Below are 57528 nucleotides of genomic sequence, written 5' to 3' on the forward strand. Positions count from 1 at the left end.
AAAGAAAAGTAGGTGCCGCCCCGCACAGGGGCGACGCGTGAAGCGAGCTAACAAATCGCGGATGCCAGCGCAAAGACAAAACAAACTGAACCGCTACCCAACCACCCGCGTTTCACGCGTAAACCTGAGCGTCACAACGGTAATCGCCCCAAGAACCATCAGAAACACCGAAACCGGCCAATAAGCGTGATAGCTCGCAAGCAACGCGGTAGCGATAAGCGGGGATAGTCCCCCGGCAAAGATCGACGCCACTTCATGCCCAAGCGCCACGCCTGAATATCGCACTTCCGTGCTGAACAGTTCGCCAACCAATGCGGGCAACGTGCCGATCATCGCACCATGACAAACGGCCGTGCCGAGAACAAGCGCAAGATAGATCCACGGCGCCTGGTGCGTATCGAGCATCCAGAAGAACGGAAATGCCATCACGATCAATCCCGCCGCGCCGATCATGTACACAGGCTTCCTTCCGATGCGATCCGACAAACGTCCCCATGCCAGCATCGCGCCCATTTCGACTACCATCGCCAGCATGACGCCCGTCAGCATCACCGAACTGGCGATACCCACAAACTTTCCATACACGAGCGAAAACGCGAGAAAGATATAAGCGCCGCCGTTTTCCGCGACGCGTAGCCCCATCGCCATCAAGATTTCTTTCGGATGCCGCTTGATGACCTCGACCACGGGCATATGGGTTTTCTCCCCACGCTTTTCGGTCTGCTCGAACTCCCGGCTTTCAGGCAGGCTGTGCCTGATATAAACGCCAATAGCAAAGATCGCGATGCTCGCGAGAAAGGGCAGTCGCCAGCCCCAGTTGATGAACGCATCGTGCGGCAGCGACTGCGCCGCGAGAAACGCAGCTGACGACAACACGAATCCGCCGCCCACGCCCAACTGGCTCCACGCCGCGTAATAGCCGCGCTTTTCCGGCGGTGCGCTTTCGCTGATCATCAATACGCCGCCGCCCCATTCACCGCCTGATGCCACGCCTTGCAACAGCCGCAATACGACGAGCGCGACGGGCGACCAGATGCCGATCTGCGCATACGTCGGCAGCAACCCGATCGCGAATGTCGCGATCCCCATGATGAGCAATGTCCAGACGAGCGAAGCCTTGCGCCCGTAGCGGTCGCCGATATGGCCGAAGACGACGCCGCCCAACGGTCGCGCGACGAAGCCCATGGCGAACGCAGCGAATGCGCCGAGCGTGCCGATCAGCGGATCGGCGCCCGCAGGAAAGAACAATTGTCCGAACACGAGCGCGGCCGCCGTGCCGTAGACGAAGAAGTCGTACCATTCCATCGCGTTGCCTGCGACGGACGCTATGACGATCTTGCGCAACGTCCTGTCTTCGAGCGGCCGGACAGCGTCGACGCGGCCGGTTGCGTGCGTGGTTTCGATGGAAGCCATGATGGATCGCATAGATGTAGTGGGGAATTGCCGCTGAGTGTCGGCCGAGCATTTCAATCGGTCAAATTCATCGAAAAAGGGAGCCGCCATCAGCCACGCAAATGTGGGACGAATCGTTCGCAGTCGTCCCGTTCAGGGCACCGTGGTAACGTCTCGTTTCAACGAGTCGAACGAGCGCCGGCAGTCGCAAGCCGGCGGACAATGGAGAAGACAGGCGTTCCCACGGAGAGTCGCGCTCGCGCGACCCATGCCTGTTGCTCCAGCGCTTGCTCGGTGAACACGTAGCCGCGCTGCCACGTCGTCGATGTTCAGCATGCGGCGTCCACTCATGCCAAATAGTGAGGACGTGCAGTGACTTTCCTTGGAATCGACCTCGGCACCTCCGAGGTAAAAGTAATTCTGACCGATGACGCGTCCACGACCCTCGCAACAAGCGGCGCGCGTCTGGATGTAGCGCAACCGCATCCGCACTGGTCGGAGCAGAATCCCCATGCGTGGTGGCAGGCCACGCTCGATGCCGTGGCCGCCGTGCGTGGCGCGAATCCCGCAGCGTTCGCGGCGCTGCGCGGCATCGGGCTCTCGGGACAGATGCACGGCGCAACGCTGCTCGACGCAAAAGGCGAAGTACTCAGGCCCGCAATACTCTGGAACGACACGCGCGCATTCGCCGAATGCGCGGAACTGGAAGCGCTCGTGCCTGAATCGCGCGAGATCACAGGCAATCTCGCGATGCCCGGTTTCACCGCGCCCAAGTTGCTTTGGCTCGCAAAGCACGAACCCGATGTATTTCGCGCCGCTGCAAAAGTGCTCTTGCCGAAAGACTATCTCGCGTGGCGGCTCACGGGCGATTTCGTGTCCGACATGTCAGACGCTTCGGGCACGCTATGGCTGGATGTCGCAAAGCGCGACTGGTCGGACCGCATGCTCGCGGCGACGGGTTTGACGCGCGAACACATGCCCCGCCTCGTCGAAGGCAGCGCGAGCGCCGCGCAGTTGAGCGACGCATTGCGGCGCGAGTGGGGCATTGCCGGTCCCGTCGTCCTATGCGGCGGCGCTGGCGACAACGCGGCAAGCGCAATCGGCATGGGTGTGGCGGAAGCGGGCAGTGCATTTCTGTCGCTCGGCACCTCGGGCGTGCTGTTCGCCGGCACCGATCGATTCGCACCGAATCCGGCGCAAGGCGTGCATGCGTTCTGTCATTGCTTGCCAGACCGCTGGCATCAGATGAGTGTGATTCTGTCGGCGGCATCGAGCCTTGGGTGGCTATCGAAAGTCGTGAACCGCGAAGTCGGCAGTTTGCCCGAGCTCGCGAGCACGGCTAACCCTGCCGCTGCGCCGGTCTTTCTGCCCTATCTGAGCGGCGAGCGCACGCCTCATAACGATGCGAACGCGCGCGGCGTGTTTTGGGGCTTGACGGGCGCGCACACGACAGGCGATCTCGCGTACAGCGTGATGGAAGGCGTGGCGTTCGCGATGGCCGACGGTTATGCCGCGCTGCAAAGCGCGGGCACGACACTGCAGAGCGCGTCATTCATCGGCGGCGGCTCGCGCAGCCCGTTCTGGGCCAATCTGTGCGCGACGGCAACGGGCATCACGATGCATCGTCACGAAGGCAGCGACGTGGGCGCGGCGCTCGGTGCGGCGCGCCTTGCGCGGCTCGCGGTGACGGGCGAGTCGATCAGCCAGGTCTGTCTTGCGCCGCCTACCCTCGAGTCCTGCGAGCCGGATCGTGCGCAGGCGCCATTGCTTGCGCACAGGCTGGCGCGTTATCGCAGCATTTATCAGGCGCTCAAGGCGAGTTTCGCGGAACAGGCGTGATGCATGCACAACGCGGCGCGCCGCGAGGCTGACGCCGCGGCATACGTCGGGTGTGCTGCGCAAACGAACATGAGGCTCAACTCAGATCGTGCAGGTTCTTCCGCAACGGCTCGCCCACGATGAAGCGGGAGAACTCGACATTCAATCCGCCGCGTTCGGGCGTGCAGCACACCGGTCCGACGAAGTAGTGCGCTGCCGAAGGAAAAGGCGCAAGCCGCAACAGAGGCCACGTCGTTCCGTCGATTGAATACTGCACGCGCAACACGCCTCGCGCGACGGTTGCACGCATCCAGAAGCCGTCGGGCGCCGCGACCGGCGCACCGATGGCCCAGTCAGACTGGCCGACCGTCAACACGCTGCTCATCATCAATACGTCATCTGTGAATTCGACACCCGCCTTCAGCCATGTCGACTCGTCGACGCGCACCATCAAGCCGGCCTGATCGTATAGCGCATGAAACTGTCCACGCACACGCACCTGCGCGGTGAAATCGCCTTGCGTGCGTATGCCGAAGCAGTGACCGGAATCGCGCGTGAAGCCGTAGTGCGTGTTGCGCCAGAAGTCGGTTTTCGGATTGGTCGTCACCTTGAGCGTATCGCCGTCGAGCGACCACGTCGACGGCTCATTGAACCATTCGCATTGTTCGAACACGCAAGGCCTCCCAGGGTATCGCAAACGCGGTCAGCGCGACGCACGGAAGGTCTGGCGTCCGCCGCGAGCCATGCTGGAGAATACGCCGTCGCGCCGGATGAGTCCATGAAAGAGGGCCGCCGCGATATGCGCGAGCACAGTCGCGAACAGCGCGAATGCGAGCCACGTATGCATCGCGCGCAACAGCGCGAACAGATCCACGTTTTGCGGCACGATCGCGGGCAGATGCCAGGCGCCGAACAATGTGACGGGATAGCCGCCTGCCGAGAGCATCGCCCAACCGATCAACGGCATCGCGATGAATAGTCCATACAGCACGAGATGCGATGCCCTGGCGGCGAAACGCTGCAATGCGGGCATATCGTCAGGCAGTGCGGGGCTGCCGTTCTTCAATCGCACGGCGACGCGGATCAAGGCGAGCACGAGCAACGCAACGCCAAGCGGCCGATGCAGCGCGATCAGCGTCGCATGCGCATGCGAGACGGTCGCGACCATTGCGACGCCGACGAATAGCATCGCGAGAATCAGCACCGCCATGATCCAGTGCAACAGACGCGCGAGCGGAGAAAAATGGCGAGAGGTGTTCGTCATGATGCGTTCCGTTCAGGGTTGCGAAGTGGCGGGTGCGCGATGCAGCGCTTCTTCCCGGGTGCGCCGCTGATACGACACGGCATAGGCAGCCGAGCGCGCCGCGAGCAGTGGATCGTCCGAAGGCTTGATGCCGTCCGGCAAGACGGTCGGATCGAAGTTGACATCGCGGCACACGCCATCGGCTTGCGGCGCGCTACGTTCGATAACGACGGTGCCTGCGTCGATGCGCTGCCGGCCGGCAGGCCATTGCAGCGTCGCGTCGCTGGTGGGGTCGCCAGCGTTCGCAACGGTCACGATCAGATGCCAGCGCACGTTGCCGTGCTTCAGTTGTTCGCTGAACTGCTGCGAGAGAAAGTCGGGATCGCTCTTCTGTTGCGGATCGACAGGCGCATAGGGCGCTTCCGGCTCCACGGACCAGCGCACCGCATGCGTCTGTCCGCTCGTGTCGGTAAAGCGAAATGCGTTGATGCTGTAGTACGCGGCATTCCCAAGACGGGACGATGCCGGATGTGTCTTCACCCATTGCTGAAACGGCTGCGTTTCGGGGTGCGTCGCATAAAACGCCTTCAGCTTCGCGGGATCGGGTTTGCCCGTCTTTGAATCCGGCTGTGCGGCGACGAGTTGCTGATAGAACTGTTCGGGCGTATGCACCGCGAACACGGGCGTCGAATTCATGGCCGTGCGCCACTGCTCGCCATCGCGTTGGGTGAAGAGTAGTGCGAAGCTGCGCACCGGCACGCTGGCGTCGGGCGCTGATGGATTACCGCCGGGAATCGCAAAGCGGCCGATGACGGGCGTACGGCCCGGCGCGAAAACCTGCGCGCGCGATATCGACGCCGCATTGCCGTTGCTGTCGAAATACCCCTCTACGCAAAGCCCTTTTGCGTGATTGCGGCGAAAGCCCGGGTGCGGGCCATTGTCCGCCTGGAACTGGTCGATGATGCGATACGTCGTGAGGCGTGAGGGCGTGAGCCAGCCGGCCGCATATGCGAAGCTGCCGGCGAGCGCGCATACCGCTGCGCCAATCGCGGCAAATCGGCATGGCATGCAGCGGAGCGTGGACGCTCGGGACTTTGAGTTCATCACGGATGCTCCTTTCGTTTCTGATGGTGACGCGCTTAGGCCGTCAACACAGAGGAGCGGTGTTTATTCCCATCACACGCGAGAATTTTTATCTGCAGCGGTCGATGTGAGAAAGCAAAAAAAGTTGGGAATAGATGTCGACATCGCTTTGTTCATCACAGTGAAGCGCCACACATCCTGTGACGAATCGACATCACCCCTACACTGAAGGAGCTGGAAATGAAAAAGCTTGCACTGTTGACTGTTTCGATCGCTGCACTCGCTTCGACGGCATTCGCATCGAGCGCGTTCGCGCAAGAGAAGACGCGCGCCGAAGTCCGTCAGGAACTGATCCAGGCCGAGCAAAACGGCTCGCAGTTCGTGACCGACACATCGTATCCCGATGTCGCCCCCCTCTATCAGCAACAGGTCGCTCGCCAGCAGGCTGCGCAGGAAAGCGAAGGCGCCGGCACGGCGGGCACGCATGCGGCGGGAATGCGGATGCCTGTCACTGGCGCGAACGCAGGCATGTCGACATGCGTCGGTCCCGTCAGCTATTGTTCGGTGTACTTCGGCAGTTGATCGCCATGCCGGGTGAGGGGTGGCGTTTCCGCACAGCGAAGCGCCCCCGCTTACCTATGTGCGCTTGCCCACATGCGCTCATCCGCACAACACATCCGTCGCGACATGCGAGGCCGGCACCGCGTCGATCAGAATCACATCGCCAATCGAATTGTCCGTGCGCAGCGGCAGAATCGCCTGATAGGCAGCCGATCGATACCATGCGCGCGCGAGGTCGCGATTCGGAAACTCAATGGCAACCAGATCGCCGCGCCAGTCGCCTTCGAGCCGTTCGCAACGGCCGCCATGCAGCACGAAATGGCCGCAATAGGGCGCAAGCGTTGCGTCGATGCGCTTCAGGTACTCGACGATCTCGACACCCATCTTCACTTCATGCAGATGCGCGACCGCAAACGTTGACATGCTGCTCTCCCGTTCGTTGACGAATGACATCAGCATATCGGCCGCCGCAAAGCGAATCGATTACCTCAGAGGTAATGTCGCGCCTGAAAAGCGATTCGCACATGAAGCACTTTTGACAGTCGGCATTCTGCGCGGTCCGGCGCCGAGCAAGCCGCTGTAGCGCGAGCCCGGCCGCGCGCCGTATTCCGGGCACGCCCGGCACAGATGTTTCGCGCACGAAACGTTGTTACGCGTTCTTTCCGCAACGCGAATTCGTGCGATCGTCCGTAGAATGAGGCGCCATGCGGGTTCCGGCGTGGTTGTCTGCAAAGGGCGAAGCCATGGTATGAAACGTGCATCGAACGGGGAAAGCCAATCCCATCTACACATCAATAAATACGGTCTCCCCATACGATGGATGCTCGCCACGCTACCGCTGCCAATCGCGGGGATGATGATGCCCATGCGGCGGCACGCAACAAGAACACGATGCACATGCAGCGCCTGATGAACCAGCTCGAGCAGCGCGTGAGCGAGGGCCTTCTCGCCGGTGAGTTCCGGCTCGCGTTCCAGGGCATCTACGACGTGCAAACAGGCAAGCTCGCACGCGTCGAGGCGCTGATCCGCTGGATGCATCCGGACTACGGCATGCTGTTGCCCGATGCGTTTCTCGTCGCGCTCGATCATCCCCTCGTGGCGTTGCAGCTGACCTATCACGTGATCGACGGCGCATGCCGGGCGCTGGCCCACGCGCAGCGCCAGGGGCAACGGGTATGTCCGATCGCTGTCAATGTTCCGCCGCGCGTCGTCGCGGACGAACACTTTCCTGCCACCGTGATGCAGATCGCGCGTCTGCATGGCGTCGAACCCGATCTGCTCGAACTCGAACTCGTCGAGACGGAAGACTCGACTCGCCTGCTGGCTGCGCCGCCTCTGACGAAGCCGTTGCGCGAAGCGGGCATGCGTCTCGCCATTGACGACTTCGGCACCGGCTATTCGTCGCTCGCGCTTCTGAGCGCGATCGATGTCGATACGGTCAAGGTCGCACGCGAAATGCTCGATGGCGTGCCGGACAATCCGCGCGCGTCAGCCGTCGCATCGGGCGTGCTGTCGATGCTCGAAAGGCTGAATGTCGCGGTTGTGGTGGAGGGCGTCGAAACGAGGGCGCTTGCGCGCTGGCTCGCGCAATGGCCCAAGGTGCTCGCGCAGGGCTTTTTCTATGCGCGCCCGACTTTCGACTATGCCGACGTGCCCATTCAGGAGCGGTATGTCGCGCTGTAGCGCGTCACGCCTGTGTGCTGACAATGCCGCTGAAAACGACATCGCCTAGGCACTCAACGCAGCGACCATCGCGGCGCCCGCGCCTGTGCTATCCGTATTCGCCTGCTGCTGCGCGCGGGCCATCTGCTGTTGCACCGCCTCCAGCTTCTCCTGCAACGGCTCGATCAGCGCCTTGAACTGCTCGGTAGCGGCATCCTGAATGTTGTCGCCTCCCGTCGATCCGGCCGACGACGCGCCTTGATGTTTGTCAAAGAACATCGCGCCCGCTCGGCCATTCACGCGTATCTCGCGTTCCCTGCGTCGCTGGTCGCGTTCATAAATGCATCATTTTGCGCGTGGGCTCGAGAGCAGAATGTATGTGAACGGCACGCGCTGCACGCGAAAACAGGCTTGCGCTTGCATGCGGCGGCGCTGATGAATGTGCAGTGGCAGACAATCGAACGGGATGAGTGTGCGCCGGGACACAATGCCAGACGAGGATGAAGACAACACGGCGCAGCACGTCGGGCACTCGCGCGACGCGCATCGCGTACGATATGACATTCGCGTGTGAACCGAGGCGCCCTGGCGGTGCGTCGATGCTCGCATGGACGCATGACATTCGTGAGGCAACCCGATGGTGGAATCCTTGTTGAACCGCTTGCCGCGCGTGTTGCGCAGCGAGGCGGACTTCTGGTCGGTGCGCGTCGTGAACGAACGGACCGACGATCACGCCGTACGCAACGACGTTGCGCAACCCCTGCGTATCGCGAGCGATCGCGGTGCGATGCTGGTCGCGTGGTGCGGAAGGGGCGCGGGCTACGCCGCAACGGCTGATCTGTCGGAGCGCGGCCTGCAAGCCGCGCTCGATATCGCGACGCAACGCGCCAGGGCATGCGCGTCCGTCTCGCTGATCGATCACACGCAGATCACGCGGCCCGTCGAAAGCGGTACCTACGAATCGCCCGCCATCGCACAAACGTTGGCGGGCCGGCGTGAATGGCTGGAGCGTCTGCAGCACGAATGCGCCGCAGCGAACCTCGACGGCCGCATAGTCGAGCGCACTGCCGCCGTACAGATCACGCACAGCGAGCAAGCGTATTTGACGAGCGACGGCATACGCATCGATCAACACTTCCGCTACATGCTGCCGCAGATTTCCGTGACAGCCCACGCAAACGGCGTGACGCAGGTGCGCACGCTCGGCGGCGACTACGGCACGCTCGCGCAAGGTGGTGTGGACGTGCTCGCGCATTTCGGCTTCGACGGCGGGGGCGCGCGCATCGCGGGCGAGGCACTGCAACTGGTGGCCGCGCCGAACTGTCCGTCTGGTCCGCGCGATCTGCTGCTAATGCCCGATCAGATGATGTTGCAGATTCACGAATCGATCGGACATCCGCTCGAACTCGACCGCATTCTCGGCGACGAGCGCAACTTCGCGGGCTGGAGCTTCGTCAGGCGCGAGCACTTCGGCTCGTATCGCTATGGCTCCGAGCTGCTGAACGTCACGTTCGATCCCGACCTGCGCGAAGAAGCCGCAAGCTATGCGTTCGATGACGACGGCACCCGCGCGAAACGCGAATACCTGATCCGCGACGGCGTGCTGATGCGCCCGCTCGGCGGAGCGTTGTCGCAACAGCGCGCGCGGCTTGCGGGCGTTGCGAATTCACGTGCGTCGAGCTGGAACCGGCCGCCCATCGACCGCATGGCGAATCTCAACATCGAACCGGGAAGCAGCACGCTGGAAGACATGATCGGCAACATCGAAAACGGTATCCTGATGCGCACCAACACGTCATGGTCGATCGACGATCATCGCAACAAGTTTCAGTTCGGCTGCGAATACGGCCAGCTGATCGAGAACGGCAAGCTCACGCAGGTCGTGCGTCAACCGAACTACCGCGGTATCTCGGCGAGCTTCTGGCGCAGCCTCGTGGCCGTCGGCAATGAAGCGACGCGCGGCGTGTACGGCACGTCGATGTGCGGCAAGGGCGAGCCGATGCAGATCATTCGCGTCGGCCATGCGTCGCCGGCATGCGTGTTCAGCAACGTCGATGTATTCGGAGGCGCATGATGCGTGACAACCGTTCATCCGTGTCTCCATCCGTGTCTCGCCCGTATTTCATGACGCTCGCCAACGAGATCGAACAGCGGCTAACCGCGAATGAAATCGCGCTGACGTCGTTTTCCGCCGAGCAGTCCGACTTCATCCGCTTCAACGAAGGCAGGGTGCGCCAGTCGGGCCATGTGTCGCAAGCCAGCGTCACGCTGCGACTGATCGATGGACAACGTCAGGCCTATTCGACGTTCACGCTATGCGGCGACATCGCGGCAGACACGGACACGATCGCGCAGGCGCTAACGGCCTTGCGCGACGGCCTGCGCGACGCACCCGACGATCCGCATCTGCTGTTCGACACAACGGTCTGGTCCGAAACGACGCAACGCGCAGGCACGTTGCCGTCGCCCGATACGTTGCCGCTGCTCGTCGCGCGCTGCGCACTCGGACTCGATTTCGTCGGCTTCTATGCGGGCGGGACGATGGCGCGCGGTTTTGCTTCGTCGCTCGGCAGCCGTGGCTGGTATGAGGTCGAGAACTTCAATATCAGCTGGTCGCTGTACGACGCGAGCGGCCGCGCGATCAGAAGCCACTATGCCGGCGACACCTGGAGCGATGCCGTATTCGCCGGCAAGGTGGAAGAAGCCGCCGCGCGTTTGCCCGTGCTGTCTCGCGCGCCGCGCATGCTGACGCCGGGCCGCTACCGCACCTACTTCGCACCTGCTGCGTTGCGCGAGCTGGTCGAAGCGGCCTCGCTCAGCGCCTTTTCCGCGCGCACACAAGCGACGGCGCGCAACGAGTTCTATCGTCTGAACGTCGGCGAGGTTGCGCTCGATCCGCGCGTCACGCTGACGGAAGACCTCGCTCTCGACATCACACCACGCTTCAACGACGACGGCTATGAGCGGCAAAGCGTGCCGCTCATCGAAGCGGGGCGCGCCGTTGCCCAGTTGACCAACGCCCGCACGGCCCGCGAATACGGCCTGGTGCCGAACGGCGCGACGGCGGGTGAAGCACCGTCCGCGCTGTCGATGCAAGGTGGCGATCTAGCGCAAGCCGATGAGCTGCGCGCGCTCGACACGGGTCTTTATATCGGCAATCTCTGGTACGTGAACTTCTCCGACCGGATGAACTGCCGGATGACAGGCATGACGCGCTTCGCGACCTTCTGGGTCGAGCAGGGCCGCATCGTCGCACCTGTCGATGCGATGCGCTTCGACGACAGCCTGTACCGGCTCCTCGGCAGCGAACTGGAGCGCATCGGTGCACAGCCGGAACTGCTCCTGAACGACTGGACATGGGGCGAACGCGCGACGGGCGGCATGAAACTCCCGGGTCTGCTCGTCCGTTCCTTCGATCTGACCTTATGACGCCGCGCGCCGCGGCTTGAAGGGAGGCGGCGTCTGCGCATACGCGCAGCGCCCGCGTCCCGAGCGGCAGGAAGAACCATCATCGCCAACGCGAGCTGCGCGAGGCCGCGCAATCTTTCGCGCGCCGCTCGCCTCAGACGAATTCCACACGTCGTGGCGCGGGAGCACGTGTGCGTCGCGCAGAACGATACGGGCTGCGTGACGGTGTCGTTCGAGGTTTTTTGTATCGCTGCACCGGCCAGATACATTGAGACACAAAGCTAGGAATGGGCCAGGGTATAAAACCGTCATCGCATCGAGGAGCACGCCATGACTACCCACACTCACCACGGCTCATGCCATTGCGGCGCCGTCAAGTTCACCGTCGAAACGCCCGTCACGCCCGCCGTCCGCTGCAACTGCAGCCTGTGCCGGCGCAAGGGCGCGCTGATGTCGCCGTTCTTCGCGGCGAGCGCGCTCAAGATCGAGTCCGGGGAGGACAGCCTGACGCTGTACCAGTTCAACACGCAGGTCGCGAAGCACTATTTCTGCAAGCGGTGCGGCATCTATCCGTTTCATCAGACACGCAAGGACCCGAACCTGTGGCGCGTGAACATCGGCTGTCTGGACGACGTCGATCCGTATGCGCTGGAGTCGTCGGTATCGGACGGCAAGAGCCTGTCCGTGGTGGAAGATGCCTGAAGGCTGTCTGAAGGCCGCGTAAGATAAGCGAACTCTGGCAGGCGAAGGAGCCTTGTGTGGACAAAACGGATCACGTTCTGATCGTTGATGACGACCGCGACATTCGCGAGCTGGTCGGCACGTATCTCACCAGGAATGGCGTGCGCGTGACGCTCGCGTCGGGTGGCCGGCAAATGCGCGCGGCGCTCGCCGACGAGCGGCCCGACCTGATCGTGCTCGATCTGATGCTGCCCGGCGAAAGCGGCCTCGACCTGTGCCGCGAACTGCGCGCGGGTGAATTTCAGACCATCCCGATCCTGATGCTGACGGCGCTGAGCGAGGAGACCGACCGCGTAGTCGGCCTCGAAATGGGCGCTGACGACTATCTGGCGAAACCTTTCGCGGTGCGCGAACTGCTGGCCCGCATCCGCGCGATCCTGCGGCGCGCCCGCATGATGCCGCCCGGCGGCAGCGAGGAGCCGGCGAACGCCGCGCACTTCCTGCGCTTCGGCGACTGGCGGCTCGATACGATCGGCCGCAATCTGATCGACAGCGACGGCACGATGGTCGCGTTGAGCGGCGCCGAATACCGGCTGCTGCGCGTGTTCGTCGACCATCCACAGCGCGTGCTGACGCGCGACCAGTTGCTCACGCTCACGCAAGGCCGGCAGACGGAGCCGTTCGACCGCTCGATCGATCTGCTGGTGAGCCGCGTGCGCCAGCGTCTGGGCGACGACGCGCGCGAGCCGCGCTACATCAAGACGCTGCGCAACGAAGGTTATGTGTTCTCGTCGCTCGTGACGGCCGAGGACAACGGCGGATGAACGCGGCACTCCCCCGACTGCGCGGCCTGTGGCCGCCGCGCACGCTGTTCGTGCGGCTGTCGCTGATTTTCGTGGCCGGGCTGCTGGCCGCGCAGACGCTGTCGTTCTGGCTGACGATGACCGAGCGCAACGAGGCCACCATGCATGTGATGGTCGGCTACATCGGCCAGGAGGTGACCAGTTCCGTCGCGCTGCTGGACCGTCTGACGCCCGCCGAGCGCGCGGAGTGGCTGCCGAAGCTGGCGCGGCGCAGCTATCGTTTCGTGCTCGGTCCGGGCTCGAGCGGCATGCCGCCGGACGCGAAGCTGTCGCAGGAAATCGGCGCGTCGATTGCCCAGGACATCGGCTCGCGCTACAAGGTGACGGCCAACGCCATCCCCGGCGAGAGCGAGCATCTCGAAGTCCATCTGACCTTGAGCGACGGCACGCCGCTCACCATCGACATGCATCCGATGCACGGCATCCCGCTGTCGCCGTGGCTGCCGCTCGTGCTGGTCGCGCAACTGGCGCTGCTCGCGGGCTGCGCATGGCTCGCCGTGCGCCTCGCCACCCGGCCGCTTGAGCGTCTCGCGCGCGCCGCCGACACGCTCGGCCCCGATCTCGCCCCCGCCGCGCTGCCCGAAGACGGCCCGGAAGAGGTGGCGCGCGCGTCGAAAGCCTTCAACGCGATGCAGGCGCGCATCGGCATTTATATGCGCGAGCGGCTGCAAATCCTCGCAGCGATATCGCACGATCTGCAAACGCCCATCACGCGTATGCGGATACGCGCCGATCTGCTCGACGACGAAGCCGAGCGCGCGCGCCTGCAAAAAGATCTGAAGGAAATGGAAGTGCTGGTGCGCGAAGGCGTCGCCTATGCGCGCACGCTGCACGGCGCCGACGAAGCGCCGCGCCGCGTCGATCCCGATGCGCTGATCGAAAGCATGGTCAGCGACTATACGGATGCGGGCGATCCCGTCTCGCTGACGGGGCACATCGGCCAGCCGGTGACGACCCGCCCGCAGGCGCTGCGCCGCATTCTCGGCAACCTGATCGACAACGCGCTGAAGTACTCGGGACACGAAGCGGTGACGGTGGAGGTGAGCGTCGATGCATCGCGCGGACGGCAAGTGTCCGTCGCCGTGCTCGATCGCGGCCCCGGCATTCCGCAAGAACTGCTCGATGCCGTGTTCCAGCCGTTCTATCGCGTCGAAAGCTCGCGCAACCGCGAGACGGGCGGCACGGGACTCGGGCTCGCCATCGCGAAGCAACTGGCGCAGTCGATGAGCGCGACGCTCACCTTGCGCAACCGCGAAGGCGGCGGGCTGGAAGCGCGCCTCACGCTGTGACGGGCGCCGCCGCGCCGTGCTTCGTCGCGGCGCGCACGTAGTCGACGAAGCGCGCCACGACGGGATCGTCGCGTTCCGTCTGCCACGCGAGCCCGACGCGCCATTGCGCGGAGGCGTCCTTCAGGCGCAGCACCTTGGCGTCGCGCAGCAGATGTTCCGCGCGCGACGGCACGAAGGCGACGCCGACACCCGCGGCGACGGCGGCGAGCACCGACTGGAAATCGTCCGCCTGCTGGATGACGCGCGGCACGAAGCCGCGCCCGGCGCACCACGCGTCGATCATGGCCGCCGTCCCTGGCCCCTTGCTGCGCGCCAGCGCGATGAAACCCAACTCGTTGAATTCGTCCAGCTTTGCCGGCAGGCGTTTCCACTTCGCGTGCCGGGGCACCGCGAGCGCCAGCGATTCGTCGATCACCGCGAACGCGGACAGACCCGCGGCGGCAGGCAGGCGCACGAAGCCGACGTCGAGCTTGCCGGCGAAGATGCGCCGCGTCTGCTCCGCCGACGACAAGTCGTTCAACGTGACGCCGATCTGCGGATGCTGCGCGCGGTATGCGGCGATCAGCGGCGGCGCGAGCGTGAGCGTGGACAGGCACAGGCCGATGCGCAGGTGGCCGCGCTGTCCGCTGCTCGCCTCGCGGGCGCGGGCGAGCACGTCGTCGGCATCGCGCACGAGCGCTTCGGCATCGGGCAGGAACGTCTCGCCGAATGCCGTCAGCCCCGCGCCGTGACGGCCGCGCTCGAAGAGCCGCCCGCCCAGACTCGCTTCGAGCGCGACGATCTGCTTGCTCAGTGCGGGCTGGCTCAGATGCAACGCTTCAGCGGCGCGGCCGAAATGCCGCAGGTTCGTGACCGTGAGGAAGGCGCGGAGCAGGCGGATTTCCATTCTCTAAAGTTATCGTAGCGATCGGATTATTCATTTTACGTATTGAATGGCAAGCGGTCCAATGACGGCATCCCGTTCATCTTTTCCAGGTCCGCCATGTCTGCCTTGCCCACTGCGACGCTGCGCGTCGCGTCGATTCCGTTCGCCGCGCGGCGCGGCGAGATCGACCATAACGTTGCGCAAGTCGTCGCGCGGATCGAGCGGGCGGCGCACCTACGAGTCGGTCTCGCGGTGTTTCCCGAGGCATGCCTGACGGGCGGCATGGCAGCGCCCGTGCCGGCGGATGCGCGCAGAACGCGTCGCGCGGAGATTGCGGCGCTGGCGGCGAGCGTCGATGGCGCGGGCGTGCAGGCCGTCGCCGATGCCGTCGAACGAACGGGCGTGGCGGCGGGCGTCGGACTGATCGAACGCGCGGCGAACGGCGACCTGTATGGCAGTTACGTCGTCTGTCTGCCGGGCGGCAAGCGGCATGTGCATCGCAAGCTGCAATGCGAGGGTCAGCCGCACATCGCGCGCGGCGACTGCTTCACGGTGTTCGATGCGCAAGCGGGATGGCGGCTTGCCGTGCTGGTCGGCGGCGACAACTATCTGGTGGAGAACGCGCGCATGGCCGCGCTGCTCGGCGCGGCGCTGCTGGTTGCGCCGCATGCGCAGACGGACGCAGCCGGTCAGACGGGCGCATGGATGCGCCGCGCCTTGCCTGCGCGCGCACTCGACAACGGCATGTTCGTCGTCTACAGCGATGCGGCCGACGGCGCGATCGTCGATCCCTGTGGCCAGGTCGTCGCCCAACGCGCATCCGGCGACGAGATGATCGCCGCGGATCTCGATCCCGCGTCGATCGGCGCGAGTCCCGCGCACCGCTGGCTCGAAGCGCGGCGCCCGGACCTGTACGCGCGGCTCGCCCGTGAACCGTATTCAGGCGCGCAGCTTTTCGAGCCGCGCAGCGCGAACGCGCGCGGCGCCGTGGCGGTGAGCGTCGCGGTCGTGAAGCGGGCGCGAGCGCGTTTTTGACGGATCGCGCATGGGCGCTTGAGCGCCGCGTCTCGATTTCGATGCCTGTGAGAGGACGAACATACGCACATCGATAACAGCGCATTTTTTTCGCGCTCTATACTGAAGCGATCCATCCTCTTCGAAAGCGGGCCATGCGTCGTTTATCAGTCAGGCGGTCGCCGATTCACGGCAAGGGTGTGTTCGCGCTTTGCATGCTCGCGGCAGGCGAACGCATCATCGAATACAAGGGCGAAGTGACGTCATGGCGGCGTGCCGCGCGACGCATCGAACGCAACGGCGACTACGGGCATACGTTCGTGTTCGGTCTGTCGGATGGACGCGTGATCGACGGCAGCGTCGGCGGTAACAGCGCGCGCTGGCTGAACCACGCGTGCCGGGCCAATTGCGAGGCGGTGGAGATCGACGGCCGCGTGTTCATCGAAGCCGCCGTCGATATCCAGCGCGGCGAAGAACTGTTCATCTCGTACGGACTGGCCGTCGATGATCCGCACGACGAGGAAACCCGCAGCCAGTACGTGTGCCGGTGCGGATCGCCTGCGTGCCGCGGCACGATGCTCGCGACGGAAGAAGACGCACTGGCGTGACGCGTGACATCGCCGGTTCTGGACGCCGGCGTGCCGGGCAGCGGGTCAGGGGAGGGCTGCCGTCGCGCTGTGATACAGTGCCCGCAGCGTTCCAGAGAGGCGTCCATGACAAACCGACCCCGGAAGACCCTGTATTCCCCGGCACCGACCTTGCCGATGTTGCTGATGGAACTGGAGGCATCGCTGCCTTCGCTGATGATGCAGCCGGCGTCGTTGTCGAGCGCGCTCGCGCGCGTCTGCCGATGCCTCGACCGCGCCGGCGCGCCGATGCGCCAGCGCAAGCCGCGCGCCGCACGGCCCGCCCGCGTGAAAGCGGCGAGCGTCGATACGCCGATGTCGTTGCCGCTCTTTCCCTGATGCACGCGTGAATCTCGCCCGCAACGCGGCGAGCGGGTAGCGCCCTCTCTCTTTTCTTTCCCTTACCGACGTTCGAGCAGAGCGGGACGCGCAGGCGCGCCTCGTCGCGCGCACGGCCGTCATCGTCGATACCAGCGTTGGAAATGCACCGGCTACGTGAGCGCATCGGGGCATCGGGCGCATCGGGCGCGGATGCTGTCAGGACGTTCCCGTTGCGCCACGCCCGCCCGGCAAGCCAGGCGAAGCCGGCACGCGCGGAAACGCGATCTGCACGGCCAGCCCGCGCCGTCCGATGCCCGAGCCGATATGAATCTGCGCATTGAAATGCGCGGCAATGCGCGCGACGATCGACAAGCCGAGCCCGCTGCCGTTGCCGCTCGCGGACGCGGACGCGCCGCGAAAGAAGCGGTCGGTGAGACGCAGGCGTTCCTCGTCGGAGACGCCGGGGCCGTTGTCGGAGACCGTCAGCGAGACCGTCTGCACGTCGGCCAGCACGGTGATGTGCACGCGGCCCCCCGGCTCGCCGTACTTGATGGCGTTGTCGAGCAGATTGTCGATCAGCGTGCGGGCCAGCGCGCGGTCCGCATGGACTTCGGCGTCGCGCTCGCCCGACAGCACCACGGCCATCGACTTGTCTTCGGCCTGCGGCGTGCGGAACGCGATTGCCTCGCCGGCGACGTCATGCAGACGGACGGGCGCCGTCACCACCGTGTCGCGCTCGTCGAGCCGCGCGAGCAGCAGCAGTTGCTCGGCAAGATGCGCGCTGCGGTCGACGCCCTGGACCACGCGCCGCATTGCCTGCTGTTGTTGCGCGCTGTCGTGCGCGGCGAGCGCCACCTGTGCCTGGACCTTGATCGCGGCCAGCGGCGTCTTCAGTTCATGCGCGGCGTCGGCCGTGAACGCGCGCTCGCGCAGGATGGACTGCTGTAATCGTGCGAGTAACTGGTTGATCGCGTCGACGAGCGGCCGGACTTCGGCGGGCGACGGATTGACGTAAATCGGCTCGAGATTGCGGCTGTCGCGCATGCGCACGGCCTTCGAGATCGCCGACAGCGGCCTGAAGCTATGGCCCACGCTGAACCACACTAGCAGCGCGAGCACGGGCAGCGCAAACGCCATCGGCCGCGCGATGCGGCTCGCCACGCCCGACGTCAGGTCGCTGCGCACGTTGGCTGGTTCGAACACCCGTACCGTGCGGCCCGTTGCGCTGTCTTGCAACGCGTAGGCGAGCCACAGCCGGCCGTCGACGGTCATCGCGTGCACGCTTTGCGCGGCTTCCCCGGGCTCGGCGGCGCGATGCAGCCGGGCAAGCCCGGGGCTCGCGACGATCACGCGGCCCGCCGCATCCCGCACCTCGAAAAGCGCATAGCGGGGGCGCGCGTCGGTGTCGTCGTCGAGAGAGGGCGACGCGCGCGAGTACTCGTTGCGTACATCGATACCCGCAACGGCGAGCCGCGCGAGGTTCAGGTCGTCGAGTTGCGCCAGCAGATGCGCGAGCTGGACCAGGCGCGCCCTGTCCCATTCGCCGACTTCGCGCGTCGCGTTGTTGAAGCTCCAGGCGAACATGACCGTCCACACCGCGCCGACGCTGACGAGAATCAGCCACATCAGGCGGCGGCGGATCGATGTCGAGCGCAGCCGCGTCATGTCTTGTCCACGATATAGCCGAAGCCGCGCACCGTGCGGATCACATCGCCGCCGAGCTTCTTGCGCAGGTTCGACACGTGCACTTCGATCGCATTGCTTTCGACTTCCTCCTGCCAGCCATACAGGCTTTCCTCGATCCGGGCGCGCGGCTGCGGCACGCCAGAGTGGGTGAGCAGGTGGATCAGCACGGCCCATTCGCGCGCGGTGAGCTGCACGCGCACGCCGTTTCTCGATACCGTCTGCGCGACGGGATCGACGCTCAGGTCGCGCCACGCGATCACCTCGCTGCCGCGGCCTTGCGAGCGGCGGATCAGCGCGCGGCAGCGCGAGACGAGCTCCGCGAGATCGAACGGCTTGCCGAGATAGTCGTCGGCGCCGGCGTCGAGGCCGCGCACCTTGTCGGCGGCAGTGTCCTTCGCGGTGAGCACGAGCACGGGGATATGGTTGCCGCGTGCGCGCAGCGACTTCAGCAGTTCCATGCCGGAAAGTTTCGGCAAGCCGAGATCGAGAATCACGAGCAGATAAGGCGTGGTCGCGAGCGCGAGCTGCGCATGCTGGCCGTCGCGGGCCCAGTCGACGGTGAAGGCCGCGTTGCGCAGCGCGACTTCGAGCCCGCTGCCGATCAGGTCGTCGTCTTCCACGAGAAGAATGCGCATGGTGTCGTTGTCCGGCGGGGCCGGGTGTCGGGCATGTCGTATTGCCTGCGAGTCTAGCGCGGATGCGGCATGTATACGTGCGCTTGCCGTCGGTTGAAGGTGTTAAGCATTTCTTCAGGTTCGCGCCGGTAGCATCGCCGCGTGACGCATGCGTCGCGCTACTTCATAAGAGACCGACAATGAATCTCAATGCTTTTGCCCAACGCCCCGCCTATGACGGCGTTGCACGCCTGTTGCACTGGCTGGTCGCGCTGCTCGTCGCCGCGCAGTTCGTGATTGGCTGGACGATGCCCGACGTGCATCGCGATACCTTGCCCAACGGCTTGATCGCGTGGCATCTCGGCGTGGGCGCGGCGATCGTCGCGGCGGTGGCGTGCCGCATCGCGTGGCGCGCGACCCACATGCCGCAGGCCGCGGAATTGTCGCGTGCACTCAGCGTGATTTCATCCACGACGCATGCGCTGCTATACGGGCTGCTGGCCGCCGTGCCGCTGGCGGGATGGGCCAACGCGTCGTCGCGCGGCTGGGCGGTGAAGCTGTTCGGCATGGTTCGCTATCCTGATCTGACTTCGTCCGGTTCGCCGACGGGCCACGCACTCGGCGACGTGCATGGCTGGCTCGCATGGGTCCTGCTGGCGCTGATCGTGTTGCATGTCGGCGGTGCGTTGTTTCATCGCATCGTGCTGAAAGACAACGTGTTGCAGCGGATGCTTCCGTAAGCTGCAAGCAATGTGATGCAAGCTGCGTGAAACGCGCGCCGGGTCAAGTGCTTAATATTCCCTTCAGACTCCGCTCGCTACCATCGGTGCGACGTGTCCAGCATGGCTGGGCGCGCTCGAATCTGTCGCACCGTCACGCAGGCTTCACATCAGCGAAGTAGCAGCAGCGGGCCGGTGCGCGCCACGTAGGGCTGGCTCGCCATGAAGCACACTACTGTTCAGATGATCCGCGCCCACCTCGTCACGGCATCGGTTGCCGCGACGGCTATCGACGTCTGTGTCGTGAGCCTGCTTTTCTTCTGCAGGTTTCCTCAGACGCTCTTCGAGACGGCGGCGTTCCGCGAACTGACGTTCGGCTTGTTGCTGGCTGCCGTTCTGATTACACGTCATGTGGCGCGCCGGGCATTTCGCGCGGCCGTGAAAAGACGTCATGCGCGTTTCGTCGGACCACGGCGCGATGCCGTTTGCGTTTCGGCAATCTGTCCCGCGCGTGGACTCGTCATCCTTCATCTGCATTTCACAGGCATGCCTTACGTTCCGCTTCAGGCGACGGGATGGTGAGGCCGTTTGCGTCCACGTGGCTGCGCGCGTCGACACGACGGCCAGCCCGTATTCATTTCAGCAGGAGCGATCGATACCATGCAGGGCACGCTGTTACGTATTGACTGGTTGGCGATGATGCTCGTGTATGGCGCAGCGCTGTATGCCGTCGCGGCCGTGCTGGCCTCGCTCGTGTCGGTGTCGCGCGCCGCCGCGCGCGAACGGCGTTCGTTCCCCGCGCGTGCGCCGGTTCCCGTCAGCGTTCTCAAGCCGCTGTGCGGCGCGGAGCCACGCCTCTTCGACAACCTCGCAACCTTCTGTGAGCAGACGCATCCGTGCTTCGAGTTGGTCTGCGGCGTATCGCGCGCGGACGATTCCGCCATCGCGATCGTCCATCGCCTGCAGGCTGCGTATCCGCATTGCCGGATTTCGCTCGTCGTCGATCCGCGCGTGCACGGCACGAATCTGAAGGTGAGCAACCTGATCAACCTCGCGCAATGGGCAGCCCATGACGTGTTCGTGATCGCCGACAGCGATATCGCCGTCGAAGCGGATTATCTGGAGCGCGTCTGCGCGCCGCTCGCCGATCCGCTGGTCGGCGTCGTGACGTGCCTGTATCGCGCGAAAGGCATTGCCGGATTCTGGTCGCGCGTGGGCGCGCAATTCATCAACGAATGGTTCGTGCCGTCGGTGCGGATCGCGCACGCGTTCGGCTCGACGCGCTTCGGCTTCGGCGCGACGCTCGCACTGCGGCGCTCGACGCTGGCGGGCATTGGCGGTTTCGAGCGGCTGCGCAACACGCTTGCCGACGACTACTGGCTGGCCGGTCATGTGCGCGAGTCGAATCTGCGAACGGTGCTGTCGCCCGTGGTCGTCGAGACGGATGTGACGGAACGCACGCTCGCCGCGCTGTGGGATCGCGAGACGCGCTGGCTGCGCACGATCCGCTCGGTGAACCGCGCGGGCTTCGCATTGCTGTTCGTGACCTTCACGCTGCCGTGGATGGTCTGCGGCGCGTGGCTCGCGTTCGCATTGCATCGCGCGAGCGTGCATCCCGCCATGTCGATCGCGCTCGTCGTCGCGGCCGTGACGGGCGTGTCGGCGCGCGTCATCCTGCATGCGATGATGGGCGGCGAGCGACGCCTGTTTGGACGCGATCTCGCGCTGATGCCCGTGCGCGATGCATTGCTGTTGGCGCAATGGATGACAGGGGCGTTCGGCTCGACGGTGGTGTGGCGCGGCGTGCGCGTGCCCGTCGAAGCCACGGACAACGCCGCTGACAACGCAACGACAGTTTTTCGGACCGAACCGGCCAGCGCGCTCGAAGTATCCGACGGACGCTGAGCGTTTCGCGAACGCCCGGCTCAACTACAACTCGTGGAAAGCGAATATGAAGAAGACGTTATTTTTGCAGGCGCCGTCGTATGACGGTTTCGATGGCGGCGCGGGGTCGCGTTATCAGGCAAAGCGCGAGATCCGCTCGTTCTGGTATCCGACGTGGCTCGCGCAGCCGGCCGCGCTCGTGCCGGGCAGCCGCGTGCTCGACGCGCCCGCCGACGGTCTTTCCGTCGAAGCGTCGCTCGCGATCGCGCAAGAATACGAACTTGTCGTCATCCACACGAGCACGCCGTCGTTTCCGACCGACGCGCTATTCGCCGGGCAGCTGAAAGAACGCGCGCCGAACGTGTTGATCGGCATGGTCGGCGCCAAGGTCGCCGTCGATCCGCACAACTCGCTGACGGCGAGCGAGGCCATCGATTTCGTCTGCCGCGAAGAGTTCGATTTCACCTGCAAGGAGATCGCCGAAGGCCTGCCGTTTTCGCAGATCAAGGGCCTGAGCTATCGCGCCGCGGATGGCTCCGTCGAGCACAACGAAGCGCGCCCGATCCTCGAGAACATGGACGAGTTGCCCTTCGTCGCGCCTGTTTATCAGCGCGATCTGAAGATCGAGAACTACTTCATCGGCTATCTGAAGCATCCGTATGTGTCGATCTATACCGGGCGCGGCTGCCGCTCGCGCTGCACGTTCTGCCTGTGGCCGCAGACGGTGGGCGGGCATCGCTACCGCACGCGCTCCGTCGAGAACGTGCTCGAAGAAGTGAAGTGGATTCGCGACAACATGCCCGAAGTGAAGGAGATCATGTTCGACGACGACACGTTCACCGACTTCAAGCCGCGCGTCGAGGAGATCGCGCGCGGTCTCGGCAAGCTCGGCGTCACGTGGTCGTGCAATGCGAAGGCGAACGTGCCGTACGCGACGCTCAAGATCATGAAAGAGAACGGCCTGCGTCTGCTGCTGGTCGGCTACGAATCGGGCGACGACCAGATTCTGCTGAACATCAAGAAAGGCCTGCGCACCGACATCGCGCGACGCTTCTCTGAAGACTGCCGCAAGCTGGGCATCAAGATTCACGGCACCTTCATACTCGGCTTGCCGGGCGAAACGAAAGAGACGATCCACAAGACCATCGAGTACGCGAAGGAAATCAATCCGCACACCATTCAGGTGTCGCTCGCCGCGCCGTATCCCGGCACCACGCTCTACAAGCAGGCCGTCGAAAACGGCTGGCTCGAAGAGAACAAGGTGATCAATCTCGTGAGCGCGGAGGGCGTGCAACTGGCGGCGATCGGTTATCCGCATCTGTCGCGCGAAGAGATCTATCACCATCTCGAACAGTTCTACCGGCAGTTCTATTTCCGTCCGTCGAAGATCTGGGAGATCGTGCGCGAGATGCTGCTAAGCTGGGAAATGATGAAGCGGCGCCTGCGCGAAGGCGTCGAGTTCTTCCGTTTCCTCCGGGCGCACGAGGCATGACGCGACAGTCGACGCAGCATTCGATAAACGCACCGCGACGCGCGCTGATCGTGACGGCCGACGACTTCGGTCTGCATGTGCGGATCAACGAAGCCGTCGAGCGCGCGCATCTGCATGGCGTCCTGACGTCGGCGAGCCTGATGGTGTCCGCGCCCGCCGCGGCGGATGCCGTGCGCCGCGCGCAGCGTTATCCGAGCTTGCGCGTCGGGTTGCATCTCGTGCTAGCGGACGGCGTCCCCATGCTCGCCACGCATCTGGTTCCCGCGCTCGTCGACAGACATGGGCGGCTCGGCCAACGGATGGTGCGCAACGGCTTTCGCTTTTTCCTCCTTCCCGAAGTGCGGCGCCAGTTGAAGGCGGAAATCCGCGCGCAGTTTCAGGCCTTCGCACGCACGGGACTCCCGCTCGATCACGTCGACACGCACAAGCACTTTCATCTGCATCCGACGGTGCTCTCGCTGATTATCGAAGTCGGTAGCGAATATGGGCTGAAGGCGATGCGGCTGCCGTACGAGCCGGGTGCGCCTGCGTGGATCAGGCCGTGGATCGCACGCGTGCGCAAGCAGCTGGATAATGCAGGCATTGCACACAACGACTACGTGATCGGCATGTCGCAGACAGGGCATCTGGACGAGGCGGCGCTGCTCGCCGCGCTGGCACGGCTGCCGGAAGGCGTCGGCGAGATTTATTGTCATCCCGCCGTGGGCGGCGAGGGCGCGATTACACCGACGATGCAGACGTACCGGCACAGCGACGAACTCGATGCACTGCTGTCCGCACGCGTTGCGTCGGCGATCGCCGCGAGCGGGGCGATCACGGGCGGTTTCGCCGACGTGTTCGCGCAGCCGTCTTACCTATGATCAAGTGGCTCAAATGGCTGGGATTGCCCGCCGGCATCGCGGTGCTGATCGCATTGGCGTTGCACGGCGGCATCGACGATGTGCTGCACGCGATCCGTTCGGCAGGCTTCGCGCTGCTGTGGCTCGTGCCGCTGCATGCGCTGCCGTTGCTGCTCGATGCGCAGGCGTGGCGGCTGCTGCTCGGCAGAAGCGCGTCGCTCGCGTATCTGTGGTGGGTCGCGACCGTGCGCGAGGCGGTGAGCAGGCTGCTGCCCGTCGCGAGCATCGGCGGCGAGTTCGTCGGCGTGAGGCTCGCGCGCTGGAAAATCGAATCGACAGGCACGGTGTGCGCGTCGGTGATCGTCGAGGTGCTGGTGACGCTCGCCGTCCAGTATGTGTTCGCCGCGCTCGGGCTCGTGCTGATCGTTGCGCAGACGGGCCACGACGGTGTGCTCGCGACCGTCGGCGCGGCGTTGCTGCTGTCGTTGCCGCTGCCCGTCGTCATGTTCGTGCTGCTCAGGCGCGGCGGACTGTTTCACGCGATCGAGCGCTGGTCCGCGCGTCTGCCGATGAGCGCGCACTGGAACGTCGAGCGCATCGGCGGCGCGCAGCTCGATGCCGCGATCGATGCGTTGCTGCGTGAGCCGCGCCTGCTGCTGCGCGCGTTTGTCTGGCAGTTTGCGGGCTATCTGCTCGGCGCGTCGGAGGTGTACGTCGCGCTGTGGATGCTCGGGCATCCCGTTTCGATTGGCGGCGCGATCGCCGTCGAAGCGCTCACGCAGGCGGCGCGCCATGCGGCGTTCTTCGTGCCGTCGGGGCTGGGCGTGCAGGAGGCTGTCGTGGTGCTGCTCGCGCGAATGTTCGGCGTCGACGAGCAGACGGCGCTGTCGCTTGCGCTCGTCAAGCGGATGCGCGAAGTGCTGTTCGGCTGTACGGCGCTGGCATCGTGGCAGGCGGCCGAGCTCGTGCGCAACCGGGGCGCCGGTGTCGCGCGACCCTTGCGTTGAGTCCTTGCCGAATGCGAATCGCAATCAACTAGGTTCCGGAAATATTCATGCCGATGTCGTAGGCTGAAAGCCGGTTCCCTCGATTCGATCCAGAACGGCTGCGCATGCCGCCCTTGTCAACGTCTCTGACCCGAACGCTCGACGCGCTCAAGCGAGCCGGCCTGCTAGGCACGGCTGCGCAGGTCGCCGTGCTCGACTATCTGCAACGCACGGAGCATGGCCATTTCAGCGCGGAAGAAATTCACCGCCGCATCGCTGCAGGCGGCGAACGAATGAACCTGTCGACCACCTATCGCGTGCTCAGTCAGCTGGTGGAGGCGGGCTTCGTCGCGAACGTGCCGCTCGGCAAACATCACAGCCTCTACGAGCTGAACTCCGGCAAGGCGCACGATCATCTCGTGTGCGTGGTGTGCGGGCGCGTCGAAGAGTTCTCCGACCCGAAGATCAATCGCCGGCGCGTTGCGATCGCCAAGCAGTTCGGCTTGCGCATTGTCGGCAAGACCCTCGCGTTGCACGGGGTGTGCGCGGATTGCGCAGCGCGTGCGCATCCGCCGAGACTGCGAGCGAAGTGAGGGCGGGATGGCGGGATATACGCGCCGCGCCCGTTTGTGCACGCTGGAAAGGAGTGTTTCCGCGCGGCCCGTTAATCCGCGCCGTGCGAGCCGCTAAAGTGACGTTTGTGCGCGGTGGTTCCCTTCGCGCGCGAGAGAGCTTCCCCCGGTCGCCGCACCCGGCGTCCGGGGTTTTTTTCGATTGCTCCGTTTTTTTGACGCGGGTAACGTGAGCTTGCCTCTTGAGAACAGGCGAGCTTTTGTAGAGCCCCGCGCCGCTCCGATCACGTCCGGCCGGGGCTTCTTTTATGATGCCTCTCTTTGCGCGTTTCGTTCGCGCGCCGTGGCCCATGCGGCTATGACTGCCCGCTGACGCATTCCCGTCGTACACTTCCTGATCGATGATCCAGCTGCGCTGCGAAGGGGAACAGCTTCATGTCGGACGATATGCTCAACACCAGACGGCTTCGCGACCCAGCGAAGTCGGACCTGCTGCACCTGCTGGACGGCGTCGAGCAGTTCAGCGACGAAGTGTTTCCCGCCACCCAGGCGCTATTCGAAAGTCTTGCGCAAGGTCAGGCGCCGCACACGCTGTTCATCACCTGCGCCGACTCGCGTGTTTCGCCGGAAATGATTACGCAAACGCATCCGGGCGAGCTGTTCGTGTGCCGCAATATCGGTAATATCGTCCCGGCTTACGGCGAAATGCTGGGTGGCGTGTCGGCCGTCGTCGAATACGCGGTGCTGGCGCTGAACGTGCGGCAGATCGTCGTATGCGGACATAGCGACTGCGGCGCGATGCGCGGCCTCGCGGGCACCGCGCCCATGACAGCGGAAGACATGCCGACCGTCAACGCGTGGCTACGCAATGCGGAGACGGCGCGCAGCGTCGTGCAGGCGCGCAAGGTGGACAGCGATCATGTCGTGCAGGCGCTCGTCGAAGAAAACATCCGGCTGCAACTGATGCATCTGCGCACGCATCCATCCGTCGCCGGGCGGCTCGCGCAGAAGCGCCTCGATGTCCAGGGGTGGGTGTACGACATCGGGCATGGGCGTATTTCGGTGTTCAACGAGGACGACGACCGCTTCGAAAGCCTTGGCGAAGCGCGCACGCGGATTCAGCGGGAGCAGGGTAGCTGATCGCGCGCGGCGCGGCGCGGCTGTCTGGCTTCAATCGCCCATCGTTCAATCGCCCATGGCCGCCGCGCGCCGCAAGAATCCCAGCGCCCGGTCGTTGTCGAGATACGCGGTATTGAAACGGACCCACGGCGTCATCTCGCCGTGCGGCCGGTAATAGCTGCCCGGCTGCACCGTGATGCCGGCGCGGGCCGCCTCGGCGACGAACACATCCGAATTCGGCACACCCGGCACTCGCGCCCACACCAGCGTGCCGCCGCAGGGCTCGTCGAACACCTGCCAGCCGACGCCATTGAGCAATTCCACTGCGGTCGAAATGGCGCCATTCACGCGCCGCCGCAGCCGTTCCAGATGCTTGCGATACGTGCCGCGCTCGAGCAGCGCGGCCACGACGCGCTCGCTAAAGCGCGTGCCGCCCAGGCTGGTGAGCGCCTTCACTTCGACGAAGTGCTTGACCAACCCGGCTTCGGCGGCGATATAGCCGAGCCGCAGCGACGACGACAGGCTCTTCGAGAACCCGCCGATATACACCACACGCGTCAGCCGGTCGAGCGACGCGAGACGCTGCGTGGGAATCGCCTGGAAATCCGCGTAGACGTCGTCCTCGACGATCATGAAGTCGTGTTCCTGTGCGAGCTGCAGCAACCGGAAACCGACATGCGGCGCGACGTTGGTGCCCGTCGGATTGTGAAAGACCGTGTTGATGAAAAAGAGCTTCGGGCGGTGTTCCTTCAGCAGCGCCTCGACGGCCTCGACATCCGGCCCGCTCGACAGGCGCGGCACGCCGACCAGCTCGATGCCCTGCAGCTTGAGCAGCCCGAACAGGTTGAAGTAGCCGGGATCTTCGACGAACACGGTGTCACCCGGCTTGAGCAGCATCCGCACGACGAGGTCGAGCGCCTCGCTCGCGCTGTTGGTCACCATGATGTTCTGCGGCTCCGCCGCCACGCCGACGAACGCCAGGCGCTGTTCGATCTGCAGTCGCAACACCGGGTCGCCCTGCGGAATCGCGTAGTCGATCAGACTGCGCGCGTCCGTGCGGGACGCCTGGCGGATCGCCTGCGCAATGCCTTCGACGTCGCGCCATGCCTCGGGAATGAAACCGATCGACAGGTTTAGCACCTCGTCGGGCCGCTCGAACTGCCGCAGGATCTGGTCGGATTCGGGCGTCGCGCGGATCGCGTCGAGCCCGCGCGTGGCGCGCGGCGCTTTTTCGAACTGTTCGGCGACGTAATAGCCGGAACCGTGCTTGGGCTGCAGCAGCCCGCGCGTGGCCAGCCGGTCGTAGGCCTCGATGACGGGAAAGCGGCTGATGTTGTGTTCCGCGGCGAACTTGCGGATAGACGGCAGGCGCATGCCGACGCGCAGTTCGCGCGACAGGATCAGCGCTTCGACCTGACCGACGATCTGTTCCGTCAGCGGGGTAGCCGTTGCGACGTCGAGGGTGATCTTCATTCGCCTCCCTGTCGACCAGAGCGGGCGCGTTAGCACCTTACTTTGGTCCCATCAAGATGATTGCTCTGAAAGTGTTCATGCGAGTTTGCCGAACACTTCACGCAAATTGATCGAAAGTGTTCATTCCAGTTATCGCAGTTTACCGGAACAATAGGCCCAACGAGTTAGTTTGTTTGCATGAATTTTCGAGGAAAATGATCAGTAAATCATTGGGTTAGCGCAATTCGACGAATTCCTCGAACAGTGGTCGAAACGAACAAACACTTTATCTGATTCCGCAAAAACGGAACTGTACGAACAGAATTTCCGAGGCCGTGCAAAAAAGATGCGGTCCAGCAGAACCTGAGAGAAAGCAGAACCTGAGAGAAACAACCAAAGGCGGCCAATAACGAGAATCCGGCTGGACCGCCCAGACCTACAACGACCTCCCGGTGCGCTCCCTGTTATGGGGGCGCCCGTTTTTCGTCGAAGGCGTCTGGCTGCGGCGGGAGTCCGACACTCGGGCACGCATTCGGTAACGGCGCGCGGCTGCGATCGGCGGCAGCGGGCCGGCAAATAACACATACGTCTGACTGCGCCGCTGCGGCCCGGAAGCCGCGCCCGGCGTCAGATCCACGGCGGAAAACGGGGCTACAAGTTAAGCCTGTTGCGCTCATCGGCCTGCCACCATTGGCGAGGCGATGCTGCCCGCCACACGGCTTTGGGTTTTTGGCTCCGGGTGTGAAAGAACTGGCCACGGTGGTGGACAGCTTGTTAAGCAGTGCAGAGTTAACGCCAACCAAGGAGATTGAGATGACGACCCAAGTGCAGGTTCAGCAAGCGCAGCCGCAACAACAATCGCAGGCGCAGTCGCAAACGGACAGGCAAGACGACAAGAAAATCACTGTCGTGGTCAAGCCGCGCAAGGCGCGTCCCGTCCTGATCCCGGTTCACCTGTAATGCAAGCGCCGGCACCGTTGCGTGCCGGCCACGAATGGAGGCCGTCGCGATGGACGACATTTTTGAACCACAGGCGTTCGTGCTGGCGGGAAAGTGTCTCAGCACGTCGCCTTCGCTCGTCATCGAAGACGACGAGCATCAATATGAATTTCCGGCGTCCGTCGAGGGTGAAGACGCGGCGTCGCTCATCAGCGCGCTGCGCGCCGGCGTCAAGGCGGAGGAGGTGATCGCCCGCTATACGCCATACGAACAGCAAGTGTTCGACCGTCTGAAGGAACTGCAACTGGTGCGCGCGGTGAAGCCCGCGCTGGCGCGCAGCGGCCTCGACGTGTTGCTCGAGCTCGAAGATCTCGCCAACGACCTGCTGTATCGCACGCTCTATACGAACGTATTCTGGGAGAAGTGCGCGTCCGCGAGCACGGGCGCCGACATTCCCCTTAACGTGATCCACGGAATGATCGTGGAGAACTACCATTTCCTGTTCCGCGAAAGCTATTTCGACGCGCCTGTTCTGTCGTATGTCGCCAATACGGGCGTGCGGCTCTCGATGAACGAGTTCTACGCGGAAGAGTACGGGCACGACGAACTGTTGCTCAAGGCGCTGAACACGCTCGGCGTCACGCGTGAGGATCTCGCGCGCACGGTGCCGCTGCCGCAAACCATGGCGTTGTGTAACGCGCTTGCCTTCTGGGCCCATAGCGACCCGCTGTTCTTCTTTTCGACGCTCGGCATTCTCGAAGGCAAGGACATCAAGCAGGATTCCTTCCTCGACGCCGCGTATCGGATCGGCGTCGACCCCGCGCTGCTCAAGCCCGTGAAAGCGCATTCCGATATCAACCTGAACGGCGGCCACGGCAGCCTCACGCGCAAGATCTTCTCGCGCATTCCTGCCATCGCGGATGCGGACGTGCGGCGCATGCGCGCGCAAACGCATCTGTTCATCGAACTGTACGACCAGTTCTATACGGGCATCTGGGAACACTATTCGACGTCCCCGGCGCTGCTGCGCACACTCGACGTCGACGGGGAGGCATGATGCAGGCCACGACCGCAGCAGATCTTTTCGCCGCGCCGCGCTTTCGTCCCGGCGTGCAGCTGATCGAGGAGCACCACGGCCTGACGCTCGACTATCGCGAGCAATCGTGTTCCGTCGTCGCCGACAGCCACGGCGCGCTCAAGGCGTTCGTCGATTCTCTAAGGCGCGGCGACACGTCGATTCCCGAACTGAAGCGCCGCCATCCGGAGCTTGCGTCCGAAGTCGACGGGCTGCTGGAGGAGTTTGACCGGCTCGGCCTGTTGACCGAGAGCGCGTTTCCCGAGCCTCGAGGCTGTCTGTCAGGCGAGGAGTTCTATCACCGGCTCAGAAAGTTCGCCGCCGAAACCATCGAGGCGAATTCGACATCGCGTCTGTATCAAGGCCTCTGCGATCGCACGTTGCCGAAGAGCGCGCTGATCGGCTATGCGCTCGAATACTTCTATATCGTGCGCGAGGCGCCGGGTCTGATCGCGCCGGCGCTTGCCCATGCCGAGCCCGTCAAGGTGCAGAAGCTGCTGCAGGGCTTTCTCGCCTCGGAACTGAATCACGACGACATGCTGCGGCAGTCGCTGCAAGCCGTCTCTATCCGCACCGACAATCTCGACTATCTGGTGCCGCTGCCCGCCACGTTCGCTTTGTGCGCGTCGTTGGGCGTGTATGCGCGCCAGCATCCGTTGAGCTTCAAGTCGCTGCTGTTCCTGTTCGAGCAGCCGAGCGCGAGCTTTCATCTCGAGCTGGCGAACTATTGTCGCGAGACGGGCATTCCGGAAGGCTTCTGGCGTCCGATCGCCCGTCACGCGACGATCAACGACGAGTTCGACCACGAAGACATTTCGCTGAGCCTGCTTGCCGAAATCGAGGCGATCTCGCCTGAAGAGCAGATGACGGTCAGGAAGCACGTGATGCTCGCTATCGAAACCATGGTGCTGCAGGAGAACCAGATTCTCGATTTCTACGGCCGCCAGCCCGTCGTCAAACCGCGCATCTTTGCCTGAGAGCCGTCATGGAACGCTGGGATATCGATCGATACAGACGGCCGGCGCTGGTGCCGTGCGAGTTGTCGGCGGGCATCGAGGGACTGACGATCGGCGTGGGTGACGATGCCGTCGACCTGTCCTTCGAAGGCGTCGGGCGCGACGAGGTGGCCGAGGTGGTCACGCAACTGATGCGGCCTTCATCCGATGTCTGGATGCGGCTCAACGAAGGCGCGTGCCCAGCGTGGGTTCGCACGCTGACGGTGCAGCTGGATGCGCTGTCGCTGATCGAAGAGACGGATAGCGGCATCGACAGCGTCAGGTCGGATGCGCAGCATGCGATGGCGTTGTGTCGCGACGTCGCGAAGCGCCTCGCCGCGGTTGTCGGGCGCCGGCCTGGGATGTATCGGGAGGTGCTGGGCGTCGTCCATCAGATGCTCACGAACGACGCCCCCAATCGCGACACGACGCCTGGCGCGTTCCCGTTTTCGTGCAAGGAGAGCGGGCCGTTCGCGGGCAACTTCGCGCTTCAGTCGCTCCATTTTCAGGTGGCGTATGCGCGGCAGAACGCGCCCGAACTCCTGTTCGCGTGGCAGCACATGCTCGGCGAGGTGTTCCGCCAGGCGGGCTGGCATCCAGCGGCAGCCATTCCGGACGACGCGCCGCTGCAACGTTTGCACAGCGCCGCAGCGCTCGATCCCGCCGATCTGGAGATGTATCTGCTGTCGTTCGCGCATTTCGTCGAGATCGCACCTTTGCGGGTCGGCAGGCGCATGACGTCGGCGGATACGGAGCGTTTGCGCGAACCCTGCAGCGGTCTCGCGCTCGCCGCCCGCGCGGAGCGCCTGTTGCTCGGCGCGCTCGATCGACTGGGCAGCAACGCGTATGCTTCGGCCGCGCTCGCGAGCCGTGAAGTCACGCCGCTCGTGAAGGGGCTGTACGTCGAGCAGTATCACGTGACCGACCGCTTCGTCGAAATACTTGGGCCGCTGCTGTCGCGCCGTCTCAAACGCAATCTGCGCGCGCGGCTCTTTCAGTACTTCCAGGAAGAGTACGGTCACGAAGCGTTCGAACTCGCCACCTGCGTCGCGCTCGGCATGAACGAAGCCGAGGTGCGCGCCTCCGTACCGCTGCCGCTGACCGCGCTCTATATCGACGCGTACACGGTTCTCGCGCATCGCCTGCCCACCGCCTTCTTTACGTCGATCATGGTCACGGAAGGTCTGCGCGACCAGCACAGCCCCGTTCACGAGCACATTGCCGGGCTGGTCGAAAGCGCGCTGCATGCGGGCGACATCGTCGCAAAGCACGGCGAGACGAACGACGAACTGAATCATCCGAGCCTGTCGCGCCTGTTCCTCGCCGACGTTGCGCACGTGAGCGCGGCGGAGCAGCGCTATAGCCTCGAAGCGGCGCTCTTCATGCTTGAAGTGAACATGCGGCAACTGGAGTCGGTCGCGTTCTTTTACGGCGATCAGACGCGGCTCCAGTTTCATGGGCTGCGCGAAGGCAGGAGGCCGCTTGAAATCTGACGACGGGCTCGACGAATCAGACCAACGCGGGGTTGAGCGCACTGAACGCTTCGACTCCGTGAATCCCTATTGGGAAAGGTTCCTCGACGAAGCGGGCCTCGACATGACGGGCGCGCGCGGCGACGGCTGTTATGTCGAAACAGCCGACGGCCGCGTGTTGCTCGATTGCCTCGCGGGTTTTGGCACGGCGAATCTCGGGCACGCGCATGCGGCGCTGCTCGCGCGCTTTGCCGACGCGCTTCAGCGCACGTCGATAAACGTGTTTCCGTTCGAATGCGCCGAGTCTCAACTCGCGCTCGCCAATAAATTACTCACGCTCAGCGGCCAGCGCTTCCAGAAAGTGTTCTTCGCGACCACGGGCGCGGAGGCCGTCGAAAGCGCCGTGAAATTCGCGATGACGAGCACGGGGCGCACCGACGTGGTCGCCTTCCGCGACAGCTTCCACGGCCTGTCGATGTTTTCGTCATTCATGACGGGCAATCCGTTCTGGACGGAAGGGCTGCGCTGGAGGCCGGGCAACGTCCATCACGTCGACGCGCAGAACTTCGCCGCGCTCGAAGACGTACTCGCAAGCCGCAAGATCGCCGCCGTCGTGTTCGAGCCGGTGGCGGGGTCGTCGGCGGCGCAGCACTGGACGGCGCACACCGCGTCGCGTCTCGCGGCGCTGTGCCGCGAGACCGGAACGAAGCTGATCGCCGACGAGGTGTATTGCGGCCTCGGCCGTACGGGCACCTGGTTCGGCATCGACACAATCGGCATGGACGCCAGGGCACCCGAGGCATCGGTCGCGCCCGACATGCTGGTCGTATCGAAAGGGTTGACGGGCGGGTTGGTGCCGCTGTCGGCCGTGCTGATGAACGACGGCGATTTCGACGCCGTGTTCGGCGCGCCCGGCAAGGCGAAAGTGCAGGGCTCGACCTTCGGCGGCAACCGGCTTGCGATGCAGTGCGGACTGATCGTGCTCGACCTCGTCGAACGCGGACGGCTCGTCGAGAACGCGGCTGCGATGCGCGCGCTGATCGGCGAGCGCATCGCAGCGCGTTTCGATTCGCGCGTGACCTTGCACGGCACGGGCCTTGCGCTCAGCCTCAGGCTCGACGCGCGCCTCGGCAGAAGCATGACCGACGTCTGGCTCGATCTGATCGACGGCGGCGTGCTGGCGATGCCGAATTCCGCCGCGCCGGATTCGCTGCGTCTGTCGCCGCCGCTGATTTTCGGCGTGGATGAAGTGGAAGTTCTGATCGACCGACTCGACGAGGCGCTACAGCCATGAATGCGAACAATCAGAAGCAGAAGGAGGGCGCCGGCTACGCTGCGCTGCTCGTGGCGCTCTGCTGGTGGGGCCTGATGCCGCTGTATTACTGGCATCTGAAGGCGGTGAGCGCGCCGGAGATGCTCGCGCATCGCGTGTTCTGGTCGTTCGTGGTGCTGTCGGCCGTGATTGCGCTCAAGCCCGCGCTACGGCAACAGATGGGCGACTGGCGATCGTTCGCGCTCGCGTTGTTGCCGGCGGTTTTGCTGTCCGCTAATTGGGTTGTGTACATCTTGGCGTCGGTGACGGGCAACGCGTTACAGGCGAGTCTCGGATACTTCCTGAATCCGCTGCTGTCGGCTGCGCTCGGCATTGTTTTTCTGAACGAGCGGCTTAACGGTCTGAAAGCGGCGGCACTGGCGCTCGGACTTGCAGGCACCTTCGTCCAGTGCTACGCGCACGGCGGGGTGCCCGTGTTCGCCGTGATGCTGACAGTCACATTCTCGCTGCTGGGGCTCACGCGCAAAGTGTGGCCGACGCGAAACGCGATCGTCAGCACGTGGCGTGAAACGGTCGTAATGATGCCGTTCGCACTCGGCTATTTCGGCTATCTGAGCTCGCATCATGCGCTTGCGTTCACGTCGTTGGGCGTCGACGCGTCCGTGCTGATGATGCTGGCGGGGCCGCTGACCGTCGTGCCGCTCGCGCTCTACGCCTACGCGATGCCGCTGGTTTCGCTGACGGAATCGGCCGTCATGCAATACGCGACGCCGACCGTGACGTTCATCCTCGCGCTCACGGTCTTCCATGAACGGCTGACGACCGTCGATCTGACCGGCTATGGGTTGATCTGGTGCGGTCTCGCCCTCGCGACCTATGCGTCGGTCTGGCGCCGTCCGCTTGTGCTCGCTGTCGCCGCGCCAGGCACGGCGCAGGGAACGCAAAGTGTGCAGGGCGTGCAAGGTGCGAGCGTCGCGCCACAAAACGTGTCTATTCTGGCGCCGCACAAAAAGACGCCAGCTTCCGCTGGCGTGAATAGGTTCTGGCATTCCGAGGGCCGTCCAGAACCTGAGAGACGGTGTGAGAAGTCTGACGCATAAGGGCGTCGAAGACCGCGTTTCAGATTTCGGCGCGTTCGATCAGGAACTCCTGTGCGCGAAATGCATGTCGCCGAGTGTAACTCCAGTTCGCAAAATGAGCTTGCAAAATATGCGATTTAGTTGGGGTCAGATTGTTCGCTCGCGTACAAAGGCGTTTGTAAGAAAAGTCGTGACTTCAGTTGTCTCGATGCGGCTTCCACGGAGCACGAGCGGCCATTTCTGCGCCGTCGGAGCGATCCTGAAAAAGAACATATAATCAAAGGTCGCGACCGCGCCGGGCAACGGATTCCCGGCGACGTGGACGGGAGAACAATGAGCCGCGGGCGAAGCAGTGTTGGGAGGGCGGGGTTGTCGTCATCGGCGTGTCGATGGGACTTGCCTTTCTTGCATCGGATGCGCGCGCAGGTCCGCCGTCCGATCGTTCTGGCGCCGGCTGGGTGGGCTGTTCCGTCTGGGCTGGCTTTCGTTGGTTCCCCTCAAGCTTGCATCGAAAGACACGTTGTGCGGCACGCAGCGTGCCGGCAAGCCATTGCGGTTCGTGTCGCCGTTTTCATCCGGATCTCACAGGGCTCCTGAGGAGCCAGGCAATTTCATGACAAGTTCTCCCGGCTCGTATGACGACGAGCCGCTGGTATCGATGGACATGGCGGGCTCAGCCGCCGACGCTTACCGCATCGGCCCCGCGCCGGGCGGCGCGCGGCCTGCTGCGCGCTCGTCCGCGCGCTTTGTCGCGCCTGGCGAAAGCATCGATATCCATGGCCTGACGGTCACGGGAGGCTTCTTCTACACGGGCGACGTGCAACGCCTGCACGCCGATTCGATCGAGGCATGCGTGATCGACGCACGCTTCGACGTCGCCCGCGACGGCGCGGACCCGGCAGCCGGGCTTGGCAGCGTGGCGCTCAGCTATGGCGGACTCACGCCGGAGCAACGCCGCACGTATCTCGAATGGCTCGCCTCCGATCGCAAGAAATCGGACATCAACACCGGCTATCTGTTTTTCTACCTGTACGGACTGGAACGGCGCGTGCTCGTCGACGGCGCGGCGGGCAAGGTGGGCGTCGACGAGTTCGACGCGATCGCCAGAGAGTTGCGGCGTCTGCTCAATCTCGACGCGAACTACGGCTGGCAAAAGCATGTGCGCGCGCTTCTCGATGCGTTGTCGCTGGTGGCGTTGCGGCATACGCGGATGTATCTGCAGCCCGCGCCCGACGGGCTCGCGACGGGCTATCAGGTGCCGCTGAACGTGCGCGTCGCGTTCGGCCAGGCGGCGCTCGACCAGCATCCGTTGCCGGCCGGCTGGGCGCTCGCGTGGGTCAAGCTCGATCCCATGATGGTGCGGCGCACGGCCGTCGCGCGGTGCCCCGAGGAGTTCGACCGCGTGTTCATGCGGCAGTATCGCGACCGTTTCGGCGCCGGCATGATCTTGCCCGCGAACCGCACGAAGCTCGACGCGTCGCCGCAGCCGTCGTTCCGCGCATTGAAGAGCGTGCCCGTGCCGGGTTTTCTGGTCGGTCTGCCCGATATCGCCGCCGTGAACGGCACGCGCAACAAACTGCAACTGTTGATGCACGAGAGCGCCGCCGCGCTCGACGCGTACAGCCGCTATCTCGGCCGCTATCCGGAGGCGCAGGGCACGCTGGAAGCGACGCTGACGCTGCCGCCCGCCTTGTGGCCGCAGGCGACGCACGACGCAATCGCCACGCTGGCCGCCGAAGTCGCGCGCGAGACGGCTGTCAGCACGTTCGGCGCGGTGCTGGCGCGCTTCGGCTCGGGCGGCAAGATGACGCGCGACAAGGCCGTGGTATTCACGACCGCGCTCGCGGAAGCGGGCATCGCCGTCGAGCCCGATGTGCGGCTGGGCGCGCGCACGCCGAAGCCGACCGACGCGGTCGCGCTGTTCGCCGTCGCGCCCAGCGCGAACCCGCTTCCCGTCGACGATGCATACGATGTCGCGACGATCATCGTGGATCTCGCCGCGACGGTCGCGCGCGCGGACGGCGATGCGACCCAGCGCGAGACGGCCGTGATCGAATGGCAGATCGACCAGTGGCCGCACTTGTCCGATGCGCAGCGTGCGCGGCTGAAAGCGCGCAATCTCGCGCAACTCGCACAGCCGACGGCGAGCGCCGGCATGAAGAAGAAACTGGAACCGCTCGCGCACGACGTGAAGGCGACGATCGCCTCGTTTCTGGTGCACACCGCGAATGCCGATGGCGTCGTGTCGCGCGAAGAAGTGCGTTTGCTGGAGAAGGTGTACCGGATGCTCGGCATCGATCCGCAGCGCCTGTACACCGACCTGCATCAGCACGCGAGCGGTGCGGCCATCACGCCAGCGGGCGTGAAGCATGTCAGGAAGCCGGCACATGCGCCCAGGCCCGTCGCGGTGAAACACGAGTTCGTGCTCGACGCGACGCGCATCGCCGCGCTGAAGGAAGAGACGGCGCGTGTCTCTTCGATGCTGGCCGATGTGTTCGTCGAGGAAGCGCATGGGGCCGTCACCGCCGTGCACATCCACGAAACGGCGCAGTCGGCCGCTGTCGAGGAACGGGACATGCTTGCGGCACAGGCAACGGCCGCTGTGCCCGCCGAAGCGCCTGAACCGCAGGCAGAATCAGAGTCGACGCTGCAAACGTCTGAAGCAAGCGGGCCGCTGCTCGGCCTCGACGACGCGCATTCGTCCTTCCTGCGCCTGCTCGTGACGCGCGGGTCGTGGACGCGCGCCGAACTCGCCGATGCCGCGTCGCATCTCGAACTGATGCTGGACGGCGCGATCGAACAGGTAAACGAGGCGTCGCTCGACCGTTGGGACGAGCCGCTCACGGACGGAGACGATCCCGTCGAAATCAATCAGGAAGTCGCACAAAGGTTGGCTGCATGACAACGATCCGCCCCAGGGACCGCGACGCGGTCCTGCAATCCCTGCGTGCCGGCGTGGTGCCGCGCATCGGGCAACATCTGCTCCAGGTCGGGCGCGCGCACGAACTCGAAGCATTGCTGAAGGACATCGAGCGCGTTGCGGACGGCGGCTCGGCGTTCCGCATCGTGGTCGGCGAATACGGCGCGGGCAAGACATTCTTCCTCAACCTCGTGCGCGCCATCGCGCTCGAGAAAAAGCTCGTCACCGTTCATGCCGACCTGAATCCGGACCGGCGTCTGCATGCATCGGGCGGCCAGGCGCGCTCGCTATACGCGGAGCTGGTGAAGAACATGGCGACGCGCACGAAGCCGGAAGGTGGCGCGCTGGCAGGCGTGGTCGAAAAGTTCATCGGCCAGGCGAAGACGGAAGCGAAGGCGACGGGCCGCACCAGCGACGAAGTGATCCGCGCGCAGCTGTCGCAACTGACCGAGATGGTCAACGGCTACGATTTCGCCGACGTGATCGCCGCTTACTGCCGCGGCTTCGAAGAGGGCAACGAGAAGCTCAAGAGCGATGCCGTGCGCTGGCTGCGCGGCGAGTTCACGACGCGCACCGACGCGCGCCAGGCGCTCGGCGTGCGCACCATCGTCGACGACGCGAGCATGTACGATCAACTGAAGCTGCTCGGACGTTTCGTGCGGCTCGCGGGCTATAGCGGACTGATGGTGTGTCTCGACGAGATGGTGAATCTCTACAAGCTCGCGAATGTGCAGGCGCGCAACGCGAACTACGAGCAGATCCTGCGTATCCTGAACGACTCGCTGCAAGGCACGGCGGAAGGGCTCGGCTTCGTGCTGGGCGGCACCCCCGAGTTTCTGCTCGACACGCGCCGCGGCCTCTATAGCTACGCCGCGCTGCAATCGCGGCTCGCGGAAAACGCCTTCGCGACCAATGGGCTCGTCGATTACAGCGGCCCCGTGATCCGCCTCGCCGCGCTCACGCCGGAAGACTTCTACGTGCTGCTCGACAAGCTGCGCATCGTCTACGCGTTCGGCGACGCGAGCAAGGCGCTCGTGCCCGAGGAAGCGATTCCCGCGTTCATGGCGCATTGCGCGACGCGGCTTGGCGAAGCGTATTTCCGCACTCCGCGCACGACGATCACCGCGTTCATCAATTTCCTCGCGGTGCTGGAGCAAAACCCGTCGGCCGACTGGCGCGCGCTGATCGGCAGCATGGATATCGAGCGCGACACGGGCGGCGCGGCCGACATCGTCAACGACGCCGCTCCCGATAGCGACGATGAGCTTGCAAGCTTCCGGCTCAACTGAGTCGCGCAGCTTCGATCTGCTCGACGAGCGCATTCGCCGCTGGATCTGGCGCGAAGGCTGGACCGAGCTGCGCGACGCGCAGGAGCGGGCGGTGCCCGCGCTGATCGACGCCGACCGCGACGTGATCATCGCTGCGGCGACGGCGGCAGGCAAGACGGAAGCCGCGTTCCTCCCGATTCTTTCGAACCTGCTGCGCGACACGCCGTGCAGCGGTTCGGTGCTGTACATCAGTCCGCTGAAGGCGCTGATCAACGATCAATGGTCGCGCCTCGACAACCTGTGCGATGCGCTGGAGATTCCCGTCACCGGCTGGCATGGCGATGTGTCGTCGGGACGCAAGCAGCGCTTCGTGAAGAAGCCGACGGGCGTGCTTTTGATCACGCCCGAGTCGCTCGAAGCGATGTTCGTCACGCGCGGCGCGTCGCTCGAAGCGACGTTTGGCGCGTTGCGCTACGTGGTCGTCGACGAGTTGCATGCGTTCATCGGCTCCGAGCGCGGCATGCAGTTGCAGTCGCTGATGCGGCGCGTCGATCGCGTGTGCGGGCGCAACGTGCCGCGGGTCGGTTTGTCGGCGACGCTCGGCGACATGCGCCTTGCCGCGGATTTTCTGCGCCCGCGCAAGGCGCAGGACGTGCAGATCATCGAGTCCGGCAGCACGGGCCAGGAACTGAAGATCCTGATCAAGGGCTATGTCGAAAAGCCGCCGCGCATCCAGTTCGAGCCGGGCATCGAGAATCCCGGCCTCGAAGACGTCGTGCCCGCCAGCACCGTCGAGGTCGCGAATCACATGGTCAAGGTGCTGCGCGGCTCGAACAATCTGATTTTTCCCAACAGCCGCCGGCAGGTCGAGCTCTACGCCGACCTGCTGCGCCGCGCCTGCGAGCGCGATGGCTATCCGAACGAATTCTGGCCGCATCACGGCAGCCTGTCGAAAGAACTGCGCGAGCAGACCGAGCAGGCGCTGAAGGCGGGCGATCGCCCCGCGAGTGCTGTCTGCACGACGACGCTGGAACTCGGCATCGACATCGGCGCGGTGAAAAGCGTCGTGCAGGTGGGGGCGCCGCCGTCGGTGGCGAGCTTGCGGCAGCGGCTCGGACGTTCCGGGCGCCGCAAGGGCGAAGCCGCGATTCTGCGCTGCTATGACGTGGAAGCGGAATTGCACAGCGGTTCCGATCTGTCGGACCGGCTGCGCGAGAGCCTCGTGCAATCGGTGGCGATGGTGAACCTGCTGCTGCGCGGCTGGTTCGAGCCGCCGCGCGAGCGCGGCATGCATCCGTCGACGCTCGTGCAGCAGATTCTGTCGATCATCGCCGAACGCGGCGGCGCGAGCGCGGGCGAGCTGTGGGACACGCTGGTGGCGACAGGCCCGTTCGGCACGGTCGACAAGCCGACGTTCGCGGCGATCCTGCGCGGCCTCGGCACGAAGGATCTGCTGGTGCAGGAAGCGGGCGGCTTGCTGCTGCATGGCGTGGCGGGCGAGCGCCTCGTCAATCACTACGAGTTCTACGCATCGTTCTCGACCGACGACGAATTTCGCATTGTCGCGGGCGCGAAGGTGCTCGGCTCGGTGCCCGTGTCGCGTCCGCTGTCGCCGGGACAGGGGCTCGTGTTCGGCGGTCAGCGCTGGCGCGTGCAGGATGTCGATGCGGGCAAAAAGACCGTGTACGTGACGCCCGATCAGGGCGGCGTGCCGCCCGTGTTCGACGGCGGCGGCTCGCTCGTGCATGACGAGGTGCGGCGCGAGATGTTCAATGTGCTGAAGGATGGCGCGCCCGTCGTGTTTCTCGATACCACGGGCCGCGAGCTACTCGAAGAGGCACGCCGTTACTTCGCATCGAACGAACTGGCCACGCGCTCGGTGTTCACGCACGGCGGCAGCACGGTGCTCGCGACATGGTCCGGCGACTGGATCAACGATGCCCTCGTCGTGCTGCTGCGCGCCGAAGGACTCGACGCATGGAATCAGGGGCCGACAGTCAGCGTGCGGGTAGCCGGTTCAGTGAAGGATGCGCTGCAACGCATCGCCGCGCTGACGCCCTCGCAGACCAAGGAGGCACTGCGCGCGATCGGCAACATCGACAACGAGAAATGGGACTGGACCTTGCCCGACGACGTGAAGCGCGACGCGTACGCATCGCTGCGGCTCGACATGCCGGGCGCACAGGCCCTGGCGCGGCGGCTCGCGACAGCGTGCGAATGACGCCCGCAAGCACGGGCGCAGCGAGGATGCGCGCACAATCCGAGTGCAGGCAGCGCAATTAAGCGGTAGCATACATTTCTTTGCGCGCTTCGCCCTGGCTCGCCTGGAGCATCCTGTTTCAGCGAGCTTTCGACGTCCCAGCGCCGCACACAACTACATCCCCCCATGTCGACTCATCCTCAGACGAAGCGTCATCTCGTCATCGCGGCGGTGATGGCATCGATGGCGATGGTGGCCATCGAGGCCACCATCGTCTCGACGGCCATGCCGCAGATCGTCACCCAGCTAGGCGGCCTGCGTCTTTACAGTTGGGTTTTCTCGTCGTTCCTGCTGGCGCAAACGGCAATGACCGTCGTGTTCGGCAAGCTCGCCGACCTGTACGGCCGCAAGCCGACCGTGCTGGTGGGGATCGTGATCTTCCTGATCGGCTCGCTCGGCGCGGGCTTCGCGTGGTCGATGCCCGCGATGATCGTGTTCCGGCTGATTCAGGGTGTGGGCGCGGGCGCGATCCAGCCCGTCACGCTGACCATCGTCGGCGATCTGTATCCGGCTCGCGAGCGCGGCAAGATCCAGGGCTATCTCGCAAGCGTCTGGGCGATCTCGGCGGTGATCGGTCCGATGGCGGGCGGTCTTCTGATCCGCGATCTGTCGTGGTCGTGGATTTTCTGGATCAACGTGCCGATCGGCATTCTGGCCGCGTTTGGGTTTATCCAATACCTGCATGAAGAGAAGCGCCATCAACGGCCGTCGATCGACATCATGGGCGCCGTGCTGTTCACCATCGCAATCGGCGCGCTGATGATGGCGCTCACGGATGCAGGCTCGGAAAACGACGCACGGGCGCTGTTCGAAGTCGCGCTGTTCGTCGTGTCCTCCGCGCTGTTCGTGTGGCATGAACGGCGCGTGCCGGAGCCGATGATCTCGTTCAAGTTGTGGAGCCATCGTCCCATTGCGGCGTGCAATGCGGCGACCGTGCTGTCGGGCATGGCGCTGATGGGTCTCACCACCTTTCTGCCGATGTACGTGCAGGGCGTGCTGCATCAGTCGCCCGTGGTCGCGGGTCTCGCGCTGACGATGGTGATGCTCGGCTGGCCGTCGGGCGCGACCTTCACCGCGAGATCGTTTCACCGGCTCGGGCTGCGGCGCACGATGGTCGGCGGCAGCTTCTTCCTGCCGCTTGGCGCGATTGCGTTTGCGTTGCTGCAACCGGACGGCTCGCCCGTGCTGGCGGGCGTCGGTTCGCTCGTGATGGGGCTGGGCATGGGGATCGTGAGCGTCAGTTCGCTGATCCTGATCCAGGAGATCGTGCAGCCGCTCGAACGCGGCTCGGCGACGGCATCGAACCTGTTCTCGCGCAATCTGGGCAGCACGCTCGGCGCGGCGATTTTCGGTGCGGTGCTGAACTTCGGGTTGAGCCATTACAAGGGCATGGCGATCACGTCGGACCAGTTGCGCTCGCTGCTGGACGCGACGCCCAACGCCGCGCAAGCGGCGATCTCGAGCAACGACATGGTGCGCGCGGCACTGCATCACTCGCTGCATCTGACGTTCCTGTCGATCTTCGTGATCTGCGTGGGCGCGGTGCTGTCGGTGATGATGGTGCCGCACATCAAGCTCGGCGGACAGCCGCGCGACAGATCCGTCGCTGAACATCTGACGGAGATGTGATGTATCCCGGGGCCACGCGTGCCGCCGTTGCGGCGACACGCGTGCTCATTGCGCCGGGGCAGGCGTCTTTCCGAAGCCTGGTTCGCCGGGTGCATCGCCGCCCGTCGCGCCTTCATCCACTTCCTTCACGATCCACAGACTGAACGCACGCATCGCGGGCGTTGCAGGTTTTGCCTTTTGCCAGGTGAGCCAGTAGCTGCCCGCGTGCACGTCGATATCGAACGGACGCGCGAGACGTCCCATCGACAGATCGCGTTCGAACATCGAAGCGGGCGCGAGCGCGACGCCCGCGCCTTGCATGGCCGCTTCGACCATCAGCCGCGACGAATCGAACACGGGGCCGCGCACGGGACGCGGCGCAAGGCCCGCTGCCGCGAACCAGTTCGCCCAGTCGTCGGCGCGATACGAGCGCAACAGCTTTTCACCGGCGAGATCGGCGGGCGTCTGCAGGCGTTGCGCGATCTCCGGCGTGCACAGCAACGAAAGCGGCGCATCGAACAGCTTCTGCGCCCGCGAGCCGGGCCAGGTGCCGTCGCCGAAACGGATCGCGAAGTCGAGGCCTTCGGCGGCGAGATCGACGAGATTGTTGTTGGTCAGCAGACGCAACTCGATGAACGGATGCGCGTCATGAAACGCCTTCAGGCGCGGCATCAGCCAGCCGACCGCGAACGTCCCGACCGCGCCGACCGTCAGCACCTCGTGAAAATGCCCGCCTTCGAACTGCCGCAACACGGCCTCGATGCGGTCGAACGCGTCGCTGAGCACGGGGCGCAGCGCGAGTCCTTCATCGGTGATCGCGAGACCGCGCGGCAGGCGCTTGAAGAGCGTCGCACCGAGGCGCTCTTCGAGCATGCGCACCTGCTGGCTGACGGCCGCCTGCGTGACGTTCAGTTCGAGTGCGGCGCGCGTGAAGCTCAAATGCCGGGCCGACGATTCGAAGGCGCGCAGCGCGTTCAGCGGGAGATACGGTCGCATGTTCGAGTCATTAGAAATTCTGGGGCATCGAGCAATTTATCATCGTTTGTCAGCCGGCTGCGAAAACGCGATAGTGGCGGCACTTCAAGGAGGAGCAATGGTCACGAGGCGGACATTCACATTCACGTTGATGGGCAGTGGGTTAGCTGGCGTTGCGGCTCATGCGTTCGGCGCAGGGGCGTCGGCGTCACGCGGAACGCCGCACACGAGCGATCTGGCGCGACAACTTGCCCGGATCGAGGCGCAAGCGGGCGGGCGCCTGGGCGTCGCCATACTCGATACGTCAGGTACGAAGCCGCAGGGCTGGCGCATGCACGAGCGCTTTCCGATGTGCAGCACGTTCAAGTTCCTGCTCGCGTCGGCGGTGCTGGTGCGCAAGGACCTAGGCAAAGAACAGCTTGGGCGCAAGATCGTCTATGCGAAGGAGGTCGTGGTGGCGAATTCGCCCGTCAGCGGGCCGCGCGCAGGCGGCGACGGCATGACGGTCGGCGAATTGTGCGAAGCGGCCATCACGCGCAGCGACAACACGGCTGCCAATCTGCTGCTCGATAGCATCGGGGGCCCGGCGGCGCTGACGGCCTTTGCACGCAGTATCGGCGATCGGGTCACGCGGCTCGACCGCAACGAGCCCAGTCTCAACGAAGCGACGCAAAACGACCCGCGCGATACGACCACGCCCGCCGCGATGCTCGCCGACCTGCGTGCGCTGTTGCTCGGCGAGCATTTGTCCTCTGCGTCGCGCGAGCAGCTCACGGCCTGGCTCGCGGCCAACAAGACGGGCGACACGCGGCTGCGCGCGGGCTTGCCGAAGGCCTGGCGCGTCGGCGACAAGACGGGCACGGGCGAGCGGGGCACCTCGAACGATATCGCCGTCGTCTGGCCCGAAGGGCGCGCGCCGATTCTGGTCGTGGCGTATCTGACGGGCGCCACTCAAGCTACCGCGACGCAGCGCGACGCGGCGATCGCGCAGGTCGGAGCGCTGGTTGCGAACATCTGAAAGAGAGGAAACGAAGCGATGAAGTCCGGTACTGTGAGCGCGCGGGTTGCAGTCATGTTCTGCGCGATGTGGATGACCTCGGGTGCGGGCCATGCGGCCGAGGCGGCGCAAGACAAGCTGAAACGCGCGGTCGACGCGGCCATCCAGCCGCTGATGACGAAAGACCAGGTTCCGGGCATGGCCGTCGGCGTGATCGTCGACGGCAGGGCGGTCGTGTTCAACTACGGCGTGGCATCGACGGAAACGGGCAAGCCCGTCACCGACTCAACGTTGTTCGAACTCGGCTCGGTCAGCAAGACGTTCACCGCCACGTTGACGTCGTGGGCGCAGGTCGACAACCGCCTGTCGTTGACCGACAGCGTCGCGAAGTATCTTCCGACGCTGCGCGGCACGCAGTTCGGCAACGTCAGCCTGCTCAATCTCGGCACTCATACGCCGGGCGGTCTGCCCTTGCAGGTGCCCGACGACATCGGCAACGACGCTCAGATGATCCGATGGTTCGCGGCCTGGCGTCCCGCTCATGCGCCGGGTACGGTCCGCACGTATGCGAACCCGGGCATCGGCGCGCTGGGCATGATCACGGCAAAGAGCATGGGACAGGATTTCACCGCGCTGATCGAGCGGCGGCTTTTTCCTGCGCTCGGCCTGAAGAACAGTTTCATCGACGTTCCTGCCAGTAGAGCGCCCGACTACGCGCAAGGCTATACGAAGACGGGCAAACCGATCCGCATGGCAGGCGGTGAGTTTGCGCCGGAGGCCTACGGCGTGAAATCGACGGCCGCCGACATGCTGCGCTTCATCGAAGCGAACATGAAGCAGGTCAAGCTCGACGCGCAACTGCAACGTGCGATCACCGACACGCATACGGGCTACTTCCGGGCAGGCCCGATGACGCAGGATCTGATCTGGGAGCAATACCCGTATCCCGTTTCGCTGGACGCGCTGATGGAAGGCAACGCGCCCGCGATGGCGCTCGATGCCACGCCCGTCACGAAGATCGAGCCGCCGCAAGCGCCGAAAGACGACGTATGGATCAACAAGACGGGCTCGACCAACGGTTTCGGTTCTTACGTGGCGTTCGTGCCGGCGAGGCGCATGGGCATCGTGATTCTCGGCAACCGGAACTTCCCGATCGCGGACCGGGTCGAGGCGGCGCACCGCATTCTGACGTCGCTGGATGGCGGCGGACAGTGACGGATGAACGGTACCGTCAACCGCAGGATGGCGCGTGACTTGACGCAGATCATGCGCGGCTTTCCGGCCGTGAACCGTGCGACCACATGACACAGTAATTAGCCATCCGTACTAGTTGCGAACCCTCGTCGCGGTGCGAAAATGAACGCAAGCGTTTCACTTTGACCGTACGAGGAGGTGCCATGTTTCCTGAGTATCGCGATCTGATCGCGCGTCTTAAGCAAGAAGACGCGCATTTCGCCCGGCTTTTCGAGCGCCACAACGAACTGGATCGTCAGGTTCACAACATGGAGACGGGCGTCGTGCACGGTGACAGCCACAGCATCGAAGTCCTCAAGAAAGAGAAGCTGCGGCTCAAGGACAGTTTGTACACCATCATCAGGCGGGCGGACGCATCCGCGTGACGTGCATGACGCCACGGTCTGCGTGCCGGGCGCAGCGATATCGCGCCTCAGGCGGGCCGTTCGAAAAAACAGAACAAACGGGAGGTCATCACGTTGACCGCGCAACAAGACAATTCAAAACAAGACAATTCAAGCGTTCAGGCGCAAGCGGCATCATCGCCTGTCTCCACTGCCGGGCAGCCGGATGCGCGCGGTGCTGCGCGGCAGGTGTCGCGTGGCGACGTGATTCCGGGGCGCACCGCGAAGTCGGCGGAACTCGCGCAAACCAGTCACGCCGTCGGCGCCGCTAACGATCTGCTCGCAAACACGGTGCAGTCGCTGATCGAGACGGGCGTAGCGCGAGACGGGGAGACGGCGCTCGATTCGCTGAAGACGCTGATGGACGGCATGTCCGCCGACGAGGTCAGCGCGCTGCGCAGCTTGCTGCTGGAAGGCAACCCCGCGGCATGGAGGCCCACCCGCAACCGTCATCCCGATGACGAACTCTCGCCCGCATGGCGCGAAGGCGGTTATCCGTATCTGAACCTGATGTCGCGCAAGGCATACGAGAAGCAGAAGTACCGCTTGCAGGTGGAGTTGCTGAAGTTGCAGGCCTGGGTGCGCGAAACAGGGCAACGCGTGATCATCCTGTTCGAAGGGCGCGACGCGGCAGGCAAGGGCGGGACCATCAAGCGCTTCATGGAGCACCTGAACCCGCGCGGCGCGCGCGTGGTCGCACTCGAAAAGCCGACGGAACAGGAGCGCGGACAGTGGTATTTCCAGCGCTACGTACAGCATCTTCCGACAGCGGGCGAGATCGTCCTGTTCGACCGCTCCTGGTACAACCGTGCGGGCGTCGAGCGGGTGATGGGTTTCTGCACGCCTGACGAATACGCAGACTTCATGCAGCAGGTGCCGGCGTTCGAGCGGCATCTCGCGCAGAGCGGCATCCACATCGTGAAGTTCTGGTTTTCGGTGAGCCGCGAGGAGCAGGTACGGCGTTTCAAGGAACGCAAGGTGCATCCGCTCAAGCAATGGAAGCTCAGCCCCGTCGATCTCGCGTCGCTGGACAAATGGGATGAGTACACGCAAGCCAAGGAGGCGATGTTCGCGCACACCGACACGGCCGACACGCCCTGGACTGTCGTGCGTTCCGATTGCAAGAAGCGAGCGCGGCTCAATGCGATGCGCTTCGTGCTGCATAAGCTGCCTTATGCGAACCGCGAGCTCGCCGTGATCGGCCCCGTGGACCCGATGATCGTCGGGCGGGCGCTCTAGCGCATCCCGGTGCAGCGAACGCAAAGCGCGCCGCAGGCGGCGCGCTTTCGCATGTCACCGTCCGCTACCGCGAACAGACCTTGTCGATGGCATTCAGCATCTTGCCGAAGAACGCATCCGCGAACTGCGAATCGAGCCAGCGCACGATCAACGCGATGCGCCGCTCCGGCTCGATCCACATGAACGAACTGCCCGCGCCGACGCCGAAGTAACTCGTTTCCGGCACGCCCGGAAACACGCGGCGCCCCGTGTTGAGCCACACCAGATAGCCGTAGTACGGCGCGAGCGCGCAGGGCGTTTGCATCCGTGCAATCCATTGCGCCGACAGCACCCGGCGTCCGTTCGCCATGCCGCCGTCGAGCAGCATCTGCGCGACTTTCAGCTGATCGTTCGCGCTCACCGACATGCCGCCGCCCCAGTGCGAGCCGCCCGGCACCGATTGCACGCGCGTGCCGTCGATGTCGATCCACGCGTCGTCATAGCCGACCCATTGCCAGTTCTCGCTGGCGCCGACCGGCCGCATGATGGCCTCGCGAAACACCTCGGGCAAAGGCTTGCCGAACAGATGCAGCAGCGCGAGCGACAGCTGGTTGATGCGCACGTCGTTGTATTCCCAGTACGTGCCGGGCGGCTGCAATGGGCGCAGCTCGCCCTTGTTGCCGTTGGGCGGCTCACCGAACGTCACGGCGCGATAGTGATCGGCCTGATCGGTCAGGCTGAAGCACTTGCCTTGCCATTCGCTCGTCTGCTGCAACAGCTGCGTCCAGGTGATGGGCGCGTTGTGCGGATCGTCGAAGCCGATACCGGGTACGCGCACGCGCACCGGCTCGTCGGGATCGGGCAGCAGGCCGCGATCGTGCGCGACGCCTGCCAGTATCGCGAGATAGGTCTTCGCGATACTGAACGTCAGGTCGGCGCGATCCGGCTCGCCCCAGCTCGCGAGCAGCCGGCCGTCGACAGCCACCGCGCCCGATACCGGTCCGCGGTCATGGATCGGTCCGAGCAACCGGTTCCACGGCGGCGGATCGTTCACATGCACGCCGAACTTGCCGTCGGCGTGGCGATCCCACGACGATTCGTGGTCGATCGAAAACTGGATGGCCTCGCGGATTTCCTGCGGCAAATCGTGTTGCATAGATGCGTGTTCCTTGCAGATGGATTCGACTCAATGTGCGTTCAGCCGCGCCCGTGCCCAGACCAGTGTCAGCAGGCTCACGACGGCGGCCATCATCAGATAGAGACCCGGCGCGAGGTTGTTGCCCGTCACGGCGATCAGCGACGCAACCGCCAGCGGCGTGAACCCGCCAAAAATCGTCGTACCGATGTTGTAGCCGAACGCCATGCCCGTGGTGCGCGTGCGGGGCGGGAAAAGCTCGCCCATCAGCGCGGGGATCGGCGCGAAGTACGTGGCCTTCAGCAGCGCGACCCACGTGACGGCGGCGAGCAGTGTCGGCAGCGAAGGGTGCGCGTTCATGAACATGAACGCCGGATAGACAGTCAGGAAAAACAGCGCGCCTGCGCCGAGCATGATGCGCGTGCGGCCCACCTTGTCCGACCAGTGTCCGACGATGGGCGTGAGCACCGTGACGACCAGCCCCGCGATCAGCGTCGCGATGAAGCCCGACGAAGGCGCCAGACCGAGTTGCCGCGACGCGTAGGTCGGCATGTAGAGAATCATGTAATTGGCCGTGGTGGTCAGCACCAGCGCGCCGATCGACGCCAGCACGCGCGACTTCTGCGTCGCGAGCATCTCGCGCACGGGGGAATGGGCTTTTTCGATGCGCTCGAATTCGGGCGTCTCGTCGATGCGCCGGCGAATGTACAGCCCGACAGGGCCAATCAGCATGCCGAACAGGAACGGAATGCGCCAGCCCCAGCCTTCCAGTTGCGGTTGCGTCAACATGCCCGTGAGCACTGCGCCGAACGCCGACGCGAGCAGCGTGCTGGCGCCCTGGCTGGAGAACTGCCAGCTCGACATGAAGCCGCTGCGCTCCGGCGCGTGTTCGATCAGGAACGCCGTCGAGCTGCCGAACTCCCCGCCCGCCGAAAAGCCTTGCAACAACCTCGACGCGAAAATGCCGATCGGCGCGAGCAATCCGATCGACGCGTAGGTGGGCATCAGCGCGACCATTCCGGTGCCGAGCGTCATCATCGCGATCGACAGCGTCAGCGACGCCTTGCGGCCCTTGCGGTCGCTATACGAGCCGAGCACGAGCGCGCCGATGGGCCGTGCGAGATAGGACAGCGCGAACGTGCCGAGCGTGAGCAGCAGCGAAATCGTCGCGTCATGGGCGGGAAAGAACAGTTTCGACAGCGTGGTCGCGAAGTAGCCGTAGGCGATCAGGTCGTAGAACTCGAGCGCATTGCCGATCGATGTCGCGATGATCAGGCGCGAGACGCGCTTGCCCGGGACGGGCGGCGAAACCACTTCGTGTGACGGATGACCCGGATGGTGCGCGGTGACGGAATCCATGTTCATTGCGACTTCCTTATGCAAGGGTTGTCGAAGCATGCGGTGCGGGATTGGTTGCGTGGCTGTCCTGCGTGCCCAGATCCCAGAAGAGTCCAGCCATGATGCGAAGTCCGTCGCGCACGACGGGGCCCAGCAGATGCTCGTTCGGCGCGTGCTGCGAGCAGCCGGGATACGAGTGCGGCACCCATAGCGTCGGCATGCCGAGCACGTCGGCGAAGACGTCGTTGGGTAGCGTGCCGCCGAGGTTCGGCAGCAGCACGGGTTCGTCGCCTGTCGTCTGACGCAGCGAGCGCAGCGCCCACTGCACCCACGCGTTGTCGGGATCGACGCGGGTCGCGGGCGCGCCGCGCTCCACCTTCAGCTCGACCATGCCGAAGCCGTGCCTGTCCAGATGTTCGCGGACGACGGGTTCCAGCTGCTGCCAGTCGGTGCCGACCACGAAGCGGATCTGCATGAACGCGACGGCCGACGGCGGAATCGCGTTGACGGGCTTGTCGGGGTTGCCGGTGCGAAACGCGAGCACTTCGAGGTTGTTCCAGCCGAACACGCGCTCGGTGGGCGTGAGGCCAGGCTCGCCGTAGTCGGTATCGACGGTGGGTTCGCCGGGATTGCCGCCCACGGCGATGCCGGCGAGTGCGCGGCGCACGGAGTCGGGAATGGGCGGCGGACGCAGCCCTTCGACGAGTATCTTGCCGTTCGCATCGACCATCGACGCAATCGCGTTGGCGAGCACGACGCCTGGATTGCGCAGCAGCCCGCCCCAGTTGCCTGAATGATGGCCGCCTTCACGCAGCGTCAGTTCGAGCTTGAAATTGACGAGGCCGCGCGAGCCGAGAAAAAGCGTCGGACGATGCGCGGACAGGCGCGGGCCGTCGGAGGCGATCAGCACATCGGCGGCGAGTTCGTCGCGCCGTTGCGTGCACAGTGCGTGCAGACCTGGCGAGCCGACTTCCTCGCCCGTTTCGAACAGCAGTTTCAGGTTGAAGCCGAGCTTGCCGCCGCGCGCGTCGAGCACGGCTTTCAGTGCGGCGAGATTGATGCTGTGCTGGCCTTTGTTGTCGGCGGTGCCGCGGCCGTACCAGCGTTCGCCGTCGACGGTGACGTCCCACGGCGTGAGGCCGTCGCGCCACTGCGCGTCGTAGCCGCGCACGACGTCGCCGTGGCCGTAGCTGAGCACCGTGGGCAGGGCATCGTCTTCGTGGCGATGCGCGATGAGGAACGGGCCCGCGCCCTTCGCCGGGTTGTCGACGACGCGGCAGGTGAAGCCCCATTGGGTGAGGAGCGGCGTCAGTTCGTCGTCGAGATAGCCGCGCAGGCGTGCGCCGCTGTCGGCTTCCTGGCTTTCCGTGCGATATGCGACGCGGCGGCGCAGATCGTTGAGGAAGCGGCCGGAGTCGTATTGGCCGGCTGCGTTTTGAATGGCGATTTCACGAGTCAATGGGTGATCTCCTGCTTCTCGCGCGGCAGCGCGCACATCCGTGGGGGTAGTAGTCGAATCGATCGTGCCGTCGCCGATATTTCTGCACAATTACAATATTTGCCACGAATCGTTGCCGGAACGGCAAAGCGGCCATGGACAACACAGCACTGCGTTACTTTCTGGAAGTGGCCCGCAGCGGGTCGCTGAGCAAGGCCTCGGAGCGGCTATTCGTCGCCGTGTCGGCGCTGAGCCGGCAGATCGGCAAGCTCGAGGAGGAACTCGGCACGCCGTTATTCGAGCGGCGTCCGCGCGGCATGGTGCTGAGCGATGCGGGACGGCTGCTGGCCGACTACGCGCGGCGCAGCGTGCTGGAAACCGAGCGTGTGATCGGCGAGATTCGCGGACTGGCCGAGGAGGGCCGGGCGACGATCCGCGTCGCCAGTTCCGAAGGCGTCGCGCCGCATTTTCTGCCGCAGGTGTTCGCGCATTTCCTGAAAACGTATCCGTCGACGCATTTTCAGCTCGACGTCTCCGCGCCTTCCGTGGCGACACAGCGGGTGAGGGAAGGGACGACCGATATCGCCGTGTGTTTCAGCCTGGCGCCGGAGAAGGAGATCAATGTGCACTATTCGCAGCGCGCGCCGATTTTCGCGCTGGTGCGGCGCGGGCATCCGCTGGCGGCGCGCGAGTCGGTGTCGTTGAAGGATCTCATGCCATGGCCGCTCGCCATGGACAACCAGGGCGTGACGATCCGGCAGCTGTTCGATATTTCATGCAGCCTCGAAGGGCTGATCTTCGAGCCGGTGTTTGTCAGCAACTATCACGCCGCGCTGCAGAGCTTCGTGCGGCACACGGATGCCGTCACGCTAACGGGCTATCTGACGGTGCGCAGCCGGCTCGACGTCGACGGATTGGCAGCGGTGCCGATTACGAATGCGGAATTGCATCAGCGCACGCTCCAGGTTCAGACCATGGCGGGCCGCACGCTGCCGCATACGATGCAGGTGTTTCTCGATCTGTTGATGCGGGCGATCGAAGAGCCGGAGGTGGTGGATTGAGCACGCTGTCGTAGCAGGTGTTGAGCTTGCGTAGCGAACGCTGAGGTCTCTTTAGCCCAACACGCCCCACAACACCAGCGTCCCCACCAGCCCCACCACCGAAACGATAGTCTGCAGAATCGACCAGACGAACACCGTCTGCTTCAGTTGCAGTCCGAAGTATTCGCGGACCATCCAGAAGCCCGCGTCGTTGACATGGCAGAAGAACACCGAACCCGCGCCGATGGCGAGTGCCATCAACGAATTGTGCGTCGCTGACAGCCCTGCGACGACAGGCGCCACGATGCCCGCTGTCGTCGTGGTGGCGACCGTGGCCGAGCCCGTCGCCTGACGCAGCGCGACGGCGATCAGCCACGCGAGCAACAGCAGCGGCATGTGCGCGCCGACGGCAATCTTGCCGATCGTGGTGCTGATGCCGGCGGCGACGAGCGTCTGTTTCAGACCGCCGCCCGCGCCGATCGTCAGCAGCAGCGCCGCGATGGGCGGCAGGCTCTTGCGCAAGATGCCGCCGACGCGATCGCGCGACATGCCGCGCGACCAGCCGAGCGCGACGATCGCGAAAATCACCGTCAGGCCGAGTGCGATGATCGGCTCGCCGAGAAAGTCGAGCGTGTCGAACAACAGCGTGTCCTTTGCAAGCGCGAGTTTCGCCACCGTGCGGCCGAGCATCAGCACGACGGGCATCAGAATCGTCACCAGCGATATGGTGAAGCCGGGCAGTTCGGTTTGCGTCGACCCGGCGCGAAACAGCTTGCCCATTTCCTCCGGTTCGGCGATCCGCATGCGCTTGGACAGCGCGATGCCATAGAGCGGCCCCGCGAGGATCACGGCGGGAATCGCGACGATCAGCCCGAGGCCGAGCGTGATGCCGAGATCGGCATGCAGCGCGCTCACCGCGATCAGCGGACCCGGATGCGGCGGCAATAGCGCGTGCAGCGTGGTCATGCCGGCGAGCGCGGGAATCGCGATACGCAGGATCGGCTGCTGCGAGCGGCGTGCCATCACGAAGATGATGGGCACCATCATCACGAGACCCACTTCGAAGAACAGCGGCAAGCCGATGATGATCGCGACGAGCGCCATCAACCAGGGCAGGCGGCGTGGGGTGGAATGTTCGAGGATCGTCGACACGAGCCGGTCGGCCGCGCCCGAATCGGCCATCAGCGCGCCCAGCATCGCGCCGAGCGCAATGATGATGCCGACGTCGCCTAGCAGCGCGCCTGCGCCTTTGCTGAACGAGCTGGCGACGACGTCGAGCGGAAGCTGCGCGGCGAAGCCCGCAGCGAATGTGCCTATCAGGATCGACAGGAACGGCGCGAGCTTGAGCGCGCTGATGAAGACGATGATCAGCGCAAGGCCGAGCGCGCACGAGAGAACGAGGCGTGTGTCGTGGGCGGACCACGGGGTCAGGGCGGCAGTGAGATGCACGGGATGTCTCTTTCTGTTCGAGCGTAGGTGATGTGTTGGAGGAGCCGAAGGTGCGTGCTGGAAGCGCGGCGGGTGGCGCAGCGCGAGCGATGGTAACAGCGGCTGCTTTCAGATGCCTGCTGGCGGGCAAAGGTGAGATGCGCGCAATGCCCGGCTGCCAGTTAAAAATCAATACATGGACTTATCAATTATTTATCGATAGATTTAAACATCGGTGAAATGCGGCAATCAGATTGCATTTTCTTACCATTATAAGAATGGGAAAGATAAATGTACCGGTTACAGCTTGCAGCTTTAACAGTCGACCCCGTAAAATCCGCAGGCCTGTATTCCGGGAACAGCTAGAATTGGGCACTTGGGGCGCATTCGCGAGAGGGATGCGCCCCATTTCACATGAAGCACTGCATCATAAAAATTACGGACGCCATTACAGGGAAGATTGGGAAAGCATTTAAATGGTGGTTTAAACGCAACGACAAAGTCGCAAAACCGATTCAATCAGATATTCTCCGCGCCACGATAGCATTCGTTATCGGAAAATGGAGAAAAGATGAAAAAGCTCGTACTCTCGACCCTCTCGCTCGCGTTGTTCGGCACGGCCGGTGCCGCGCACGCTCAGAATTCAGTCACGCTCTACGGCCTGCTCGACACGGGCCTGACGTACTCCAGCAATTCTGGCGGTCATAGCAACATCCAGCAGGCCAGCGGCATCCTGAACGGCAACCGTTGGGGCCTGCGCGGCTCGGAAGATCTCGGCAACGGTCTGAAGGCGATCTTCACTCTGGAAAGCGGCTTCAATCTGTCGACGGGCAACATGGGCCAGAATAGCCGCCTGTTCGGCCGTCAGGCATTCGTCGGGCTCTCGAGCAACCAGTACGGTTCCGTCACGCTCGGCCGCCAGTACGACAATCTCGTCGACAATCTGGGCCCGCTCGCGCTGAACGGCACACAATACGGCGGCACGCTCGCCTCGCACCCGTACGACAACGACAATCTGAACAACTCGTTCCGCGTCAGCAACTCGGTCAAGTATCAGAGCGTCGATTACGCAGGCTTCAAGGTCGGCGCGATGTACGGCTTCTCGAACGAAGCGGACGGCTTCGCGGACAACCGTGCGTATAGCGTTGGCGCGACGTACACGTTCGGCGGCCTGAAGGTTGCGGCGGCTTACCTGCAACTGAACGGCGCAGGCACGAGCAACTCGAGCGGCGCCGTCAGCAGCGACGCGACCTTCACGGCTTCGCGTCAACGCACGTACGGCGCGGGCGTCAGCTATGCGTTCGGCCCGGCTAACGTCGGCTTCGTGTTCACGCAGACGCAGCTCGCGAATGCGACGTCGATCGGCGCATCGGCGTCGGGCACGTCGAGCGGCTTCACGCTGAACGGCAACGGCGCGCACTTCACCAACTTCGAAGTGAACGGCCGTTACGCGCTCACGCCGGCATGGACGCTGTCGGGTGCGTACACGTACACCGATGCAAGCCTGCAAGGCGTCGATCCGAAGTACCACCAGGTCACGCTGCAAACGGATTACGCACTGTCCAAGCGCACTGACGTGTATGCCGAAGCGGCGTATCAGCATGTCGGCAGCACGGGCAATTCGGGCATTACCGCGCATATCGTCGGCGTAAGCGCTTCGTCGTCGGATTCGCAAGTAGTCGGCACCGTCGGCATCCGTCACCGCTTCTAAGGCTGCTTCTAAGGCCGCTTTTAAGGCCGATTTAAGGCCGCTTCTAAGCGGCAACGTCCAGGCGAGACTTGCCGCGCGCGCCGCACGCGACGCCGTGACAGTCGCGCGCGCGGGTTTCGCCGGCGTCTGCGAACGCGTGTTCCGTGTAGAGCGGGGCGCGCGTTATTGCATTCCGGGCGGGCAGCCGGATGGACCTGTGAGTGCTCAGGGCACGCAGCTATAATCGCGCTCGACCGTCGCAAAGGAAGCCCGCTCGTGAAAACAATCCATGTCGTTGCGCTCGCCGCGCTCGTGCTCGTGCTCGCAGGATGCTCGTCTGCCGAAAAGGAGGCGCGCCAGGCGCAGGAGTACTCGCATAACGAAACCAGCCTTGCCGCAGCGCAGCGCAATGCGGCCGTCGATTGCGACGGTGCGCAGTGCGACGCCGCGTGGGCGGCGACGAAGCGCTATGTCGAACAGCATTCGGATACCTCCGTCACGCGCGCGGACGCCGTGTCGATCGAAACCGATGTGCCTTACAGTTCGGGCAAGGTGTCGTTCTCGGCGACGCGCGTCGCGCGACCGGGTGGCGCGACGCTTACGCTGTTTGCACAATGTCGTGGCATGTATGGGCCGGACAACGCAAAGGGCTCGGATTACGACGACTGCGCCAGCAAAATCCTGAAGACGCAGAATGGGTACGTCGCGTTTATCAGGAAGCAGGTGTCGGGGCAGTAAGTCGAGGCGGCGAGCAGCTTCGCCGACGGCTTCAAAGCCCGACCAGCTGTTCAGAAACTGGCGAAAGGTTTCTTGCGTATCAGCGCGTGATCGTTAGCATTGCTGCCGGCCCGGGCCGTGGCATAGCGGGGCGTCGTCGGGCACTGTCGCGAGCGTCGCCTCCCATTCTTCGCGGGACAGTGCTGGCGTCACGGTGAAGTGGACGAGATTGCCAGATCGCGTTGATAGAGACGACACTCTGGTTTCGGCGAGCATCGATTTTCCTTTAATTGCCCTTGCCCAGATCACGCAGGCGCTTGCCGGCCATCAGGTCGTTACCCAGCTTCTCGAGGGAGACACCGCGCGTCTCGGGTACATAAAAGAACACCACGATCGCAAAGATCACGTTGAGCACGGCATACAGCACGAAGGTGTTTGCTTCGCCAACCGTGGACAACAGGCTGAGGAACGTTGCCGCGACAGCCATGTTGGCCACCCAGTTGACCAGGGTCGAGACAGCGATGCCGAAGTCGCGTCCCTGCTGGGGTTGAATCTCCGAGCAGAGAATCCACACCAGCGGACCCGCGGACATGGCGAAGCCTGCGATGAAAAGCAGCAGCGCCGCGACGGCCAGAACCTGTGCCGTGAGACCCGCCACACCCGCATGCAGAAGAAACCCGAGCGAGCACATGCCGAATGCCATGACCGCGCATCCCGCATAGAGAATCGGTTTGCGGCCCCAGCGATCGACGAAGGCGATGGCGCCAAAGGTTGCCACGACGTTGACGAGGCCGACGATGACGGTAGCCCACAATTGCTGCTCATGGGTGCCGAAGC

52 protein-coding genes (1 of these 52 only partly in view) are annotated in these 57528 nt (G+C 64.4%); 36 read left to right on the forward strand and 16 right to left on the reverse strand.

Going from position 1 to position 57528, the window contains the following annotated elements; translation table 11 throughout:
* Positions 1-93: 93 nt before the first annotated feature.
* Positions 94-1413, reverse strand: coding sequence for an MFS transporter (locus KFO72_RS21855; RefSeq protein WP_054935255.1), 1320 nt, complete (start codon positions 1411-1413; stop codon positions 94-96).
* Positions 1414-1764: 351 nt separating this feature from the next.
* Here KFO72_RS21855 and xylB point away from each other — a divergent pair, with 351 nt between their 5' ends.
* Complete coding sequence (xylB, locus tag KFO72_RS21860) at positions 1765-3231, forward strand: xylulokinase (RefSeq protein WP_224100201.1); 1467 nt, start codon at positions 1765-1767, stop codon at positions 3229-3231.
* 76 nt (positions 3232-3307) lie between these two features.
* Here xylB and KFO72_RS21865 read toward each other — a convergent pair whose 3' ends face one another.
* From KFO72_RS21865 to KFO72_RS21875, 3 genes are read right to left on the reverse strand one after another with little or no spacing between them, the layout of a single operon-like run.
* The gene (locus KFO72_RS21865; protein ID WP_225033018.1) at positions 3308-3883 is read right to left on the reverse strand and encodes a DUF1349 domain-containing protein; all 576 of its coding nucleotides are present in this window, start codon (positions 3881-3883) and stop codon (positions 3308-3310) included.
* Positions 3884-3913: 30 nt separating this feature from the next.
* Positions 3914-4474 (reverse strand): cytochrome b, encoded by a 561-nt coding sequence (locus KFO72_RS21870; protein WP_060601040.1) that lies wholly within the window; start codon positions 4472-4474, stop codon positions 3914-3916.
* 12 nt (positions 4475-4486) lie between these two features.
* The gene (locus tag KFO72_RS21875; protein WP_225033019.1) at positions 4487-5557 is read right to left on the reverse strand and encodes a catalase family peroxidase; all 1071 of its coding nucleotides are present in this window, start codon (positions 5555-5557) and stop codon (positions 4487-4489) included.
* A gap of 219 nt (positions 5558-5776) precedes the next feature.
* On the opposite strand from KFO72_RS21875, the gene KFO72_RS21880 reads away from it, so the two are divergent.
* Positions 5777-6118 carry a DUF4148 domain-containing protein gene (locus tag KFO72_RS21880; protein WP_062915317.1) on the forward strand — a complete coding sequence of 114 codons (342 nt, stop codon included), beginning with the start codon at positions 5777-5779 and terminating at the stop codon, positions 6116-6118.
* A 78-nt stretch (positions 6119-6196) separates the two neighbouring features.
* Here the strand turns inward: KFO72_RS21880 and KFO72_RS21885 are convergent, their stop codons facing one another.
* Positions 6197-6520 carry a DUF1330 domain-containing protein gene (locus KFO72_RS21885; RefSeq protein ID WP_036005809.1) on the reverse strand — a complete coding sequence of 108 codons (324 nt, stop codon included), beginning with the start codon at positions 6518-6520 and terminating at the stop codon, positions 6197-6199.
* A gap of 486 nt (positions 6521-7006) precedes the next feature.
* Here KFO72_RS21885 and KFO72_RS21890 point away from each other — a divergent pair, with 486 nt between their 5' ends.
* Positions 7007-7780, forward strand: a complete 774-nt coding sequence (locus tag KFO72_RS21890; RefSeq protein WP_225033020.1) for an EAL domain-containing protein — start codon at positions 7007-7009, stop codon at positions 7778-7780.
* A 45-nt stretch (positions 7781-7825) separates the two neighbouring features.
* Here KFO72_RS21890 and KFO72_RS21895 read toward each other — a convergent pair whose 3' ends face one another.
* The gene (locus tag KFO72_RS21895) at positions 7826-8038 is read right to left on the reverse strand and encodes a hypothetical protein (RefSeq protein ID WP_225033021.1); all 213 of its coding nucleotides are present in this window, start codon (positions 8036-8038) and stop codon (positions 7826-7828) included.
* 358 nt (positions 8039-8396) lie between these two features.
* Here KFO72_RS21895 and KFO72_RS21900 point away from each other — a divergent pair, with 358 nt between their 5' ends.
* The 5 genes from KFO72_RS21900 to KFO72_RS21920 all read left to right on the forward strand — a co-directional run bounded on the left by KFO72_RS21900 (position 8397) and on the right by KFO72_RS21920 (position 14000).
* The gene (locus tag KFO72_RS21900) at positions 8397-9833 is read left to right on the forward strand and encodes a TldD/PmbA family protein (RefSeq protein WP_107203051.1); all 1437 of its coding nucleotides are present in this window, start codon (positions 8397-8399) and stop codon (positions 9831-9833) included.
* Positions 9830-11188, forward strand: coding sequence for a TldD/PmbA family protein (locus KFO72_RS21905; protein ID WP_225033022.1), 1359 nt, complete (start codon positions 9830-9832; stop codon positions 11186-11188). The genes KFO72_RS21900 and KFO72_RS21905 overlap by 4 nt, the downstream gene beginning before the upstream one ends.
* A 309-nt stretch (positions 11189-11497) precedes the next feature.
* The gene (locus tag KFO72_RS21910; protein WP_054930554.1) at positions 11498-11869 is read left to right on the forward strand and encodes a GFA family protein; all 372 of its coding nucleotides are present in this window, start codon (positions 11498-11500) and stop codon (positions 11867-11869) included.
* Between the two features lie 56 nt (positions 11870-11925).
* Positions 11926-12672 (forward strand): response regulator, encoded by a 747-nt coding sequence (locus tag KFO72_RS21915; protein ID WP_036005530.1) that lies wholly within the window; start codon positions 11926-11928, stop codon positions 12670-12672.
* On the forward strand, positions 12669-14000 hold the full coding sequence (locus tag KFO72_RS21920; protein WP_054930553.1) for a sensor histidine kinase: 1332 nt from the start codon (positions 12669-12671) through the stop codon (positions 13998-14000). The genes KFO72_RS21915 and KFO72_RS21920 overlap by 4 nt, the downstream gene beginning before the upstream one ends.
* Here the strand turns inward: KFO72_RS21920 and KFO72_RS21925 are convergent.
* Positions 13990-14886 carry a LysR family transcriptional regulator gene (locus KFO72_RS21925; RefSeq protein ID WP_054930552.1) on the reverse strand — a complete coding sequence of 299 codons (897 nt, stop codon included), beginning with the start codon at positions 14884-14886 and terminating at the stop codon, positions 13990-13992. The genes KFO72_RS21920 and KFO72_RS21925 overlap by 11 nt on opposite strands.
* 96 nt (positions 14887-14982) lie before the next feature.
* Here KFO72_RS21925 and KFO72_RS21930 point away from each other — a divergent pair, with 96 nt between their 5' ends.
* From KFO72_RS21930 to KFO72_RS21940, 3 genes are all read left to right on the forward strand, one after another.
* Positions 14983-15900, forward strand: coding sequence for a nitrilase-related carbon-nitrogen hydrolase (locus KFO72_RS21930; protein ID WP_224100213.1), 918 nt, complete (start codon positions 14983-14985; stop codon positions 15898-15900).
* Between the two features lie 134 nt (positions 15901-16034).
* The gene (locus tag KFO72_RS21935) at positions 16035-16487 is read left to right on the forward strand and encodes an SET domain-containing protein (protein ID WP_054930550.1); all 453 of its coding nucleotides are present in this window, start codon (positions 16035-16037) and stop codon (positions 16485-16487) included.
* Between the two features lie 105 nt (positions 16488-16592).
* Positions 16593-16844, forward strand: a complete 252-nt coding sequence (locus KFO72_RS21940) for a hypothetical protein (RefSeq protein ID WP_060601016.1) — start codon at positions 16593-16595, stop codon at positions 16842-16844.
* A gap of 198 nt (positions 16845-17042) precedes the next feature.
* On the opposite strand, the gene KFO72_RS21945 is transcribed toward KFO72_RS21940, so the two are convergent.
* Together KFO72_RS21945 and KFO72_RS21950 are read right to left on the reverse strand one after the other, a co-directional pair.
* Entirely contained in the window at positions 17043-18491 is a 1449-nt protein-coding gene (locus KFO72_RS21945; RefSeq protein WP_225033023.1) for an ATP-binding protein, read from the reverse strand.
* The gene (locus KFO72_RS21950; protein ID WP_054930547.1) at positions 18488-19147 is read right to left on the reverse strand and encodes a response regulator transcription factor; all 660 of its coding nucleotides are present in this window, start codon (positions 19145-19147) and stop codon (positions 18488-18490) included. The genes KFO72_RS21945 and KFO72_RS21950 overlap by 4 nt, the downstream gene beginning before the upstream one ends.
* Positions 19148-19326: 179 nt before the next feature.
* On the opposite strand from KFO72_RS21950, the gene KFO72_RS21955 reads away from it, so the two are divergent.
* The 8 genes from KFO72_RS21955 (at position 19327) to KFO72_RS21990 (ending at position 26758) form a co-directional block, all read left to right on the forward strand.
* Positions 19327-19866, forward strand: coding sequence for a cytochrome b (locus KFO72_RS21955; protein ID WP_054930546.1), 540 nt, complete (start codon positions 19327-19329; stop codon positions 19864-19866).
* Between the two features lie 201 nt (positions 19867-20067).
* Positions 20068-20427 (forward strand): hypothetical protein, encoded by a 360-nt coding sequence (locus KFO72_RS21960; RefSeq protein WP_054930545.1) that lies wholly within the window; start codon positions 20068-20070, stop codon positions 20425-20427.
* A gap of 78 nt (positions 20428-20505) precedes the next feature.
* Complete coding sequence (gene hpnI / locus KFO72_RS21965) at positions 20506-21750, forward strand: bacteriohopanetetrol glucosamine biosynthesis glycosyltransferase HpnI (RefSeq protein WP_225033024.1); 1245 nt, start codon at positions 20506-20508, stop codon at positions 21748-21750.
* A 46-nt stretch (positions 21751-21796) separates the two neighbouring features.
* Entirely contained in the window at positions 21797-23221 is a 1425-nt protein-coding gene (gene hpnJ, locus KFO72_RS21970; protein WP_054930543.1) for a hopanoid biosynthesis associated radical SAM protein HpnJ, read from the forward strand.
* Positions 23218-24081, forward strand: a complete 864-nt coding sequence (hpnK, locus tag KFO72_RS21975) for a hopanoid biosynthesis-associated protein HpnK (RefSeq protein ID WP_060601004.1) — start codon at positions 23218-23220, stop codon at positions 24079-24081. The genes hpnJ and hpnK overlap by 4 nt, the downstream gene beginning before the upstream one ends.
* Complete coding sequence (locus KFO72_RS21980) at positions 24078-25067, forward strand: lysylphosphatidylglycerol synthase domain-containing protein (protein WP_054930539.1); 990 nt, start codon at positions 24078-24080, stop codon at positions 25065-25067. The genes hpnK and KFO72_RS21980 overlap by 4 nt, the downstream gene beginning before the upstream one ends.
* A 104-nt stretch (positions 25068-25171) precedes the next feature.
* Positions 25172-25639, forward strand: a complete 468-nt coding sequence (locus KFO72_RS21985) for a Fur family transcriptional regulator (protein ID WP_054930538.1) — start codon at positions 25172-25174, stop codon at positions 25637-25639.
* Positions 25640-26053: 414 nt separating this feature from the next.
* Complete coding sequence (locus KFO72_RS21990) at positions 26054-26758, forward strand: carbonic anhydrase (protein WP_060600999.1); 705 nt, start codon at positions 26054-26056, stop codon at positions 26756-26758.
* A 45-nt stretch (positions 26759-26803) separates the two neighbouring features.
* Here the strand turns inward: KFO72_RS21990 and KFO72_RS21995 are convergent, their stop codons facing one another.
* Positions 26804-28210 carry a PLP-dependent aminotransferase family protein gene (locus KFO72_RS21995; protein WP_062915326.1) on the reverse strand — a complete coding sequence of 469 codons (1407 nt, stop codon included), beginning with the start codon at positions 28208-28210 and terminating at the stop codon, positions 26804-26806.
* Between the two features lie 720 nt (positions 28211-28930).
* Here KFO72_RS21995 and KFO72_RS22000 point away from each other — a divergent pair.
* The 10 genes from KFO72_RS22000 to KFO72_RS22045 all read left to right on the forward strand — a co-directional run bounded on the left by KFO72_RS22000 (position 28931) and on the right by KFO72_RS22045 (position 43099).
* Positions 28931-29149, forward strand: coding sequence for a hypothetical protein (locus KFO72_RS22000; RefSeq protein ID WP_225033025.1), 219 nt, complete (start codon positions 28931-28933; stop codon positions 29147-29149).
* A 49-nt stretch (positions 29150-29198) separates the two neighbouring features.
* Positions 29199-30185 carry an iron-containing redox enzyme family protein gene (locus KFO72_RS22005; protein WP_054930541.1) on the forward strand — a complete coding sequence of 329 codons (987 nt, stop codon included), beginning with the start codon at positions 29199-29201 and terminating at the stop codon, positions 30183-30185.
* Entirely contained in the window at positions 30182-31180 is a 999-nt protein-coding gene (locus KFO72_RS22010) for an iron-containing redox enzyme family protein (protein ID WP_224100217.1), read from the forward strand. Before KFO72_RS22005 ends, KFO72_RS22010 begins: the two co-directional genes overlap by 4 nt.
* Before the next feature lie 8 nt (positions 31181-31188).
* Entirely contained in the window at positions 31189-32691 is a 1503-nt protein-coding gene (locus KFO72_RS22015) for an iron-containing redox enzyme family protein (protein ID WP_225033026.1), read from the forward strand.
* Positions 32681-33964, forward strand: coding sequence for an aspartate aminotransferase family protein (locus KFO72_RS22020; RefSeq protein ID WP_225033027.1), 1284 nt, complete (start codon positions 32681-32683; stop codon positions 33962-33964). The genes KFO72_RS22015 and KFO72_RS22020 overlap by 11 nt, the downstream gene beginning before the upstream one ends.
* The gene (rarD, locus tag KFO72_RS22025; protein ID WP_225033028.1) at positions 33961-35043 is read left to right on the forward strand and encodes an EamA family transporter RarD; all 1083 of its coding nucleotides are present in this window, start codon (positions 33961-33963) and stop codon (positions 35041-35043) included. The genes KFO72_RS22020 and rarD overlap by 4 nt, the downstream gene beginning before the upstream one ends.
* Positions 35044-35635: 592 nt before the next feature.
* Positions 35636-37924, forward strand: coding sequence for a TerB N-terminal domain-containing protein (locus tag KFO72_RS22030; protein ID WP_225033029.1), 2289 nt, complete (start codon positions 35636-35638; stop codon positions 37922-37924).
* Entirely contained in the window at positions 37921-39231 is a 1311-nt protein-coding gene (locus KFO72_RS22035) for an ATP-binding protein (RefSeq protein ID WP_225033030.1), read from the forward strand. The genes KFO72_RS22030 and KFO72_RS22035 overlap by 4 nt, the downstream gene beginning before the upstream one ends.
* Positions 39203-41431: a DEAD/DEAH box helicase gene (locus KFO72_RS22040; protein ID WP_225033031.1), complete on the forward strand. Its 2229-nt coding sequence runs from the start codon at positions 39203-39205 to the stop codon at positions 41429-41431. The genes KFO72_RS22035 and KFO72_RS22040 overlap by 29 nt, the downstream gene beginning before the upstream one ends.
* A gap of 165 nt (positions 41432-41596) precedes the next feature.
* A complete protein-coding gene (locus tag KFO72_RS22045) occupies positions 41597-43099 on the forward strand; it encodes an MDR family MFS transporter (RefSeq protein WP_054930529.1) in 1503 nt (500 codons plus the stop codon).
* 45 nt (positions 43100-43144) lie between these two features.
* Here the strand turns inward: KFO72_RS22045 and KFO72_RS22050 are convergent, their stop codons facing one another.
* Entirely contained in the window at positions 43145-44074 is a 930-nt protein-coding gene (locus tag KFO72_RS22050) for a LysR family transcriptional regulator (RefSeq protein WP_054930528.1), read from the reverse strand.
* Between the two features lie 97 nt (positions 44075-44171).
* Here KFO72_RS22050 and bla point away from each other — a divergent pair, with 97 nt between their 5' ends.
* From bla to ppk2, 4 genes are all read left to right on the forward strand, one after another.
* Positions 44172-45071 carry a class A beta-lactamase gene (gene bla, locus KFO72_RS22055; RefSeq protein WP_225033032.1) on the forward strand — a complete coding sequence of 300 codons (900 nt, stop codon included), beginning with the start codon at positions 44172-44174 and terminating at the stop codon, positions 45069-45071.
* A gap of 54 nt (positions 45072-45125) precedes the next feature.
* A complete protein-coding gene (gene ampC / locus KFO72_RS22060) occupies positions 45126-46265 on the forward strand; it encodes a class C beta-lactamase (RefSeq protein ID WP_318248514.1) in 1140 nt (379 codons plus the stop codon).
* A 182-nt stretch (positions 46266-46447) separates the two neighbouring features.
* Complete coding sequence (locus tag KFO72_RS22065) at positions 46448-46669, forward strand: YdcH family protein (RefSeq protein ID WP_054930526.1); 222 nt, start codon at positions 46448-46450, stop codon at positions 46667-46669.
* Between the two features lie 207 nt (positions 46670-46876).
* Positions 46877-47926, forward strand: coding sequence for a polyphosphate kinase 2 (gene ppk2, locus KFO72_RS22070; RefSeq protein WP_082433787.1), 1050 nt, complete (start codon positions 46877-46879; stop codon positions 47924-47926).
* 64 nt (positions 47927-47990) lie between these two features.
* Here the strand turns inward: ppk2 and KFO72_RS22075 are convergent, their stop codons facing one another.
* Genes KFO72_RS22075 through KFO72_RS22085 form a run of 3 tightly spaced genes read right to left on the reverse strand, consistent with a single transcriptional unit; the run spans position 47991 to position 51837 of the window.
* Positions 47991-49061, reverse strand: coding sequence for a serine hydrolase domain-containing protein (locus KFO72_RS22075; protein ID WP_225033034.1), 1071 nt, complete (start codon positions 49059-49061; stop codon positions 47991-47993).
* Positions 49062-49091: 30 nt separating this feature from the next.
* Entirely contained in the window at positions 49092-50405 is a 1314-nt protein-coding gene (locus KFO72_RS22080) for an MFS transporter (RefSeq protein ID WP_060600956.1), read from the reverse strand.
* A gap of 10 nt (positions 50406-50415) precedes the next feature.
* On the reverse strand, positions 50416-51837 hold the full coding sequence (locus tag KFO72_RS22085; protein ID WP_225033035.1) for a M20 family metallopeptidase: 1422 nt from the start codon (positions 51835-51837) through the stop codon (positions 50416-50418).
* 134 nt (positions 51838-51971) lie between these two features.
* On the opposite strand from KFO72_RS22085, the gene KFO72_RS22090 reads away from it, so the two are divergent.
* Positions 51972-52877, forward strand: coding sequence for a LysR family transcriptional regulator (locus KFO72_RS22090; protein WP_054930522.1), 906 nt, complete (start codon positions 51972-51974; stop codon positions 52875-52877).
* Positions 52878-52928: 51 nt separating this feature from the next.
* On the opposite strand, the gene KFO72_RS22095 is transcribed toward KFO72_RS22090, so the two are convergent.
* On the reverse strand, positions 52929-54305 hold the full coding sequence (locus KFO72_RS22095; RefSeq protein ID WP_060600953.1) for a gluconate:H+ symporter: 1377 nt from the start codon (positions 54303-54305) through the stop codon (positions 52929-52931).
* Between the two features lie 550 nt (positions 54306-54855).
* Here KFO72_RS22095 and KFO72_RS22100 point away from each other — a divergent pair.
* Positions 54856-55995 (forward strand): porin, encoded by a 1140-nt coding sequence (locus KFO72_RS22100; RefSeq protein WP_054930520.1) that lies wholly within the window; start codon positions 54856-54858, stop codon positions 55993-55995.
* A 255-nt stretch (positions 55996-56250) separates the two neighbouring features.
* Positions 56251-56712: a hypothetical protein gene (locus tag KFO72_RS22105; RefSeq protein WP_225033036.1), complete on the forward strand. Its 462-nt coding sequence runs from the start codon at positions 56251-56253 to the stop codon at positions 56710-56712.
* 265 nt (positions 56713-56977) lie between these two features.
* Here KFO72_RS22105 and KFO72_RS22110 read toward each other — a convergent pair whose 3' ends face one another.
* A protein-coding gene (locus KFO72_RS22110; RefSeq protein ID WP_224100226.1) for a sugar porter family MFS transporter crosses the window boundary here: on the reverse strand, positions 56978-57528 show its final stretch. It continues 856 nt past the right edge of the window; 551 of the gene's 1407 nt are visible here — the last part of the coding sequence; its start codon lies off the right edge, out of view — the gene reads right to left on this strand; the stop codon is at positions 56978-56980.

The sequence above is a fragment of the Paraburkholderia sp. XV genome, from assembly GCF_020177535.1.
GTDB lineage: Bacteria > Pseudomonadota > Gammaproteobacteria > Burkholderiales > Burkholderiaceae > Paraburkholderia > Paraburkholderia caribensis.

What these genes read in the sequence shown, in the direction of transcription:
- KFO72_RS21855 (WP_054935255.1), bottom strand. Translation starts at nt 1,413, where the DNA reads ATGGCTTCCATCGAAACCACGCACGCAACCGGCCGCGTCGACGCTGTC.
- KFO72_RS21870 (WP_060601040.1), bottom strand. Translation starts at nt 4,474, where the DNA reads ATGACGAACACCTCTCGCCATTTTTCTCCGCTCGCGCGTCTGTTGCAC.
- KFO72_RS21875 (WP_225033019.1), bottom strand. Translation starts at nt 5,557, where the DNA reads ATGAACTCAAAGTCCCGAGCGTCCACGCTCCGCTGCATGCCATGCCGA.
- KFO72_RS21880 (WP_062915317.1), top strand. Translation starts at nt 5,777, where the DNA reads ATGAAAAAGCTTGCACTGTTGACTGTTTCGATCGCTGCACTCGCTTCG.
- KFO72_RS21885 (WP_036005809.1), bottom strand. Translation starts at nt 6,520, where the DNA reads ATGTCAACGTTTGCGGTCGCGCATCTGCATGAAGTGAAGATGGGTGTC.
- KFO72_RS21890 (WP_225033020.1), top strand. Translation starts at nt 7,007, where the DNA reads ATGAACCAGCTCGAGCAGCGCGTGAGCGAGGGCCTTCTCGCCGGTGAG.
- KFO72_RS21895 (WP_225033021.1), bottom strand. Translation starts at nt 8,038, where the DNA reads ATGTTCTTTGACAAACATCAAGGCGCGTCGTCGGCCGGATCGACGGGA.
- KFO72_RS21900 (WP_107203051.1), top strand. Translation starts at nt 8,397, where the DNA reads ATGGTGGAATCCTTGTTGAACCGCTTGCCGCGCGTGTTGCGCAGCGAG.
- KFO72_RS21905 (WP_225033022.1), top strand. Translation starts at nt 9,830, where the DNA reads ATGATGCGTGACAACCGTTCATCCGTGTCTCCATCCGTGTCTCGCCCG.
- KFO72_RS21910 (WP_054930554.1), top strand. Translation starts at nt 11,498, where the DNA reads ATGACTACCCACACTCACCACGGCTCATGCCATTGCGGCGCCGTCAAG.
- KFO72_RS21920 (WP_054930553.1), top strand. Translation starts at nt 12,669, where the DNA reads ATGAACGCGGCACTCCCCCGACTGCGCGGCCTGTGGCCGCCGCGCACG.
- KFO72_RS21925 (WP_054930552.1), bottom strand. Translation starts at nt 14,886, where the DNA reads ATGGAAATCCGCCTGCTCCGCGCCTTCCTCACGGTCACGAACCTGCGG.
- KFO72_RS21930 (WP_224100213.1), top strand. Translation starts at nt 14,983, where the DNA reads ATGTCTGCCTTGCCCACTGCGACGCTGCGCGTCGCGTCGATTCCGTTC.
- KFO72_RS21935 (WP_054930550.1), top strand. Translation starts at nt 16,035, where the DNA reads ATGCGTCGTTTATCAGTCAGGCGGTCGCCGATTCACGGCAAGGGTGTG.
- KFO72_RS21940 (WP_060601016.1), top strand. Translation starts at nt 16,593, where the DNA reads ATGACAAACCGACCCCGGAAGACCCTGTATTCCCCGGCACCGACCTTG.
- KFO72_RS21945 (WP_225033023.1), bottom strand. Translation starts at nt 18,491, where the DNA reads ATGACGCGGCTGCGCTCGACATCGATCCGCCGCCGCCTGATGTGGCTG.
- KFO72_RS21950 (WP_054930547.1), bottom strand. Translation starts at nt 19,147, where the DNA reads ATGCGCATTCTTCTCGTGGAAGACGACGACCTGATCGGCAGCGGGCTC.
- KFO72_RS21955 (WP_054930546.1), top strand. Translation starts at nt 19,327, where the DNA reads ATGAATCTCAATGCTTTTGCCCAACGCCCCGCCTATGACGGCGTTGCA.
- KFO72_RS21960 (WP_054930545.1), top strand. Translation starts at nt 20,068, where the DNA reads ATGAAGCACACTACTGTTCAGATGATCCGCGCCCACCTCGTCACGGCA.
- hpnI (WP_225033024.1), top strand. Translation starts at nt 20,506, where the DNA reads ATGCAGGGCACGCTGTTACGTATTGACTGGTTGGCGATGATGCTCGTG.
- hpnJ (WP_054930543.1), top strand. Translation starts at nt 21,797, where the DNA reads ATGAAGAAGACGTTATTTTTGCAGGCGCCGTCGTATGACGGTTTCGAT.
- hpnK (WP_060601004.1), top strand. Translation starts at nt 23,218, where the DNA reads ATGACGCGACAGTCGACGCAGCATTCGATAAACGCACCGCGACGCGCG.
- KFO72_RS21980 (WP_054930539.1), top strand. Translation starts at nt 24,078, where the DNA reads ATGATCAAGTGGCTCAAATGGCTGGGATTGCCCGCCGGCATCGCGGTG.
- KFO72_RS21985 (WP_054930538.1), top strand. Translation starts at nt 25,172, where the DNA reads ATGCCGCCCTTGTCAACGTCTCTGACCCGAACGCTCGACGCGCTCAAG.
- KFO72_RS21990 (WP_060600999.1), top strand. Translation starts at nt 26,054, where the DNA reads ATGTCGGACGATATGCTCAACACCAGACGGCTTCGCGACCCAGCGAAG.
- KFO72_RS21995 (WP_062915326.1), bottom strand. Translation starts at nt 28,210, where the DNA reads ATGAAGATCACCCTCGACGTCGCAACGGCTACCCCGCTGACGGAACAG.
- KFO72_RS22005 (WP_054930541.1), top strand. Translation starts at nt 29,199, where the DNA reads ATGGACGACATTTTTGAACCACAGGCGTTCGTGCTGGCGGGAAAGTGT.
- KFO72_RS22010 (WP_224100217.1), top strand. Translation starts at nt 30,182, where the DNA reads ATGATGCAGGCCACGACCGCAGCAGATCTTTTCGCCGCGCCGCGCTTT.
- KFO72_RS22015 (WP_225033026.1), top strand. Translation starts at nt 31,189, where the DNA reads ATGGAACGCTGGGATATCGATCGATACAGACGGCCGGCGCTGGTGCCG.
- rarD (WP_225033028.1), top strand. Translation starts at nt 33,961, where the DNA reads ATGAATGCGAACAATCAGAAGCAGAAGGAGGGCGCCGGCTACGCTGCG.
- KFO72_RS22030 (WP_225033029.1), top strand. Translation starts at nt 35,636, where the DNA reads ATGACAAGTTCTCCCGGCTCGTATGACGACGAGCCGCTGGTATCGATG.
- KFO72_RS22035 (WP_225033030.1), top strand. Translation starts at nt 37,921, where the DNA reads ATGACAACGATCCGCCCCAGGGACCGCGACGCGGTCCTGCAATCCCTG.
- KFO72_RS22040 (WP_225033031.1), top strand. Translation starts at nt 39,203, where the DNA reads ATGAGCTTGCAAGCTTCCGGCTCAACTGAGTCGCGCAGCTTCGATCTG.
- KFO72_RS22045 (WP_054930529.1), top strand. Translation starts at nt 41,597, where the DNA reads ATGTCGACTCATCCTCAGACGAAGCGTCATCTCGTCATCGCGGCGGTG.
- KFO72_RS22050 (WP_054930528.1), bottom strand. Translation starts at nt 44,074, where the DNA reads ATGCGACCGTATCTCCCGCTGAACGCGCTGCGCGCCTTCGAATCGTCG.
- bla (WP_225033032.1), top strand. Translation starts at nt 44,172, where the DNA reads ATGGTCACGAGGCGGACATTCACATTCACGTTGATGGGCAGTGGGTTA.
- ampC (WP_318248514.1), top strand. Translation starts at nt 45,126, where the DNA reads ATGTTCTGCGCGATGTGGATGACCTCGGGTGCGGGCCATGCGGCCGAG.
- KFO72_RS22065 (WP_054930526.1), top strand. Translation starts at nt 46,448, where the DNA reads ATGTTTCCTGAGTATCGCGATCTGATCGCGCGTCTTAAGCAAGAAGAC.
- KFO72_RS22075 (WP_225033034.1), bottom strand. Translation starts at nt 49,061, where the DNA reads ATGCAACACGATTTGCCGCAGGAAATCCGCGAGGCCATCCAGTTTTCG.
- KFO72_RS22080 (WP_060600956.1), bottom strand. Translation starts at nt 50,405, where the DNA reads ATGAACATGGATTCCGTCACCGCGCACCATCCGGGTCATCCGTCACAC.
- KFO72_RS22090 (WP_054930522.1), top strand. Translation starts at nt 51,972, where the DNA reads ATGGACAACACAGCACTGCGTTACTTTCTGGAAGTGGCCCGCAGCGGG.
- KFO72_RS22100 (WP_054930520.1), top strand. Translation starts at nt 54,856, where the DNA reads ATGAAAAAGCTCGTACTCTCGACCCTCTCGCTCGCGTTGTTCGGCACG.